Origin of the sequence: Plantactinospora alkalitolerans (genome assembly GCF_015690345.1) — a bacterium.
Classification (GTDB): Bacteria; Actinomycetota; Actinomycetes; order Mycobacteriales; family Micromonosporaceae; genus Plantactinospora; species Plantactinospora alkalitolerans.
Window position 1 is genome coordinate 1 of record NZ_JADPUN010000247.1, and the last position, 55,231, is coordinate 55,231.

Genomic DNA, 55,231 nt, shown 5'->3' on the forward strand with positions numbered 1-55,231 from the left:
CGAAACCCTGATCCGCTTGGCTTCGATCAACCAGATGCTCCGCCGACTCACCCGAGGCGGCCCGGCCCGCCGACCGCAACGTCGCACCTTCGACCAGCACGACTGACACCACTCTCAAACACTCACTTAGACTTCGGTGGCCAGCCGATGCGCTGGAACAATGGCTGTACGACCACTCAGGGAATGGCGCCTTCCTCCGAGATTACGGTGATATTGACCTACTGCGGATCAATTGGGATGTTGAGGCCATTTCCACGGAAGAGCTCATCGGGATGCCGACAGGGCCCTCCGATGGCGACTGCATCGACAAGTACGCGGAGAACCCCGGCCATTGGATCAGCGTCCGCCAGCATGGAGTTCACCTCGGCGTCTCCCTCTGCTGGGAGACGCACGGCACATGGAAACGTTGGCCGATCTTGATAGATCGGTCGCTTCTGGGTTTCCCAGCGACGGGGCTGCAGATCATTGAGAGAAGAACACGTATTGGCATTCTCAAAGGTCGTAGTCGCGAGGGAGCATTGGTGGCCCAAAAACATTTGGCGTGGGTCGGCCGGTCTACCAATCCGAGCGGTCACGACATTTAGGCAAAGCGACGCGGATGCCCAGGCCACGAGGAGGAACCGACACACAACTGGTTCTACGATCAGGTTTCCAGGCCGTACGGCGTCCAGAGGGATACATCTGATGCATCCAAATCCGCCCGGATGCGGAGTAGGCGTAGGGGTGCCGCCATCGGCCGTGTTCCCAGGCAGCGTCCGCGCTCACCTCGACGACGATCACCGGCTCGACCGGGATGTAGTCGAGGGGCTGGGGCCGGTCGAACTGACCAGTCCACACGGCCGGTAGCGGGTGTGGCCACGGATGCCCGCTGGTACGGTCCCCGCCACGCGGCGACGGGTAACAGCGCCCCGAGCTCCTGGCGTTGCGCCGTTGGCAGCGGGACGCTGCGGCCGACGTAGCGCAGTCGTCCGACGGAGTCGAACCTGCCGAGCAAGAGGGTGACCGGGTCGGTCAGGCCACCGACGACACCCCCCGACCACCGCCTCAGCACTGACCCGCTTTTTGATCTTAATCCAGTCCGCTCGCCCCAGCCGGTAGGTTCCCGCCAGAGCCTTGACCACCACGCCCTCGATACCGACATCCCCGCCGTGGTCGTACCAGGCGAGCGCCAGGTCCCGGTCGGTGGTCTGCGGGCACAGCGGCTGCTCAGGCGGGGCCTCAGCCAGGCGGACATCCCCGCCGACCAGGCGGCGGACTGGGCGCTGCTCGGCATCGGAGCCAGCAGAGCTCAACAGCACGTCGCAGCCGGCCAAGCGTCGGACGACGTCCGCGCCACCAAGCGCGACGCGGCGCAGCACTTCGCCGACCGGATGCCGGGTCTGACCGTCGCTGCGGAGCTGTCGAACAGGCTCCGCCTATCCGGGCCGGAGGTAGGCAGGTGACGATCCTGGCTCGCCCACCCGGCCACGTCGGCGTTTGTAGTACGGTCTGCGGTCGGCGGGCCCGGGACCACCCGCAAACGCCGGGCCCGCCGCTCCTATCCCTGTTGGGCGTCGCGCCGGTGGAGGCAGACGTGTTCACGGCGCGTAGGTGCCGATGCAGGCCCGCCGAGTACAGGCCGATGCCCAGTAAACCGATGCGTTGGCGGCAAGCGAGCAGACGGCCAAGGATCGGCAGATGGCCACCCGGCTGAAGCGCCCACACCCGGGTCTGCCATACCCGCCCGTAGATGTTTCGGTCGACGTAGGCGAGCGGGTCGCCGTGCTCCGTCGTCGCCTCCAGGGCCGTCGCGATCTCCACGTCCGGCACACACACCTGTCGCACGTGGGGCTGCCCCTGCCGTTGGCCGGGGATAGTCAGGTCGGCGATCAGCTGGGTCCAACACCACGCAGCGCCAGCCGCCGTCATAGCAGATGCGGGTCACCACCATCGCGCCATCGGGGAGGTAGAGGCGCTGACCAGCGTTCGTGGGCGGCAACGCGCTGGATGGCCACATCGTCGCCCTCATGACCGGACACAATTCGGACCCCGACGGCGGACAGGGTGCCGTCACTGCTTGGGCGCCAGCAGCCGATCGTCAAGTCCGACTACGCGCCTGTCAGGCAGACAGCCAGGATCGCGCCAGCGACCAGATACGGGCCAAATGGGAGGTGTCGCTGCTTCGGATCGCGTCGCAGCCGCATCACGGCGCTCGGCATGGCGAGGAGATACGGCAGCGTCGCACCGAGAAGCACCGCAGTCCAACCTGCGGTCCCGAGGACCAGGCCCAGCACCGCGGCCAGGCGGACGTCGCCCATCCCCATGCCACCGCCTACCAGCGCGAGTAGCAGGTACACCCCCGCCAGAGCGGAGCTGGCTGCGAGGGAGTTGACCAACATCCAAGGCTGGCGCGCAGTGCTGGCGGCCACACCGACCAATCCGGCCAGTATGGCAGCAGTGGCGAGCACAAACGGGGTCGGCAGCCTCCGCACTGTCACATCGACGCACGCCAGCAGGAGCCCAGCGCAGGCCAACAGCAGCCATGCCACCAAGAGCACGAACTCATCCACGGTCAATGGCGCAATTCGCCATGCCATGACACCTGAGGTGGCAGTGAGAAGCCCGCTGAGCAGCGGCCACGCGGGGCCAAGATTTCGCTCGCAGTTTCCGCAGCCGTTACCAAGCACAACCCAGCCCCAGAGCGCGGGTCGGAAGCGGATCCTGCAGTGCTGGCAAGCGGCCCGTGGCGGACAGCCGGCCGGTACGGCGCACCGGTAGACAAGTCGCGGCAACATCGAGCCGACACCGGCGGCAAGCACGCCGGCCGAGAAGACGACGGCTGGGAGCATCACGCTAGGGCCCCCTCTCACCAACAGACGAACGCAGAGTCACCTCAGGCTGCCCTGCTTGGTGACGGCCCGCCTGGTCGCCGGGGTCCTGGTACCGCTCGGCCCATCGGCGGAGTTCCTGCAGGAAGTCCAGGAGCAGAGGCAGGAGTTGTCGTCCGGCGGGCGTTAACTGGTACAGGCCACCCTCGCCACCGTTGGTGCGACCAACCAGCTCCCGGTCCTGGAGGCGATGCAGTGCCTCGTTGAGTGACTTCGCGCTGGGCGTGGGTCGGATCGTCTGGAAGAGGTCGGTGAAGCGCATCGGATGCTGCTGCAGCGAGGTCAGGATCTCAAGGGTCCAACGGTGCCCACAGAGTTTGACAGCAGTATAGAAGGTGTTGAATTCGTGCATGAGCCTTCCTCCGTCAGGTCGGCTGCTGCCTCGGCGGTTGCGGCTGCACACGACACCTCTGCCCATCCGATAGTGACTGGTCTGGCTCCTCCGCTGTTTCGGGCCAACCGCCGAGCGCGAAATTAAGCTCCAGGCCCATCGTCCGGACAAGCGTGTGGAGCCGTATCAGGCTCCGCTTGCGGCTTTTACCACGGCTATGTCGCGCCCTGACGATTCCTGCGGCCAGACCAGCGCTGGCGCTCTCAATCTCATTGAGGGTGCCTGTATACGGATCGTCTCGGCCTCCTGTCCCCACCGAATTACTCCTTTCCTACTGTCTAACTTGACAAGTGCCGTCGGTGCGCAACCACGCTCACCATGTGCTTCCCGGGCGTCCATCGGAACGCACCAGAGGTGCCGCCCGGTGACGTGCAGCCCCAGCTCCCAATCATCCTCAGGTCGGTCCAGTCTCCGATCATGCATCGCCGGCACCGGCAAGCGAGGTCAACGAGGGCGCATCTATCTGATCAGCACTGACAAGGTACAGTCCCCTGCCAGCCCTGTAACACGATCGATCGCATGCGCCAAAGTATGAGTAGACTAATCCCATTGGCACACATTCAGGCACGGAGGTGAGCCATCGTTTGACGGGCAACCTCCACGAGCGATCGGGCGATATCCCCATCCACCGGGGGCATCTGTCGTTTTAGTGAGATCCAGACGAGCCTCATGTAAAGGTTCCCGTCATACGTCGCTACCGCTGGCCCATCACGGTTCTCAATGTAGGCGTAGGCCGCGGCGCCCAATGCCGATATCGGCGTTAGGGTAACGTCCTCAGAATGCACACGCTGGAGATTCTCGTATACGCCCTCCGCGCTGCTGTTGTCGAAGATCATTATCTCGGCCATCGCTACACCGTGGTCCGCGCCATCGCCGAGGGCGACGCTGCATCTCATCGTCACCACGGAACTCGAGACGGTGCTGCTCTCTTGAGGATCGTCGCCCAGCCCGCCAACCTCTGCCGCGATCGGAGCCCACCACACCGCCGTACAGGGCCGGTCCACGGCCTTATAGGCACGGACCGAGCCGGGCGTTACCGAGAAGCCCACCGCGTCGGGACGCGGTTGCATGTCGGAGGTTTCCACCAGCGGCGCCCCTCCCCTGTGTGCCGCGGGCCAATAGAGGAACGCGCTACCGAGCATGGATCCGATCGCGATCGCCGCCACCAGAGCGAGGACCGCGACAGGAAACCGCCGCCGTGGTTGGCGCGTCAACTCCTGACGCACGTCCTGACCGCGAGGGGCGGAGGATGCGTCGTCGTTATCTACGAGGTTCGACATTGCCTAATCCCCTTGTCTGCTCAAGCCTTAGTGCCGACGTACGCGCCATCCGGGCATTTCCTTGTGCGCCTGTCACCCCCGGAACGGATGCGCACCTAGTCACAATCTCGGCGGCGAGGTTGACCACCGCTCGGCGAGCCGATGCACCCAGTCGCCGTACGTCAATCGGTTCGGGCCTTGCCAGCACGGGATCCCAGGGCACAGTGATGACGCTACGAACGGCATCGGTGGCTTGTTGTTCGGCGAGCCGTACCTCGCGCGGGTGGTGTGGCCGCCCAGCGACCAGAGTGAGGATGACCTGATCGACTAATGCGCTGGAGACCCGGCGGAGTTGTGTCAGTAGGCGGAGTGTGTGTTGAACGCTTTCGCGCGTCGCACGAGACACGAGGACGGGAATTTCGCAACCCGCCAACGGCGACCAAATACCTCGGACCTCGACTTGCGGCAGGTCGAGGAGAGCGATCGAGTAGACCGGGCGGATCCGCTCAACCAAGGCGTACGTCTCGTGCAGCATCGGGGCACGTCGCCCGCCCCCACCCTCGGTCGCTTCCTCCGCTGCCAGTGCGTGTAGACCAGTGGGGCCCTGCTGCACGATTCGCTCAATGGACTGTCGGTCGATCAGGGAGTCCGCGTTGTCCACGGCATCCCACACACTGCGCGGCGTTGCGGTGGAGACCCGGAGACCGAGCCCACCCCAGGTACGACCGGTGGCGTCGATGGCGATAACGGGATCAGGACAGGCGAGTGCCAGGACTCCGCCCACAGCAGCGGTGATTGCCGACCGGCCAACGCCACCGTCGGCGGATCCGACGCCGACTACGGCGCACGGCGGGCTCAGCCACGCCGAACGGAGCCACAAAATATCGGCACCATCGGATCGGAAGCGTCGTGGCACCAGCGGCATCGGCAGCCCTTCATCGACGCGGCTTGTCTGATCACCGGGACTGGCGTCGTCGAACGAACCGCACAATTCAAAGGGCGGCCGGGAGTCGTCGGGCTCGTCACCGCTTTCGGCCATAACAGTCACCTCCGGAACTCGTCATGTCGCTGCGCATGAGACGAGATATGAGTCGTGTCGGGTGCCGAGAGCAGGGCACCCGACACGACTGCGATTCCCGCGCGCACGGTCCCCCTCACAGAGGCCACTCTCGCGAGCGACCTCATCGTGCGTCTGGCAGGTTTCACGCTTCGCAATCTGCCCTATCGGATATGCCGGTGGCTAGATGACGCCTGGTGACTACGTGTGCCGGGATGTGACGCAAAGTGTCGCGTTATGCTCACCGTTTTCCCTGGTAGAAGCGCCGGATGTGATTGCGCGTCATGGGGCGGCACCTAGCCGGAGCTGGCCTTTGCCGTTACGTTCCTGTTGAGAGGCGGCGTCGAAGTTGAGCCGATGAAACTTTCCCGATGCTGTCTTAAACGGGAGATGTCATCCGCCTTCAGCAATCACAACTAGAGGAGGTCCTTGATGCAGTTACGGCCTTTTACCGGCACCTATCTCACCGACCCGGGCATCGTCTGGCGCGAGCTGTTGTCCACTCCGGAGGGGGTGCACTTCGCCGACGATCTCGGGCTGTGGTTAATCAGCCGGCACGAGCACGTGCGCCGGGCGTTCGCGGATTCGGGGGCCTTCGGCAGCACGCTCACCCTGGCCCCGGTCTACCAGATGTGTCCGGAGGCCCTGGACGTCGTCATGCGCCTGGACGTGCCGCCGACCACGGCGGCGGCGGAGCCACCAGTGCACACCCGGACCCGGCGGGCGTTGCGGGTCATCTTCGCCACCACCGGTCCCGGCGTCGCCGACGAGTACGGCCCAATCGTGCGTCGTCGCGTGGCGGAGCTCGTGTCCCGGATCGCCGACCGCCGGGACGGGACGGTCGATCTGATGCCAGAGTTCGCCGCGCTACTGCCACTGCTGGTGGTGGTGGACATCCTCGGCGTACCGGAGCTGGACGTGCCACGCATCCGGAGCTGGGCCGACGGGCAAATCGCATTGATTTGGGGCCAGCCGGATCCATCCGAGCAGGTCCGGCTGGCCCAGGGACTGCTCGACTTCTGGCACTACTGCCAAGCGCTCGTCGCGCGGCGGAGCGCCGATGGCGCCACCGGCGACGACTTTGTCAGCCGGGCACTGCGCCACCGCGCCGGCGACGACGCCGTGCTGAGCGTCGCCGAGGTGGCGAGCATGGCCTTCAACCTTCTCGTGGCCGGGCACGAGACCACCGCCGGGCTGCTCGCGCACGGCCTGGACCGGGCGTTGTCCGAGCCCGGACGCTGGCCGCGCATCGCCGCCGACCCCGACGGGGTACCAGCCTTCCTGGAAGAGGCGCTGCGGTTCGGACCGGCGATCGACGGTTGGCTGCGGGTCACCCTTCGTCCGGTGACGATCGGCGGGGTGACCATCCCGGCCGGCGGCCGATGTCTGTTGCTGATCGGGGCAGCCAACCGGGACCCGGCGGTCTTCGCCGATCCGGACCGGTTCGACCCCGCGCGCCGGGACCGGGGACACCTCTCCTTCGGGTACGGGCCACATTTCTGCATCGGCGCCGCCCTGGCCCGTCTGGAGGCCCAGATCGCCCTGGTGCGACTCGCCGAGGCGATGCCCCATCTGCGGCTCGCCCCCGGCCACCAATCGCGGTTCAAGCCCAATGTTGCCTTCCGGGCGCACCGAACGCTCCTTGTCACCCAACCGCGCTCTAGCCAGCGCACCTGATCTCCGCCGGTAGGCGGATCACCAATGACTGCGAAAGGGGTGGTCGAAACGCGCCGACAAATCTGACGACAGGACGAGAAGGAACAAGAGACGCATCGCATGTAGGGGGGAAAAACATGCGCACCAAGATCCTCGCGAGCGCAGCCGCGCTCCTCATCACGCTCAGCGGCGTTCTCGTCGCCACCGGCACTCCAGCTCAGGCTGCCAGTGCCGAATGTACCGCGCCGCTCTGGTCGGTAGGCACCCGTGGCTGCACCACCGGCACCATCTCAGCCAACTCCAGTGGTCGCTTCATCGACGTCACCTTCTGGGGCTGCAGTGGCACGAAGTGGAAGGTGTGGGACACGGGCACCGGACGGACCGTTGGCAGCGGAAAAACTCCATCGGGGGGGTACATGACCAAACGGATCGGCGGTCTTTACGGCAAGTACAAGGCACAGATCTCGACGGCCTGCTACCAAGACCAGATCAGGATCGACAACACCTGACATCCAATCCCGCGTGGGGGGGCATATGCTCGTCGCCCCGCGCGGTAGAGGCGGCGGAGCACTCAACTACTGACAGTGCTGCAACAGGTTCAGGACGGGCGGCGGTCGGGCGGCACACGCACGACCGCCGCTGTCTGTCGGACGAGGTGTCCTTCTGCTACACAACTCCGTCAGCGTCGGTGGGGCCCACGGTTGATGTGGTTCTACGGGGAGTTCGGGTGTTCGGTCTCCGAGCACAAGGCTGAAAGCTCTTCGGCAGTAAGTGGTGGCTCGCTCGGCGGTGGGTGCTTGGGTCCTAGGATCGTTTCCAGGACGATCCGCGGCGACAGTAGAGATCTCATGGGCGCGGACAGGCTGAAGACGTCGAGGAGGGCGTACGCGACGGTACGTCGGCTGGTGCCGGTCTTCATCATCCGTTCGAAGTAGCGTTGTGCGAGCCGGGCTGTGGCGGGTGGACGTCGGCCGATGGCGGACGGGTAGAGGATGTCTTGCCCGGTGGCCATCAGCCAGGCCGGCTCAACCGTTCGGGCGACCATCTGCTGAATTTTCTGGGCGGCCTCCGGGGCGTGATGATGCTTTCTCAGGCCGCCCCGCAGGGCGGCGACGCCGTGTGCGGCGACCGACATCCCTTGTCCGTAGATGGGATTGAAGGTAGCGACGGCATCGCCGAGGACGGCGAGGCCGTGGGGCCAGTGGGGCAATCTTTCATAGTAGCGCCGCCTGTTGACCGTGCTCCTGGAGCCGATGACTGGTCCAGACGGCTGGGCGGACGCGATGAGGTCACCCACGATCGGGTGGCGAACTGCGCGGGCGAACTCGACGAACCGGTCTTCGTCGGTGGTGGGTTCACCTCCCCTGGTGCCAGACAGCGTTACCAGCCACCGGTCGCCTTCGATGGGCAGCAGGGTTGCCGTCTGTCCAGGTCGTGGTTCCCGAGGGTCGGCCTGGACGTTCACGACCGGAAAGCTATGTGTCGCTGTGGCCGGGGCGCGGAAGAGTCGGGTGGCGTAGGCGAGGCCGGAGTCAACGATCTCCTCCTGGACTGCCGGTAGGCCAAGGTCGGACAGCCACTCGGGTGCGTGCGACCCGCGGCCGGTGGCGTCGACTACGAACTCGGCGTGGAGATCCTCGGTGAACTGCGTCTGCTGGTCGCGGATCCGCACGCCGGTAAGCCGGGTCGAATCACCCAGCAGTTCCAGGACGTGGGTGGTGTCGCGCACAACGATGTCCCCGGCGCTCAGGGCCTGGTCGCGGATCACCCAGTCGAGGAGATCGCGGCTGCAGGTGATGAGGAACTGCTGGCCGTCGGGGTACCGCTGGAACCATCCCTGAGCGGACATGGACACGAGGTTGCTGGGTACTCCGATGTGGTGCGCCCCGGCGGCGAGCAACCGGTCGGTCGTGCCGGGCAGCAGGTAGTCCAGTGCCCGCGCTCCTCCGGACCAGAGGAGGTGAGCATGTCGGGCCTGGGGGGTGCCTTTGCGGGCGGCTGGTCCGGTCGGCAGCCGATCACGCTCAATGAGTGTCACGGAGTATCCGTCCTCGGCCAGCACCGTCGCCGCGAGCGTGCCGGCCAGTCCTGCTCCCGCGACTACGGCATGTCTTGGTGTTTTCACGGGCAACCTTCGTCTCAGCTGAGTCAGCGGCTGTCGTGCGGGATGACGGCGTTATCAGCATGCATTCCGGTAGTGTCACCAGCGATTGAGTGCGCTGCCATAGGTAGCGTGGAGTAGGCGCGTGAGACTCTCACAAGCCAGTCAAGCTCGTCCATGCCGTCGACACCGCCGGCCGCCCGTTTATCTTCTTGTCTTGTGCCCTGAGGGAACGATTCCCCCCGTGCCTTTGCCATGATGGCGTATTTGAGACAGGTTGCTTCGATCGCAGCGTCACGGTCGGTGCCTTCCACTCCGGACCGCTGCGCATGGCGCATTGCCGTCTTGGCCACAGCCGGATTGATGTGAGGTCGTACGGCTAGGATCCCGTCACGTATCTCGGCGAGACGACGTGTGATGCGTAAATCGAGGTCCCACCAGGGCAGTTGTATCGGTGCAACGATTTGTGGAGTGGCCGCCCTGAGCCCGTTCCACAACGGAAAGAGCGCCCGGTATGACCGGAACCGGCGAATCCAACTGGAGAGCCAGGCCAAGCGGTGCCCTGCCACCGGAAACACACATCCGACAGCGAACGCGCCTGCCGCTACGACCACCAGGCCGGGAGCGACCGACGAACTGAGGAAATCTAGATCGACGCTGAACCAGCGGGCGAACACGGCGACAAGCTTGCAGATAAGGCATGCCAGGGCAAGGCTCATTGAGACGACGATCAACCGCAGCCCTCGTCGCAGCGGCGGACGGCCGGCGACCTTCGACCATTGCCATGTGGCTACCAAAATGTTGCCGTAGGCGATACTGCCGGCCACGAGATAGCAAAGGATCAACCCGGAGATGTACGGCGTCCGGGCATAGTAGGTATCGAAGTCTACCCGGCGCTCGACAGGCGCGTTCCCGAGCAGAAACAAGACGATCATCGTGATGATGACCGTGCCGTAGCCGAGCAGCCACCAGCGTGATCGACGCCAAGCCGTCGCTGGTGAGTACCGCCAGAATGCGAGGACGATTTGAATGGACGCGGCAAAGGCGACGATGAGGCAGTAGGCAAGCACGGCGGCGAAGTTGGGCACGCCCGTCCACCGGTTGACCGCAGCGATCCACGCCGGGTCCACGGCTAGCATGGTGCAGGAGCCGATCAGGAGCATGGCACACAAGGCCCGTCGGGTCGGGTTCCGGGGGTCGGCAAAGAGGTCGCCAAGCTTATAAAGGAACGCGGCAAAGACAAGGGCCGATCCGACCCACAACCCGCCGCTCATCCGCGTCCTTCGGTATCGACGCCGCGGCCGAGCGACGACTCCAGACGGTCCACGACCCCGCGCGCATGTGGCGGGATCGTCCACTCCTGCCGAGGTAGCCAACGGCTGACCCTAGCCGCCAACATCGATCCAAAGAGTTCGGCCTCCTGCTCCGCTCGTATGCGCTCGACGTCTTCTTCACCGCCCAGGTCAGTCGGTCCCGAGCCGGTGCAGTCAGTCCGGGCAGCCGCGATGCGGACCACAGCGTCAGGGCGGAGGGATGGAAACAGTGCATCCATGACGATTTCCACTGGAACTGCCGTCAGAACGTCGCCGGCTTCCATGTGCCACATTTCGTGGCCGGTGATGAGCATCTGGTGCCACGGGCTGGTGTTCTTTTCACACAGGATGTAGTACGCGTCGTTTTTGAATGCCCATACGCCGCTTATGCCGGGCGGGAAGGGGACCAGGCGGTGCCGGACGGGCCGATCTAGCCGCTGCGCCATGCGGTCACAGAGGCTGGCGATCACCTGGTGTGGCTCGGTGGGTATCGGTAGGTCAAGGTCACTGATCAAGGCGGTGCAGGCCCTACTAATGGCCCTTAGGTTCACTGAGCCGCCCCCTGTCGTGTCTCGGGCCTGCCAGATCGCGACTGTCAGCGGCATTATGCATCTGCCTCATCCTGCTCGCCCGCTCTGCCGTGATCGTCGTCATCACTTTGATCTTCATTGAGGATGTCATTGACGATCTTCGTCACTTCGGCGATCCGCTGTGGCGAGAGTGCTAGCGCGCGCATCGCGAGCATCCTGACGCCGTGATTTTCCAGTGCCTGAGCGAGAGTCGCCTCCGCATCGACCTGTCCGATCGGTTTGCTGTCGCCTAGCGCCCGCGCGAAGGTGATCTCCGCCTCTACCTGCTCGGCTGTCAGTTCGTCCACAAAGTACGAGATCTTCCGCAGGCCGAAGAAGTCGGCTAATCCAACTAGCAACTCGCGAGATGGGTTGCTCTTCGTACCCTTTCGGATCGCAGACAGGTACGCGCCGCCTACCCGTACGGAGGGCTGGGAGGCTCGGATGGCCGCAGCGACCTCCTCGTTGGTGTACATCCGTCCATTGCGTCCCTCCGGACGGATGACGTCGAACAGACGTTCCACTCTGACGGCAAGCCGGCTGTTCGACACCGCGCACCACCTCAGACCTCGCCCGCAGGATGATCACGCATCGTGAAATCGTCTCAACTATGTGTTGAACATCGACAGTGTCGAGTCTAGACTCGGCCAGCGAAGAACTCAACTGTCAGTTGAACCCTCGTCGTGGCACTGGCGGGAGGCGCTGGGGGGCGTCTCCTCGATACCGGCATTCGGGCGAGGCTCGGCCTAGCACCCCTGGGGGGAGGGGCTTGGTGCGTTTCCAGTGCGACCACAGACGCGGGCGAGCGTCGGTACGGTGATCAGCACAGTCACCAACAAATCCCAACCTTCGTCCGTTTGGATGGTGGGTCACCAGTGGCATAGGTAAAGCCAGCACGGCTGCGTCGCCATCTTCGGTGAACGGTTCCTACATCGCGACCTCAGCAGGAGGCATGCCGAGGTCTCTACCAGAGCTTCAAGGACGGCGATTATGACATCCTTACCGAGGGGCAGATCCGCGCAGGCGGCCGGTGCGACTATTCGACGAGCACGTCTACAGCGCCGCTGGACTCAACTCAGGCTGGCCTACGAACATTACCGTGTCGCGAGGACCTACGGGCTGAAGCCACCCGACGTCGGGTCGCTGAGGTCCATGATCTCCCGCTGGGAGAAGGGTCACAGAGACCCGGATGAGATCAATCGACGAGTCTTGTGTGAGGCCCTGGGAATTCCTTTGGCGGATCTCCGTTTGCCTATCGACACCGACATTCCCTGGCCCCCGTGAGAGCCGATTGAGGTCAAGGCCGAGGTGCCGGACCTGTTCGGCCGTCAGCGCAGGTGTGCCGACGAGGGCGGTGAGCGCTTCGTGCGCCAGGATCACGTCGACGCGCAGAGGGAGGCGGCGGTGCAGCATCGCTCGACGGCCCAGTCGGAGGCTGCCGCTCGTAACGCATCTTCTGCAGCATGGGTGTGCTGTCGAAGATCGCTTTGGTCCAGCATGGCGTGGACGAGCACATTTGACCCACTCCGGAACTCACTCCTCGATCTGGATGGCCCCAGCCGTCTGCGCGGGGTCGCTGTCTTCGCTTTCGTGGCTCCGCGTCCACTCGACGCCGGCCGGCCGGTCGCCGGTCGCCATGTACTCCCCAATGGCGCGCCGGGCGGTCGCGACGCTCACCCGAGCCAGCGCGGCGGGCACCGTGACCAGGCCCCGGTCCGGGGACTCCAGGACGACAATGGGCCCGGCCGCCGCGAGCTCCACCGCGTGGGTGCCGTCGGGGACCCACCGCATCGCCGCCCGCCCCACCTCGAGGTCCACGTCGATTCGCAGCTCCGGCTGACTGCCGGTCCGCCCGGCCCAGAGTGTCTGACCCGATCCACCATGGATCATGATTGATTCGGTCTGCTCGTCGAACCACTCCACTGCCTCGATCGGGTCGAACAGCTTCACCTGGTGACCGTGGTAGTCCCACCCAGACACCGGGACCGTCGGTCGGCTCCCGCCGGCCGAGGTCGTCGCAAGCCGGGAAGGACAGCTGGTCGCAGTCATCTCAATGGGCCCTGGAAGGCGAAACTGCCCTCGATCAGATTGTGGTCCGACCACCCGTCGGCGCGGTCCAGGCCGGATGGCGGGTGTACCTGGTAGGTCATCGGGACCAGCGAGTCGGGGTCGGTGGTGAGGATGAAGTCGATGATCTGGTTGCCGCCAGCGGCATCTTCCCGATTGGTCGTCGGCCGGTACGCCTGGTGATTTGGTGTACCGGTGAGCCAGGCGAGGTCAGAGGCGGCGTGGAAGCCGCAGCCATCGACCCGCTCGCCGTGCTCTTCGGACCAGGCGCCGATGAGATGGTCGACCGCTTCGGTCTGGTCGACCCAGATGCCGTCTTCGCGCCTGCGGGCTTTCTGATGCCGGGCGCGGTAGCCCGCCAAATCCCAGTCCCGCCGGGGGTAGGAGGGGCCGGAGGCGGTGGAGTTCAGGTCGCCCATCACGAGCACCGGCAACCGGTGCCGGCCGTACCGGTCGATGCGTTCGGCTTGCCGCAGTCTGCTGGCGCCGGAGCGCGGATCCCAGTGCTCAACGAGGACGCCGAACTGGACGCCGGTGGCGCGGACGCGGAACTCGGCCAAGCCACGCTTGTCGTCGTGAGTGGGATACCCGTTGTCGTTGTACCAGCTGGTGAGGTCGAGCACGGTCGGGTCGTAGAGCAGGGCGGGTTCGATGGGGCCGCGTTCTCGCCATCCCAGGTGCCCGACGTACGGGCGGTCGAGCTGGCGGCCAAGAGCAGCGGTGGCAGAGAGGAGCCCCCGGTTGCCGTCGCGGCCCCACTCCTTCGCCTCGCAGAGAGCCACCAGCGCCGGCACCCGATGCACGTGCTCGAAGGCTCGGCAGAGCTTGTCGAGGGCAAAAGTGCCGTCGGGCTGCAGCCCGCCACCCTCAAAGTTGAACAGCGCCACGGATATCGGACTCACAGTCCGCCTTTCTGTGCTGTCTGGCCGGGGGGTGACGCCGGCCCGTCTCGTCGGGGGGTGACGCCGAGACGGGCCGGCTGCTTGAGGACTAGCGGAAGCTGGTCCAGTTGAAGGCGCGGCCGGCGGCCGATGACCTGGCGTCATCGGCCCGGGTCGCGGCTGGCGGCACCGTCCAGGTCCGGGTGACCTCGGCGAGCCACGACCGGAAGTGGGTCAGGTCGGTGTAGATCGTGGGCTTCAGGCCGCAGACCGGGTCTGTTTCCCGGCTACCGCTGCCGACCACCGCCCACTGTCGGCCCGCCAGGCGGCGCAGTGCGGGACCGCCGCTGTCGCCGTAGCAGGCGCCGCTGATACCCCCGGGGCTGTCGACGCACAGCTCGCCGGGGCTGATCCCGCCCGCCGCACAGCGATCGGCCAGCAGAATCCTGGTGTCGAGTTGCTGCAACGTAGTCGGGAGGGGACCTTCGCCCGAGGGTGTTGTCGCTCCCCAGCCGAGGATCCGGATCCCGTCCGCGCTGGCGCTCGTCTGGTCAACGGGGAATGGTCGACTCCAGACAGGCGCGTTCAGACGCAGCACGGCGATGTCGGCGACCTCGTCGCCGCCGGAACCCCAGTCCCACTGCTGGTGCGGAAGGATCTGCCGAACCTTTCGGACCGCGCCGCCGGCCAGACGGTCCGTCGAGGCGATCCGGATGGTGTAAAGGCCCGGATCTTTCGGCGTCGCGTTGGCGAGGGTGACGCAGTGGGCGTTGACGGCGACCGCGAACGGGTGGATCAGGATCGCAGTGCAGGTGTGGTACTCAGGGTCGCCGTCTTTGGTGATCCGCAGCGACGCTATTCCGGGGTACGCCTGGGCTGCGTCGCCACCCCCGACGATCAACGGCGCGACGGTCTCGGGTGTCACCTGACCGTCCGGCGCTGCTACCGCGACCGGTGTGGCGACGAGGCTGGCGAGCAGTACCGCGACGGCGGCAGCGCTCAACGTCTTGATGGGCAGTTTCAACGGGTACCTTTCCGATCCGATGTTCCGCCAGCGCGGGTGCGCTGGGCTCGCCGCGCTTCTTGCGGCGAAGTCTCTGAGGCGGTCAGGTGCAGGACAGCGTGGGTGTGGTGGTGGCCGATGTCCTGCCGGAGGTGGGGTACAGGCGGCAGGCGGTACAGCTCTATAACCGCCAGGTACGCCGAGCCCGATAGGACCGGCGGGCAGGCCTTCGACAGCTCGTACGCCAGCAGTAGGCAGTGCCCCGCCAGAAGGTGTCGTAGCTGCTGCACTGCCACCTGGGTGCTGGCGACCGCCCAGGACGCCAGGCGTTCGATGATCACCGCTCCTAGCGTCCGCGCCGCAATGGCCCGTGCTGCCATCGCCGCACCGACACCGGGATGATCCATCGTCGTCGGGCGTTGGCGTGGGGGTGCGGCCGGCCCGCCGCGGGGGGATGGGCGGGCCGGCCGCTGGCCGGCGCGAGAGTCCGCCGGCCGAGGGTGAGGTTTCGGTATTCCTGGCGGACCGCCGGTTCGGCCAGTCCGGGCCGTCGGTGCGACCCGGACTGGATAGGTTGTGTCGATCTACGTGGGGCCACGAGGGCTGGCGCCTGTCGCGGTGATGTGCCGTGCCGGGCTGTTGCGACGACTCACCAGATGGCGAGGTTGCGCTGGTGCCACCGACAATCCTGGTGTCGACATCGGGCCGCGTGGTGTTGGCAGAGAGAAGCGGCCCACGTGGGAAAGGGGCGTTGTCCTGGGTCATCGCGGTGTTGATATCCGCTCGTGATAGGCGTCGGATTTGGGCTGCAGGGCGCGGGCTGACCGGTGCGGTCGCGGTGTGTCGCCGGGCAGGGTTGGTTGGAGCGGTGCCGGTGATCATGCGACGGACTCACTCGCCTGTAGTGCGGTGGCGACTTGCGGCCGGGGGCGGCGCCGGCCTGGCGCGGTGAGACGGGTGGTGGCGACAAGGTCGGCAACGAACGCGTCGACTTGGACTCGGGTCTTGCCGGGCATGCAGACCAGGTGCGCCCGGCCGTCGGACACCGGGAGGGGCCATCGGCGTAGCAGCGCGTCCGGTGGTGGGTCGAGCACGACGGTGAAGGCCAAGGGGTGCCGCCAGGCGCGCCATCCGATCCCGGTGAGGCGTTGCACGGTGTGTTGGGCGAGGTCACGTGATTGATCGGCACGGCGGCGTAGGCCGTCCCATCCCCAGGTCTGCAGTGCCCACCAGAGCATGAGGGGGGCATGTCCGGATCGGGAGCCGGTGACGGTGGTGTCGTGGCTGCCGATGTAGTCAACGTGGCGGGCGGTGCCGGCCCGGGCACTGTCGCGGACGATCAGTACGGCGCAGGGCAGGGGCGTGCCGAGGAACTTGTGGCCGGACACGACGAGGCTGTCCGCTCCGTTGCTGAAGTCGAAGCCCGGGCGGTCGGCCGGGTTCATCAGCCCGAGCGGGATGCCGGCGAGCGCCGCGTCGGCGTGGATCCACCGCTGGTCCCGGGCCACGCGGGCGGTGTCGAGTGCCTGGTGGATGCGGGTTACGTCGTCGATGGCCTCGGTCATGGTGGTGCCGATCGTGGCGACCACGACCACGGCCGGCGGCCGGCGTTTTCGGGCGCGCCGCGCCCGTACCTGGGTGGCGAGGCTGTCGTAGTCGAGTTCGTCGCGGTCGTTGACCGGCACGGTGATCAGGGGCATACGGAGCATGTCGGCCAGCCGGGCGACGCCGTAGTGGGCGGCTGCGGAGCAGACCACGACGGTGTCAGGGTGTCGGGTGCGGGCCATCCAGAGTGCGCAATGGGTGCCTTCGGTCGAGCCGGTGGTGGTGTAGCCCCACCGGTCGGCCAGCGGTGCGCGGAACAGGTCGGCGAACGCCTCGACGACGTCGCGCTCGAACGTCTTGGTGTGCTTGCCGTACGGCCCGGCCGGGCCGTACGGGTCGCCGACGTTGTTCAGCAGCGTCCGCAGCAGCGGTCCCAGGTCGCCGATGTCCAGGTCGGCCGCGTCGGGGAATCCGAGGTTGGTGGTGGTCTGCCTGGACAGGGCGGTCAGCAGTTGGTGCAGGCGTTCCATCGCCAACATGTCCGGTCGCCGTCCCGGCGGCGCTGCCGTCTCGAGCGGGAGCACGTGCTCCATCAGGCGCCCCCGGCCACCGCGCGGTGCAGGTCGGCGAGCCGCCGAAATACGTCGATGACTCCCTGCCGGCCGAGTGGGTCCTGCGCGTCGACGAGATCCTCGACGCTGCTGGCGAAGCTCCAGAGCAGCGGTGCGGGATCCATCGCCGTGGTGAGGGTTTGCGTGCTGCGGATGCGGACCTCGTCGTACTGGACGCGGGCCCCGCGGTCGACGAGCAGGCTGGTGCCGTCGTCCAGGTAGGCGATAGCCCGGCCGGGCACGTCGGTCACCCCGTCCGCGGTGCGCTGGATCTGCGGCCAGGTTGCCCAGCGGCTGTCGAGGCTGGAGACGCCCACCCCGAGGTGCCGGGCCTGTGGTGACAGGTCGTCGCGGCGATCGGTCATGGTCGTGTAGGGGTCGCCGCCCTGCTGACGAAGCGTGAACGCCTGGTGGGCCACCTCGTAGAGCAGCCGGGGCAGTTCGGCGGGGGCGTCGGCGAGCAGGAACAGCCGGGTTCCTGTGCGCAGGGTGTAGAGGGGTTGTCTGGGGTCGGGCTCGTAGTAGAGAAACGCCAGGCCGAACGGGCACAGCGGGTCCGCGTATCGGCGGTCCCACGCGTGCTGGGCATGCATGGCGTTCATTGCCCGCAGCCGGCGCACGACCTGGCTGCGCAGATCTGCTGCGGCGGCCTGCTGCGCCGGGTCGTACCGCAGGTCATGCGGTGGCAGGTGTGGGGGCTCGGGCTGAACGGTCTCCGGCGGCGGTAACGCGTACAAGCGCCGCGCCGGCCGATCGGGCGCCGCCGAGGCATGCTGGTACGGCGATCCAGCGGGTGAGGGTTCGGCGGCTGCGTGCCCGGCGTGGGTGGGCCACGTCGTGGACGTGTCGAGAGGCGCGCGGTGCGGTGCGGCAAACGGCGCCGTAGCGGCGTCAGACATGGAGATCCGCCAATCGTGGCTCGGGATGCGTCAAGGGATTCGGGCGGCCGTGGCCGATGCCCCGGTAGGTTTCCGGCTGGCTGCGCCGCAACCTGCTCGCCCACAGCAGGCCGGCGGCGATGGTCAGCAGGACGGCGCCAGGGAGGAGGTACGCCATCGGAGTGCCGGGTGTGATCCCCAGCAGCGAGGACTGGTTCGTCGCCGACACGATCACGATCGCGGTGCCGGCGATCGTGCCGAGGACCGGCCCGATGCCGCGTACCCATATCGATTCGGCACGGCCCCTACCCCGTCTGAAGAACACGACGGCGGCGATCGAGACGAGGACCAGCAGGGACATCAGGCCGAGCGCGGCGCCAGCGGACAGCCAGGTGAACAGCACGCCGAGCGGGTCGGCGTCGGCGAGCATGAATCCGCCCACCACCAGCGCGGCCGTCACGGACTGCAGCAGTGACCCGCCGATCGGCGCGCCGGCCCGGGCGCCGGTACCGACCAGGCTCAGCCCGTGCGGCAGGACCCGCTCGCGAGCCATCGCGAAGACGTGCCGTGAGATGGTGCTGTGGAACGACAGCAGCGCGATCAAAACGCTGGTGACCAGCAGCATCGTGGCGAACAGGCTCAATCCGCCACCGTAGGCGCCGTCGAGGATCGTGAACGGCAGCCCGGCGTCCGGGTCCTGAGCCACGTCGATCACGCGGTCTGCGCCGACGGCGACCGGCACCGCCCAGGCCGACAACGCGTAGAACGCGGGCAGGGCCAGCAGCGCGCCGATGGTCGCGCTCCGCACGCTGTGGTTGGTCTTCGCTTCCTCGCCGTAGGCCGCACCGATGTCGATGCCGATCAGTGCCGCGACCCCGAAGGCCACCAACCCGCCGAGACCGCTGGTCCAGATCGCGGCGATGCTCCACGGGGCGAGGGTGATGCTGCCGTCGGCGGGGTGGGTGAACGCGGCGAGGATGAACGTGCCGATCATGGCTAGCTCGGCGATGAGCACCACCGCCACGATCCACGTGCTGAGCACGACGTTGAGCACACCGGCGGTACCGACGATCAGCCACGCCGCGAACGCCCACCACTTCCACGAGCCGCCCGCCAAAGTCGCGACTGTCGCGCCGAAGAGGCCGTAGAGGCTCGTCTGGATCGCGGTGTAGCTGACCAGGGCGAGCGCGCCGCCGACCAGGCCCCACCGTGGGCCCAGCCCGTGCGCCAGCATCGCGTAGCCGGGAGCTGCGTGCGGCACGTGCCGGCTCATCGCCACGTAGCCAACCATCAGCAGGCTGACCGCGATGCCCACCAGCAGGAACGCCGCCGGCACGCCGAGCGCGCCGCTGGCGTACATCGCCACGATGCCCCCGGCGAGCACCGCCATCGGGGACGAGGCCCCGACCTGCAGCAGCCAGAGAGCTCCGCCGGTCATCCGCCGGCGGGCTAACGCGCGAACGCGGGTCACCACGTCACCTCCACCCTGGCGGAGCACGCCGCGCTCGCACACGGCTGCGGGTGCAGTTGGACGTCGAACCAGCTCGTTGCCACAAGCGCGTACCCGGTCGGGTGCAGCGGCCCGGTCCCCCAGTAACGCCGGTCGCGGTGCAGCCGACGCCGCGCTACCGCACCGCGACGGCCGAACCCGAACACGTCGGGCGTTCTGTCCGGCCAGGTCCGCTGCACCGCCCAGCCGGCGGTCCAATCCATCAACCCGCGGAAGGGTCCCGCTCCCTCCGGCCTACCAGCCGATGCATCGAATGGGATTCGCATCCTGCCCTCCCCAGTAGCAGATGACGCCAGTAGCAGTTCTCTCCGCCGGCTGCGACCCTGGCCCGGTTCGCGGTTGGTGGCCTAGCTGCCACTGCCGAAAGGCTCTCGTCGGCGCGGCGATCGATGTCGTCCGGCATCAGTTATGGCGGGGACAGCGAGTGTCGGACACCGTCGACACGAAGAACCGACACGCGATACGGGCTCAGGAGCCGGTGGCCAGGTCGCACTTCAACAGACCGCACGGCTTTGACGTCGGTGGATCCGAAATGCCCGTCGATGCCGACGGTGATCACGCCCCACGTGAGGCGGTCCCATCCAGGAAGGGTCGGATCCGGTGTCGAGGGTATTCGACACGAACGGGTGCCCGTTCGCTGAGAGGGAGTCCGCGAGGCGGACCAGACGATGTCAACGGCCTCCGTGGAGCGGGCGGGCGCTTGGAGGGGGTCCTGAGCAAACGTGTGGTCGTTGATACCCACGCCAGCTCCTGCTATTTCGCGCCTCGGCCAACGCCGGCAGCGCAAAGCGCTGGTGGAGATGGTCGACGTCGTCCGGTTCCGCCGGCACTCGTCGAGCCTCGAGCTGCGGTGCAGGAACTCGGAGCCGTCGAGCCTGTTGGGATCACCGGCAGTTGTCGGCTTGACCTGGAGCGCGCTCCAGGTCCTAGCTTCACCGTATGCACACGATTCCGTTGGGCCAAACCGAGGTCTCGGTCAGCCAGCTTGCTCTCGGCTGCATGCTGATGGGTACGTTGACCAATGAAGCCGACTCGTTCGCGATGCTGGACCGGTATCTGGCGGCCGGCGGCACGTTCCTCGACACCGCCGACTGCTACGCCTGGTGGCCTGGCCCGGAGTACACCGGTGGAGAGAGCGAGTCGGTGCTGGGGCGATGGTTCGCACGGACCGGGCGCCGCGACGAGGTGTTTCTGGCGACCAAGGGCAGCGCCTGGGTCGCGGACCCGGAGGCTGCCCGGGCCGGGCGTCTCAGCGACGACGAGAAGTACGCGGGCACCGCCGGTGACACGCTGCGCCACGCCCTGGACGGGAGCCTCCGGCGCCTGGGCGTCGACCACGTCGACCTGTACTACGTGCACGTCGATGATCCTCGTACACCACTGGAGGAGACGCTGGAGGCGCTGGCCGGACTCGTCGCCGCCGGCAAGACGCGCTACCTGGGCTGGTCGAACGTGCCGACGTGGCGTCTTGAGAGGATCCGGCAGTTGTGCGACCGGTTCGGCTGGCCGGCACCGGTGGCGTTGCAGCAGGAACACACCTATCTTCGCCGCCACCCGGGCAGCGGGAACCTGTCCATCGTCGACGACCAGCAGCTCGCGTACCTGCGGTCGCACAAGGACCTGACGCTCGTCGCGTACTCACCGATCCTCAAGGGCGTCTACGACGACGTGCACAAGCAGCGCGACCTCGCGCAGATGCGGTCCTACCACGGGGCCGACACCGACGCCCGACTTGCCACGGTCGCCAAGGTCGCCACCGAGTTGGGCATCAGCGGCAGCCTGCTGGTACTCGCCTGGATGCTGCACCAACGCTCACCTCGACGGGTCGCGCTGATCGGCCCGCGCACGCCGGCGCAGTACGACGAGTTGGTGGCCGCGCTGGACGTCGCCCTGGATGACGCCGTTCTGGACGTGCTGGACGCTGCAGGCGCCTGACCGGACCGGGCAACAAGTCGGTGCAGGGCCGCCGTGCAGCCGGTCAGCTTGGCGCTTCGGTGAGCAGCCGGCGTGCCTGGCCCGCTCCGATGTCGGTGCGGGCGCGGAAGAGCCGGTTGGGGTGCAGTAGAGCAGTGCTTCGTTCGGGCTTGGAACAGCGGTATGAAGGAGGAGGCTGAAGCAGGGCCTGACCGCCCGAGCCGGTGCCGCGCCAAACCCGCGCCGGCGGGTTCGACGGCGTGACACCTACCGCTAGGGCTGTTCGCGAGCGACGGCCGGTCCTCACGGCTTACGGCAGACTGCCGCGTACTGCGGCACCGACGGGGCGTCGGCGTCGTTACGCCACCGCGCGCACGAGACGAGCCCTGGGTCGAGGATGGTCAAGTCGTCGATGAGTCGGCGGATCTCGTTGCCACCGCGGGTGCGGATCGGTGGCGTGGCGTGAGCGTTCCAGTACTTCATCGCCTCGCGGTTGGCGTCACCGCCGAGTTCGTGCGTGGGGTGGGTTACCGCGAGATAGCTGCCCGAGGAAACGGCGTTCATCAGCCCATGCACGACCCGGTGTGCCTCGGTGTCGTCGAGGACGAAGTTCAGGACGCCGAGCATCAGGACACCGACCGGCTCACTGAAATTGAGCGTGGCCTGGGCGGCGTGCAGGATCCGGTCCGGGTTCCGCACGTCGGCGTCGATGTAGTCGATAGCCCCCTCGGGACCACCGGTCAGCAGCGCTCGGGCGTGAACGAGGACGAGAGGGTCGTTGTCCACATACACCACCCGTGACTCGGGTGCGTGCCGCTGCGCCAGGCTGTGGGTGTTGTCCGCCCTGGGCAGCCCGGTGCCGATGTCGAGGAACTGGCGAACGCCCGCATCGACGAGGAACCGCACCACCCGAGCGAGAAACTCTCGGTCGGCGCGAGCGACTGCGACGACCTCGGGAAATATCTCCTTCACTCGTGCTCCCGCGACGCGGTCAACGTGGAAATTGTCTTTGCCGCCGAGCCACCAGTCCCACACCCGCGCCCTGTGCGCCACGCTGGTGTCGAGGCGAGGTGCCTCGTCGGGATCGGCGGTGCGGCTCGACACGATTGCCTCCACGATGGTCGGGGTCGCTGGTCGACAGCCGGGGCGTCCACCTTCGCGTCGGCCGCCGCCAGTCGGCAGGCGATAGCCAACGCGAGTACGCGCGTGTCGGACACTCTCGACACAGACTTTCGACACGGGAAAGCGGCCGGCACCCCCGACAGCGCGGCCTCGATAACGCGAAAGTGGCCAAATCAGAAGTTGTCCGCGATTTCGCTATGCGCCCGGTGACTCAAAACGCCCCTCCATGCCGCGCCGACGCCGACTCGGCAACACAGCGGTCGACCGCCGGCCAGCCACTGGTGGTCTGGTGTCGAAAGTCCGTGTCGAACGTGGTCGACACGGACTCCGATGCGTGAGCGTCGTACGACGGGCCTTCGCCGGCAACAACGGTCCGGCTTGGCCCCGCACGAGGCGCACATGAAATCACATCCTGTCCGAACAACCCACCGGAGGTACCGATGACTTCCCAGCCGGGGCGGGCCGCCGCCAGCGGCCGTCATGGCAGCCAGCGGCGGGTGATGGTGACGGGCGCCGCGGGCATGCTGGGGTCCGCGGTCCTAGCCGTCCTGGAGAAGACCGGTGCTCAGCTGGTCCGGACCGACATCAAACCAGGATGGCTCAAGCTCGACGTCCGTAACCGTGACGACGTCAATCACGTGACGGGGGTCTTCAGCCCCGATTTGGTCATCCACCTCGCCGCCGCGACCGGTTTGGAGGTGTGTGAAGCCGACCCGCAGCTCAGTTGGTCCACCAACGCCGCCGGTGCGGAGAACGTCGCGCTCGCTTGCGCGGCCGTGGGCGCGACGCTGGTATACGTCAGTACCGCGCGGGTCTTCGACGGCACCGCCGACCGGCCGTACACCGAGTCCGACGCGCCGAACCCGGTCAACGAGTTCGGGCGGTCCAAGCTGTGCGGCGAGGAGCTGGTAACCGCGATCTGTAAACGCTCATTCGTAGTGCGCGCGGGCTGGACGATGGGCGAGGGCCAGCACGACCACACGTTCGTCGGCGCTGTCCTAGAACAGCTTCGTGACGGCGCCGACACGATCTTCGCCGTCGGTGAGCAGTTCGGCTCGCCGACCTACACCGCCGACTTCGCCCGCTGCCTCCTGCGGCTGGTCGACACCGAACGGTACGGGCTGTACCACATGGTCAGCGGCGGCGGGCCGAGCCGGGCGGAGATGGCGGCACAGATCCTGGCCGAACTCGACCTTGCCGACCGGGTGCGACTGGTGACCGTCGACACCGACCACTTCGCCGACCGGTACCCAGTGGCCCGGCCGCGCTCCGAGGTGTTAGCCCCCGCCGCCTTGGACGATCTGGGCCTCAACGACATGCGCCCGTGGGACGACGCTCTCAGCCACTACCTGCAGACCGAATGGTCGGACCCGGACCAGTTCCTCACCCCGAAGGCGACGCGATGACCTTCACCTGCGGTGACGATCTGCCCGCGCGCGACCTCGGTGACCCGCAACGCGTCCAGGTCGTCCAGCCACGCACCCAAGCGAGGGCAAACTATGCGAACGCCGCGGGCCGGGAGCAGATCTGGGCGCCGTGGTTCGCCTGCTGCAGCTACAAGAGCGCCTACCGCGGGCGGCTGCGTCGGTCCAACTTCAGACCGAGCGGCAGGCACCGGAGCGCGGATCGGTCCTCCCCCGCTCTGGGCCTCCCGCCCCCACCTTGTCGATCTCGGCCCGTATCGCGATCATCGCCTCGGCGGTGTTCCGCCGGCCCGCCGGACCTGCGGGATCTAAAGTCGAGCGTCGACGCGGGCACACTCTGCGGGCACCGGTCGGCCGGGCTCACCGGCGACGCTCAGGCTCGGCTGCGTCCATGCTGGACGAGCTGACCTTCATCCGCCGGATTGCGCACTCGATCGCCGAGTTTGTCCACCGCTGTGGCCTGGCCGACCTGCGACGCCCCGGGACGATCTCGCTGGCCCCGGTAACGGCCTCGGTGCGCGGCGATGGTTGAGCCCCGCCCACCGAGCGCTCCCGGCCCGCCGCCCGACGCGCTCGCGGCCATCACACGACCACCCGATCTCACGACCGGGCCGGGTTCACGCTCCGCGAGCCTGCGAAACGCCCTCGCTGACCGGTACTCGGTACCGCCCGAGGCGTTCGTCGTCGGCGCGGGCACGGCGAGCCTGCTACACCACCTGATCGCCCAGGCCGCCGTCTCGGGTGGAGGCGAGACGGTCTACTCGCAGCCGTCGTTTCACCTGTACGCCACCCTCACCCACGACTACGGGTTGACTGGCCGGGCGGTGCCACTGCGCGACTACCACCATGACCTACCCGCACTCGCCCGCGCGGTGTCCGAGCGTACCCAGGTCGTGCTGTTGGACAGTCCACAACATCACCGGAACCACCGCGCCGCTGCCCGACGTGATCGCCCTCGCTCAGACCGTGCCCGATCGCTCCGTGGTCGTTCTCGACAACGTCTACGGCGAGTTCCAGGACGACGACCAGTTCGACGGGTAGTTCCGCGACCTCGTCAAGTGCGGGGCGCCGATCATCGTCTGTCGCAGCTTCAGCAAGGCATACCGGCTGTACGGACTGCGGGCCGGGTACATGATCGGGGCCCCGGCAGTGCTGGACGCACTCGGGCCGACGCGCCCACCGATCGACACCCCAAGGATCATCGCTCACGCCAGACCGACGCCACCGACCGTCCTATTGCGCAGGAGATCGTTAGCTGGAGCGCCGTTCTCCGTACGAACGTTACCCCCGAACTGGGAGGCGCAGTCGAATGGATTGCAGGTCCGCCATTTCCGAGGCGAAGGTCACCCATGCGGACCAGTCCCAGCCTTGCATGAACACACCCTTGCGGGCTTCAGCCACGCACTCCTCGAGCGGGTGTCCGTCGATGAAGGCCTGGTAGAACTCCTGCGCGAACCGGAGGGCCGCCGTGTCGTCGACGTCCCGGACCGTGGCTACCACGGCCGGGACACCTTGGCGGACGATCGACTGGCAGAGCCCGAACGCGAACTCGTCTGTCCCCGGGTTCACGCCGGTCATGCAGCCGTTGAGCACGGCCAGCACGACCCCGGAGTCCTGCAGCTGCACGGCGAGTTTCTCAGCGGTCAGATCGAACCGCCGGCCATTCGTGTCGGACAGGATCAGCGCCGCCGTGCCGGTGTGCCGGTCCACCATCGCGTGCCCGATGTAGTGCAGCACGTGGGGACGGAAGCGGCGCAGCCTCTCCCGCAGCGCACGTTCTGTCGCCTTCGGAATCGTCTGCAGTATGGCCGTCTGCTGGTGCTCGGCCTCGGCGAAGCTCTCCCTGAGCAACTGCAGTTCCTGCCGTGCGCCGGGCAGCGGGGGCAGACCGTCGGGCTCGGCCAGAACCTGCAGCACGCGTAGCGGCGCCCCGATGGTGTGCGAAGAGAGGCTCACCGGGTCGGCTACTTTCCTGACCACGGACAGCTTGAGGGTTAGGCCCACCGTAACCCTCAGCTTGGGAATGCGCAGGCATTCCCATTGCAGGTCGACGACCGCGTTGTTGTTCGACGCGACGGTCAGGCGAACTCTCTGGTGTTTCGCGAGGAGGTCGAGAAGAACATCAGCGGCTTCGGCCTTCGCGCCGAAGGTCTGGTCCCAGAGAGCAAGGCCGAGCTTCTCCGTCATAACTGTCGGGTTCTCCGGGTTCACCACGGAGTAGTCTCGCATCACCGGTCCCGTCCGGCTTCCGGAGGAAGAAACTCCCATATAGATCCGGGAGAAGTCATTGGCGGCGTCGGTGAGTTCCTTCACCTTTATCGTGACTGCCCACTGGAGGTCTCCCTGCGCGGTCCGCAGGACAGCGGTGCCTTTCCACGTCTCCTGGTACTCGTCCGGGCCGTCCTTGAGCGTCAGTTCGGCATCGCGATACCGGTTCCCCTCCTCGAGCTCGAGCTCGGGCTCGGGCTCGGGCTGTGGCCGGGCGGGGCGGTCTGCGGTACCCGCGGCGTAGGCGAGGAAGCCGTCGTTGATCGCCCTGAAATGCGGCCTGGTACGTAGGAACTCCTTGAGGTGCTCGTCGTCGAGGAATCGTGTCCAGGCCTCGGCGGGCGCCTCGGCGTCCGCGTCGCCCAGGACGTACGCCTCGAACTGGCGCAGGCGGCGGACGCCGCCGGGCATCAGGACCCTCTCCATCAGCTCTGGCCAGCCCAGCTCAAGCATGCGCAGCTTGGCGAAACGGCGTCGTTCCACCAGGTCGAGCGCGACATCGAGCCGCGCCCGAACACAAAGGTCGAACTCCGGGTCCGCAGCCTGCGCCGCCTCCAGGAGGTCCTTGGCGAGGTTCTGGTAAAGGACCACATCGTCGAGGTAGTCGGGCAGCGTCGACGGGTGCTTGCCCAGCACACTGACATCGGCCTGGATATGCTCCACCGGAATCTGCGACAGCCGAGGCGAGCCGCCCACCAGGGAACGCCATTCGTCCTGACTGAGTGCGTTCGCCGAATCCAGCAGCACGGCGAGCTCCGGCCGCTTAGCCGCATCAGTGCCGTCGCTTCGGTGTTCGAGCCATTCGTCGAGGGCGGCCATCTCGGCCGGGAAATCCGGCCGCCTGCTCGCCTGCAGCAGAGTCTCGGCGCGGCTCCCGTCGTCGTGCCAGAGCCGCAGCACCCGGATGAAGAATCGCTGGTGGAGCCACTCCAGCGAGGTCGTCCCGGACTGCTCGGCTACCTTCGCCGCGATGAACGCGAATGCGCCGTCCGCGCTCTCGATCGTGCCGTTGACGGCCTTAGCGTCGGTGAACCGCCGAAGGATCCCGACGGCCGGCTCGGGCACTGCACCGATGACAGGCCCCGTCGCGGCCTGCCCTGTCACGGACGCACGCACCATCTGACGCCACCATCGCAGATGGTCCTCTCTGCTGCTCATCCCTGCCTCCTCTCGGGTTTGAAGTGCAGCGAGAGCAGGTCGCACTGCTGTTTGAGCCGGCGGGGATTGCCCTGAGTGGCGAGGTTGAGGAGATCGGCTGCACCGACCCATTCCGGGAAATAGCCGCCGATGAGCTGGCCGGGTGACGAGTCACGCACTTCGGAGACTGAGATGCCCCGCTGGATGATCTTTTCCAGGTATCTCCGGGCATACGCTCCCTGCGGGGCGTCGTCCGCGCCGAGGCGCGCGGTCAGGCCACGTTCCAGCACCTTCCGGTCGACCGGGATGATGAAGAGGCACTCCGCGCCGGTCGACCTGCACTCGGCCAGGAAGACCTTGAGCGTCTCCAGGACGTCAAAAGCGACCTCGGGCAGGCAACGGTCGAGATCGTCGATGAGGACCACCGTCCGCGGCTTCCCCGCAGCCCCGAAGAGCTCCCGTACCGCTCGCCGCATCTCTTCGACCCCCTGGACCTCCCGGTTCCGGGCACCGACGGCCTTCGCGGCCTCCTCGCCCTTACCGAACAGGCTGCGTAGCGTGGCGAGAGGCGGCGCTGCGGACGCGGCCACGTCCAGCGCGAAGGCGGAGAGCACGGCGAGCTGCCGTGCTGCCTCGCCGTCCCGAGCGGTGCGGGCGGTCAGAGCGGAGGCTCGTCCCAGGCGAGCCATCAACTCCTCGTAAGCCTGCTTGCCGCCCGACTTCTCCGGTTTCGGGAACAGTGGCTCAAGCAGCATTCTTCGCAGCCGCGTGCCCACGGGCTGGGGCGCGAGTTCGTCCCCGCCGGTGTCCTCTTTCTGGTTGTAGACCTTGCGGGCCACGGCCTCCAGTAGTGCACGCCAGATCGCATCAGCGGTGACGTACGGCCAGGCCGAGAACTCGACGAACCGCAGGTCTGTCCATTCGGCGCGCTGTCCCAGATGGTGCTTCACCAGATGCGCGAATGTGGTCTTCCCTTCACCCCAGGCCCCATAGATACCCAGGGTGAAGGGCAGCGGATCCTCCGCCAGCCGGGCCGCCAGGTCATCGGCATGGCCCTTCATCTCCAGCAGATCGTCGTTTGGCTCCAGGACCGGCAGATCGGCGGCATTAGACATGCTGGCCTCCGGGCCGGAACACCCAACCAGCCAGCAGCACCAGCAGGATCAGCGCGGCCGCCACCCAGCCGAGACTCAGCGCGGCCAGCAGAATCACCAGGACGGCCAGGCTTCCCGGCACCGCGAACCGCGCATGCACCAGCCGGACGCGCCGGAACCGCACGAGCCGCTGCAGGCCTAGCAGAAGGACGATTGCCGTCCAGACAAGCAGGGCGAGCACGGCCCGGCTCACCCGCGTCAGCCACGAGAGGCGATGGGTCGCGGCCCGCTCGCTCTTCTTGGCCTTCTCGGCGCCGACGCGGACCGCGCTGTCGGCCACGACCTGAGCCTCGACGGCAGCATCCAGGCGCGTCCGCAGTACGGCCATCAGCGCGTCACGGTCCACCACACGCTTCTTGGCCTTCTCAGTCTGGTCCGCTTCGGCCCGGTCGAGGGCGACGCGGTCGGATTCCTGATCTATCTGTTCCTTGACTAGCCGGGAGCTGAGCGCCTTGCGGACGTCCTGCGTCTCCTGAGCCTGCTGCTGCGCCCGGACAAGCTGCGCAGCGAGATGTCTGGTAGCCGCAGCCGGCCCGTCGCGATCCCAAGGGAAGTCGACCTTCGGTTGCGCCGCCGATCCCGCCGCGAGACAGAGCACAGCGATCACGACGACCATCACCAGATCGAGGCGGCTGACATGGTCCGATCGTCCAACGGGCGCGCCAGGCGGAGACACGATGGAACGCTACCGTCCGCCGATGCCGAGAACCACCCAAACCAAACGGCCGAGTGACCGCCACGATTAGCTGCGCCAGGTCCCGGCGCGAGCGGTCTAGGGTACGGATTGGACGACGGGCGCGGAGGAGACCGCCTTCGCCGTTTCGTGGCAGCGATCAGCATCGCTGCGGCATTCAACCACGTTCTCATCCATTCATCCATCCGGGCGAACAGACTCAAATCAACACATTGACGACCCCGCTCGCTAGTGGATCACCTAGACGGGCGCCCGACGACGCGGTGGCCATGATCGGGTGCACGCTCATCGGCTACAGCGTGCCGATCGACCAAACAAGCTGGTCGCCGAAGCGGAGTCGAACACGCCACTGAGGTCTCCCCACGGGAAGCATTCCGCAAGTTCTGATATCCGTGGTTGCGGGTAGCGTCAGACCGTCGTCGAGCTTCCGGGCGACGGGACGCCCGACAACCGCTACGCCGACCAGGATGTCGTCTCGGGCCACGCCGACGCTGAACTTGTGACCGCGCGGTGGCCGGTGATGTCTGTGCCAGTCCTCGATGAAGTTGCAGGCTTGGCCGAAGGTGACCGGCACCGTCCGCAGGCTCATCGGCCCTTCCTGCTCGACGTGTCGTCGGGCAGGTGCTGGGCGAGTCGGTTCAGCGCCTCGTCGTGGAACGTGGCGTTGATGTCGATGCCCACGTACTGCCGGCCGAGTTGCAGTGCGGCGAGCCCGGTCGTCCCGGCCCCGGAGAAGGGATCCAAGACCACACCGCCGGGTGGGCAGCCGGCCGCGATCGCCCGTAGCGGCAGATCGACCGGGAACGGCGCCACGTGCGGCCCCCGGTAGGGGCGGGTCGCGATCCGCCACACTTCTCTGCACCAGTCAAGAGGGCGTTAGTGATGCCCGTCTTGCGACATTTGTCCGTCTTTGACTTCACGAAGGGCAGCGTGCGATGCGCGTATGAACCGCGCTCCTCGTTCCACCGGAATCAGGAGGTGGATGTCGCTCTCTGCCCCAAAAAGGTTGGCGACGGGGGTCCTGGTGTCGGAGTACGGCTTGGGCCGCTGAGTCAACTACTACTCATGCAATAGCTGATCTTGAAACCTCAGAGCTGACCATGGGGCCGGTGTGGGCCCTCCGCTCATGACACTGGATGTCGCCTCATCGGCCGTTGTTCACCCACAATCAAGGTAGTAGCCTTCGATCGTGGGTGACGTGGCTCGGATTGCCGAGATCAATGATGTGCGAGCGGGATATGTCGACGTCGACGATCTTGGCGCGGCCATCGATCAAGGTAGCGCCGTCGTGCTGCGCGGCCGAAAGCACGACGTGGCGGTCGGGCGCGTGGTTCCCATTAAGGTAAACACCAACATTGGCATTTCGCATTGGACGCCTCGCGCGGGCGAACAAGGAAAGATCGAATTTCTCAGCGAAAGCGTCTTCGGACCCGATCTCGTCATGGATCACACCATCGATCCAAAGGAACAAGATTTCTGGCGGGATATGGTCGAGACCTTCGCCGGCCCGGTGGGTACCCTTCCGCAGTATACGGCATATTCACCACGACACGGCTTGCTTAAGGAGCCACTGCTCGAGCGCATTGAGGAAATGCTCGAGGGCGGCGTCGCTTTTATGACACTCCACTTCACCTCCGACATGGACATCTACGAGATCGCCGCTAAGTCGCGAGCGGTTCCGGTGACCTCCCGGGGTGGCGGACTGGCGATTCGGACGCAACTGAAGAAGGGCCAGCGCACCAACGCCTTCCGCGAAGGTTTCGACGATATCGCGAAGTTGTTCCTCCGCCATGGGGCGACTGTCTCGGTGGGCACGACGTTCCGGCCGGCGGACATAGCAGCCGGGCTCGACGAGGCTCACCGGCTGGAGACGGCGAGGCAGATCGAAATCATCAGGGAGCTGCGGTCTCGCGGCGTTTCCTGCCTCATGGAGGGCGTCGGCCACTTGGCCATGGACAAGATCGCCGAATACTGCGAACTCGTCGCCGACGCTGGCTGCCCTTTCATGCCACTCGGCCCTATGGTGACCGACAGTGCCATCGGCTTCGATCATGTTACGAACGCGATCGGCGGAGCATTCATGGCATTTCTCGGCGGCGCTTCTGTCCTCAATTCCGTGTCGCGGGAGGAACATACCGGTGGAGTGCCCACAACGGAATCGATAATCGAGGGCCTGAAGGCCGCTCGCGTCGCCGCGCATGCCGTGAACCTGACCCGTTTTCCGCAGATACGCAAACGCGACGAGCTCACTCTAAAGCAGCGCGGAGCCCAAGTGAGTTGTGTCGTATCCGGCGGGCTTTTCGGCGAAGAGGTCGGGGGTGGAAAAAAGGGTTGTACCAGATGCGACTTCGAATGTCCCATTATTCTGGCTCCTGCGGCGTTGTGAGTGTTCATTCGAAGAGTGCTCGGCCCGATGAGAAGGTCCGTTCGGAGAAACCTTGATTCCTGCAGACACCAGCCTTTCCATGGAGCGGATTCGGGTCGGCGTCCGCCTCGCCAGTGAGTTCATTGTCCCGCGGAGGACCGTCGTCAAGATCGGCGGCGAGGTGGGATTGCTGTGGCCGCTGTTCAACGATGATCGGTCGGCGTCGATTGCTCCCTTCGAGATCGACACTTGCGCCACCTCCCTGGGGCTCCTGAGCTCGCTAGCGGGGATTGCGTTGGGCAACGCGGACCGCGCCGAGATGACTGAGCAGGCGTTGGTCACGCTGGTCTCTCTGAGACGGGCGGACGGTTCGTGGCCGTCGATCCGGCTCACCCCGTCGATTTCCGCGAAGGACCACATGGAGGGGATCGTCAACGACACCATCTTCGCTGTTCAAGCGCTTCTGGGTGCTGGTTTCCTGGCGCCGGACGGTGATTCCGGTGTCCCGCGGACCCCCGCCTCGGCCGCCGAGCTCTCGAGCGCCGCCGGGCGGGCCGCCTGGCTGCAGGAATCGGTTTCCTGGATAGAGCACAACCGAGTGGGCATGGGCTGGTATTACACCGGTACCACCCACATGGCCGATCCCGACCAGTACGGCCCTGCGGTGGGACCAACCGCTAGCATGGTGGTCCTGCTGGACGAATGGATGTCGCTGATCAGGCCAGAGCACGGCGTGAGCTATCACTTGCGACTACGGGCGATGCGCGACGACGCGATCTCCTGGCTCAAGACGGCCCAGGCGGGCTCCGGTGGTTTCGGCCGGTCCTATGGCGGGCCCCCATTGTTCGGGCACACCGCCTTGGCCGTTCTCGCGTTGCTGCGGTCGCCCGACAGTAGCCGGGACGAGCTGGGTCTGGCGGCCCGATGGTTGGTGCGGAAAACGTCGAAGAGAAGGGTCCGGACGCTGGTCACGGCGGATTGCTTTGACGAATACGAGCAGCTTCTCTCGCGTGGCCGCAGCCGTTACGTCAAGCGCATCATCTCTCACGAGTACCCCATTGAGGCATTGCTGGTCAGGGCGATGGGTGCGCTCCTGCTCGACTTACGGTTCCGGTCCGCCGCCCTCACGCAAGGGTTGCAGCAGAGGGTGGCCGGCTTGGGGGAGATGTTGCTGGGCCGCCAGCTGGAGGATGGCACTCTCAAGGGGTCGTTTCGCAGTCGCCGCGTGACGGCGGGCGAGCACGCGCCGGTCTACTGGGTTTACCAAGGCGTCCTTGCCCTAAAGGTACTGCAGGAATTGTGCGCGGAAGGCTTCTTGCGAGAGGGCCGGGCGGTCAGATCGGTACTCATTATCGCCACAATGACCGTCGCCCTCTTCGTGATCTATCTCTGGGCCAACGGCTGGTCGGTCTCGGCCATGCCGACGCTAGCGTTGATCGCGTCGGGCATCCTCGTGAACCTGCTGACATACTTCCTGACTCGTAATCGTTGACCGCAGTGTCACACGGGGATCAGGCAGACCGGCGTCCCGGCCGACAGGGCGGGCAGGTCGTTGACCGGGAAGACGGTGACGCCGTACTCGCGCAGCAGCGCGGCGAAATGGGAGAGTACGGAGCCCTTCAAGGCCACCGGTTGCCCGCTGTCGCGTAATCTGGCGGCGAGCTCGGCCACGAGCTGCGGATTGCGCAGCTTGAATCTCTCGAAATTGATCGCCACGATCTGGGCCTCGTCTTCGTCCGTGGACAGCCTTTGGACGTCGTCCGGGCGGTAGAGTGGTGCGAAGCGCCCTTCGGCGACCGCGCGCTGATCTCCGCTCTCCACCACGGCGTAGTACTTCATGTCGGTGCCGGGCGCGAGCAACGTGATCTGCCAGGTCACGATCGGCCGGCCGGTGGACGCTCCCCGCGGAAGGAGAAGGAGTTCCACCCGCGCCGGGCCGACCGCTGCCGCGACCGCCGCAGCAACGCTAGCCGCCGCGTGTATCTCGTGCTCGGCGAGCACCGGCCGGTCTCGCAACTCGGCGGGCAGCTCCTGTGGCAGGGAATGGCCAGTCAGCACAGCGAATGGCTTGGCCGGGGTGCGCGCGGAACGCACCTCGAAGCTGTCCGCGTCCACCACGAAGACGTCGTGACTGCAGGTCTCCAGGCCATCCATGAGGCCGTAAACCGCCGCGAGGACGATCGGCTGGCCGCCCCCGGGAACGGTGGCGATCACGGAAGCTCGCGGCAGCGTCCAGTTCGAGACCAGCAGAGCGACCTGGGTGGAATAGTCGACGTGGCCGCCGGCCCGCACCGACTGCCAGTACGACTCGAGGTACGCCAGGCAGTCGTCGACGGACCGTAGTTCCGGTGACTGCGGAAGCATGTCGCCGGATTCCCGTGCCGACCAGTAAGCAGACCGGATCGAGACCGCGCCGGTGGCGACGTATCGGCGGAATACCTCGGCGCACGCGTCACGGACCGCGGTCGAACCTGCGGCCTGGAAGGCGCTTGGCAGAATGAGGTGGGCCTCGATCGTGGGCACATCGGCGTTCGCTAGCTGGAACGGGACGAGTTTCTCGCTGCGAAGGCTCGCGCCCGCTGCGGGCGCCGTGTATGGCGGCGTCATTCTTGCCGCCGGGTACAGCAACCGGCGTGCCTGGAGCATCCACAACTGACCGTCCGGGTCCAGCAGCCATTCGAGATCCAGCGGCGCGTCGACGCTCCTTTCGGCGGCGAGTGCCCACGACACCAAGGTTCGTGCCTGGTCAGGAGCGAGGATGGTGGAGTTGAGCCGAACATCCTCCGGCCGGCGTTTGCTCACCACACACCGGTGCGGCATGACGACGTTGTCCGTCACGTTGCTCGGCGGTCCCGCCGCGTACTCGATGAGAACCGCGCTCGGATCGCTATCGTGCGGCAGCATCGTGTAGATGACGCCGCCGGCTACCGCTAACGGCGCGTGCTGCACAAGCACCGCCATGGGCTTTTCGTCGTCGTGGATGCCTCGCCGACGGCGGTAGTCGGCGGCCGACGGGTCGGTCGCCGATTCCCAGACGCGGCGGACGGCAGCCAGCACCTCGTTGTCGGTTGAGGCCCCGACTTCGCTGTGATAGATGCCGGGAGCGCCAGCATCTGCTGTGTCCTCACCAAGATGGGAGGAGCGGACGGCAAAGCGCTGGATGCCCGCCTTTCTTTGCCGCACCAAGGCGGCGCGGATCTCGTCTTCCGCGGCGTCGCCGGCCGTCAGCGCCGCCGTAGTGATGCAGAAGCCGGTGGGCACCGGTATCGACACGGCAAACAGGAGCCCCAGGCCGGCCGCCTTACCGCCGACCAACGCGACGGGCGCGCCCGGGAGCTCCTCTGTCGGAACGATCCACCGACCGGTCATGCTTACATCAGTGACCGGTAGATCCTGCAGACGACCTCGGGCGGTAGGGCCAGAGGATTCGTCGCCATGTCCGGGTTCTGTGCCTCCACCGCCATGGCGTCCAAATCGTCGGATCGCACCCCATGGTCGGACAGCCGCCCACCTAGGCCGACGCCCGCCAGCCAACCTCCGAGCGAACGAGCAGGGTCGCCGGCATCCATGCCGTCGATCAGTCGTGCGACAGCCGCGAACCGATCGGGCGAGCTGGCCAGGTTGTATTCCACAACCGCCACCGCAACCAGGCTTAGAGCACGGCCGTGGTGAACGTTGTACCGCCCGCTAAGTGGATTACTCAACGCGTGGATGCCACCGACGCCGGCCTGGTTGACCGCATAGAGACTGAGAAGTGCGGCCAGCGCCACGAATTCGCGGGCCTCCGGATCGGCCGGATCCCGGACCGCCGCGGGAAGCCACCGGGCGGCCAGGCGAACCGCCTCCAAGGCGAACATATCGGAGAACGGCTGGGCCGTGCGCGACACGTACGCCTCCAGTCCCTGGATCAATGCATCGACGCCGGACTCGGCGGTGAGCTTGGCGGAGGCCGTCAGCGCCAGTGAGGGCTCCACGAAGGCTGCCCGGGGAAAGAGATGCGGGCTGAAGTACACCTCCTTGGCCGTTCCCCGGCGCACCAGGGCGGCCGGGGAGATCTCGGCGCCCGTGCCGTGCAGGGTGGGAACGGTAAACGTGGGAGTCAGGCTGGCCGGAATGCCGGGCACGCTGAGCGAACCGGTGACACGGCACTCCCAGAATCGTTCCGGATCGGCCATGGCGAGGGCGATCAGTCGCCCGGCATCCATGGCGCTGCCGCCCCCGATGGCGACAATCGCCTCCGCGCTGGTAGCGCGTCCGCGTGCGGCGGCGGCGAGAATGGACTCATACGTCGGGTTGCTGTCGATGCCGTCGAATACCGCGGTCTGCACGCTGGCCTCGCGGAGCGCATCCGTGCATCGGTCAAGCAGCCCGCTTCGCTGGCTGCTCCCATGGCCTGTGATCACCAGCGCGCGCGAGCCTGCCTCGGCGACCGCCGTCGCGAGCCCGTCGACGCTCCGCGGCCCGAACGCCAATCGGGTCGGAACGCCGAAGGCGAACTCAATGGTCATGTTAGCTTCCCTGCTTACGTGACAGCGGTCCGACGAAGGGAGCGCGGTAGTCTCGTACGCTATCAGTTGCACTCGGCCGACCACCGACAGCGCGCGCCCGCTACCGCATCGGTCAGGTAAACCGTCCCGAACGCACATCGGGCGTCAGGTCGGGCTCTCCGGGAGTTGAGCGGATTCGCGTGGATCGTGGCACGACGAGGCCTGGATTCGCGTCGAACGATGTCGAAGATGCCCTGGACACTATAACCTCCTAGCCTGGGAAGAACGGCTTGTTGCGGGCGTCCACCCACGACCCCAACATCAGTGTGAGGTACCACTTGACGTTGACGGTGTGACCGGTCAAGGCGCCGGAGGCGAAGCGGGCATCGAAGCCAATGGTGGTGGCGTTGCACTCCAGGTTGATGTTGAAGATCCCGAGCGGCGATCCACTCGCCGAGATGTCCGGCGCTCATGGGACGGCCCATAAGCCGCGGCGATCTTGGCATTGATCGTTCCGGTCACACGGCCGCCCGACGACCACCTGCAGCGTCTCGTCGTCCCACCTTGCCGCCGTCATTGTTCGGACGAACTCCTCGAACGCGGCCCAGGCCGCGTCAACATCTGTGACGGCCTCGGGATCAAGCCCACGCTGTTGAAGGACCCGGCCGGAGACGTCCGCGGCGTGCTGCCAGGAAACGGTCATAGCGCGAACTGCCGCAGCCGTTCGACCTGTGCGGGTTGCAAACTCAGCGCTTGGCTGCGCTGCTCAGGGTAGATCTGCGCCGCCTCCCACTGCGCCGCGCGGACGCTGGACGCTACCGCGATCTTCACGCCACGACCGTGTAGATCGTTCAGCAGCAGTCGGGCGTCGAACAGGTATGCCGAGGTGATGCACCAGGGCCGGCCGGCACCGCGTGAGTGTGTCGCCGGCGCCGTTGGCCCGGTCAACACCAGGTAGTAATCGACGACGTCAGTGTCGGTGAGGTCGAGGAAACCCTCGCGCTTGAGGTACCACTTCACGTTGACCGTCCGCCCGTTCAACGCGCCCGCCGTGAAGCGGCCATCAAAGCCGGCAGTGGTGGCGTTGGACTCCAGCTCGATGTCGAAGACCCGGGCGGCAATCCACTCACCGAGATGTCCGGCGGCCATTGGGCGCCCGATCACCGCGGCGATCTTCGCGTCGATCGCGATACGGTCACGCAGCAGGCGGGCGGCCACCGGCAGTGGGTCGTGGTCCACCCGACCGATTCTGTCACCGTGATACGAAGACCGGGAATCATCCCGACGCATCGCCGGGGCCATCAAGCCTGTTCGTGGCCGAATGCCGAGGGCGTCGTTGGGATGCCGAGGTAGACAGGTGCCGCCGTCTTGGACAAGCGCAGGGTCTGATCGCGTTTGCCGCGCAACTGGCTCAGCGTCACGTCGATCCCTTCGATTTCCCCGAGCCAACCCTCCTGCGAGGCGCGGTCGCGTCGCTTCATCAGGTCGTCCTCGATCGTGTCCAGGCGGGGCAGCATCGCCGGGTTCACGTGAAGCATGGGGCACCGTATACAGCTATGTCCATGAATACATGGGGTCCCGTAGGGTCGACCGCAGCTGCCGAGTTCCACCTTGCGCTTGTCGAAGTGGGCCTCGAACTCGGCCCACTCGGTGTCGCTGGCCGGACGGTACTCTTCAGCCGGTCGTACCTGCCGGCGTCGCTCAAGGAAGCCCTGGTAATGGCGGATTAGGTCTTCTTCGAAGACGGCGACGTAACCACGCGTGGTTTCCAGGTTGAGGTGGCCGAGCAGGGCGGCGCCGATGTGGATAGGCAGGCCATTGTTGACCAGTTCCGTCGCGAACAAGCGCCGAAAGTCGTGCGGCGCAAAGACAACACCGGCGAACTGCGGGTTTCTGGCGGCGAGATAGGCGCACCGACGTTGCAGCATGGCGCAGACCGCACCGTGCGACAGCACGGTGCGTGTGGTGCCGAGCTGACGCTGGAACAGGAACGGCATCGGCGAGCTGTGGGTCTTGTCGTGCGGGTCGTAGCGGCTGATGCACGGGATCGGGGCACCCCCAGCGGTGTGGCGGCGGATGATCGCGGCGATGACACTGAGCAAGTCGGCGGTCATAGGGATGACCCGTTCCCGGTCGGTCTTGGAGGGTGCGATGACGAGCAGGCCGATCGCTTCGCCGTTGGGTCGGCGGTACTGGCGGATGCTCAGCTGGGTTACCTCGAGCAGTTCCTCGATGCGCACGCCTGTGTGGCGTAGGACTTCGACGACGGCCCATTCCCAGAACGCGGCTTCTTCCTCGCGGATGACGTTGAGGATCTCACCGCTCGCCTGGTCGCGTACCCGGATGCGGCGGTGGCCGTCGCTGACCAGCAGCCGCTGGTCCTCGCGGGTCCACACACGTTGGTAGGTATGGCCGTCGACGGTGACGAGGGCGTCGGGTTCGGCGTCGCCGGCCGCGGCCAGCAGTTGCCGCCGGTGCTGGTACCTGTCCTGGACGTGGCCGACGAGGCTTGGTAGCAGCGGCTGGCGTAGCCGGGTGCGGTCGGCGGAGCGTTCCCGGGCGCGTTGTTGGCGCCGGCCGCTGCCCACGAGGTCGGCGGGGTCGACCGGGCTGGGGGCGACCCACTGCGCCCACCGTTCGGGTTCGCCCACCGACCAGGTGTGCAGGTCCAGGTAGAGGCTGCGTATGGCGAGCAGTATCGGGTCGATGTTGATGCGCGGCTGCCCGTCGCGGCGGAGGCTGATCTCTGCTTTCCATTGGTCGTAGACGTGTCCGGGGATGCGCAGGTCCGCCTGGCCGGGGCTGATTTTCTCAATCTTGGCCCAGAACGTGCCGGCCAGGCGGGTGGCCAGGCTGCGCAGCGTGCTGTAGTCGACGCCGGGTTCGCGGCGGCGCAGGTATTCGACCAGCAGGTCGCGGACGGCGGGGTTGGCGATGGTGTGCTGGTCGATGAGTTGTTCGACGCTGCGCCGCCCGGCCTAGCCGGCGGCGCGGATCGACTGCGGCGTGCCGGGTGGGAATTGGCCGATGTCGTGCAGGACCTGCCAGGCGAGCAACCCGCCGAAGGTGTCGCGGTTGCCGCGGTTCTTGTAGGTCACACCGTGGCGGCGGCATTCCCAGGCGTAGTGCAGCAGTGCCTGGGCGGTCAGTTCGGCCAAGGGGATGCCGTAGATGGTCAGCGCGCACGCCACGTCGAAGGTGGCGGTCATGTGCATGCTGCGCACCACCGGTCGCTGCCGGACCGCCGCGAAGTACGCGTCGAGCGCCGGGTCCGCTTGTGCCTGGCGGAACAGGTCGGCGTAACCGGTCAGCCGGTTGGCGCGCATCTCCGGCAGGGTCGGGCGGATCACCCGCAGGCACAACAGGACCCGCAGCCCCAGACTCGCGACGCTCTGCCCTCCGGTGTCGAGCTCGGCCACCGGCCGGGCGCCGTCGGCGAACGTGCTGGCATCCCAGCGCTGCTGCCAGGTCTGGCCGGGCACCGCCGCTAGGTGGTCGAGGAGGCGGCGCAGCGAGTGGCGCCGCTTCAGCGCCGTGGCCGGTGAGGCCGGCCATACCCGATCAGCCACCGTGACGATGTCCTCGCCGTCGGCGGAACCGAGGTCGCCGAACCACCAGGGTTGGGTGGTGGGCGGCGGTGCCGCCGGCTGGATGCTGCCGTGACGAAACCTGCTATCCGCGAAGTCGTCGTGGACGCTGGGCAAGGCTGGGGGCGAGTTGCGGCGGATGCGGCCGGTCGTGGTTTCAGGCACCGAACACGACCGCGACGTCCTCGGGCGCGTAGCCGGCCGGGAAGCTGCGCGGCGCGGGGGCGGGGCGAGTGAAGTGGGCCTGCAGCTTGTCGAACAGGGCCTCAACGCTCGGGCTGAGGTAGCGCTGGGTGGTGGACAAGTGGGCGTGTCGCAGGATTGTCTGCACCTCGGGCAGGGTCAGCGCGGGGTCGTTGACCAGGCGGGTCGCGGCGGTGTGCCGCATGTCGTGAAGCGTCCAGTTGGTGCCCAGCTTGTGGTTGGCGCGCTGCACGACCCGGCGCATCGCCGAGTAGGTCAGCGGACGGGTCTCTCCGCGGCGGGCACGCCACACGGTCTCGCCCGCGCTCGGTACGCCCGCCTCGTCGAGGTAGAGCGCCAGGTAGGTCAACGCCTGCGGCGAGGCGGGGATGGTCTGCAAGGCGCGGCTGCCTTTGGACACGACCCAGATCCGTTGTCCGGCCCAGTCCACGTGCTCGATGAGCAGGGCGAGCAACTCGCTGGCCCTGGCGCCGCTGGAGACGTACAGCGCCAGCAACGCCCGGTCGCGGTGGCAGGTCATGGCGGCGAACAGTTCGTCCCACAACGGATCCGGGATCGCCCGCGGCGGTTGGGCGGATACCTTCTGCCGCAGCGGCGCCCGTGGCGAACGTGGCACCGCGTGCATGGGGTTGTGGTGAGCCAGCATCGACCGCCGTGCGGGCGCGACCGGTACCGGGTTGATGACCGGTCCGCGGCCGCGGCGTGCGTGGAAGTCGTAGAACGCTGATAGCACCGACAGCGCGTGGTTGATTGTCGCGGGCGCGTACCCGGCGGCCAACGACGGCTTGCCGGTCTTCAGGTTGACGCTCCCGGCGGGCGGGACATCGCTTCTGCGACGGCGCCGCTGCGGGTTCGAGGCACACCGCAGCCAGCCCACCAGCACCGCCACCTCGTCGGTGGTCGCACGTGCCCACGCCACCCGAAGCACGTCTAGTAGCCGCCACCAGCGCAGCAGACCGTGAGCGTAGGACTTGACGGTCAACGCGCTGCGGTCGCTAAGTGTCAGTTCCCGCAGGAACTGGCTGATCGGCTCGACCTCCTCGCCTGCGCCGTCGACTACCAGGTACGGCAGCGACGCCCGGTCGCCAGCCCGTACCCCGCCGACGCGTGGCACGCCCGCTCGGCCGTCCCTGAGATTGGCCCGAATGTCCGCCATGCTGTGCACCCCCAGATGATCCAGGCACCCTCGGCGAGATGATCGCGAGGGGTGGTAGGTGCAGTTAATAGGTCGTCCCCCGGGTTGCGTCCCTTTGAATGGACTGCGGTGTGGGCATGGCCGAGCGGGACAAGGTTGCCCCGTCCTGCCCTCGGTTCGACGCCGACCTCGTCGGCGCCGTACTTGCCAGCACCGTAGGCCGCAGTGCCGCGGCGGCGTTCGGTCGCGCCGATACCGCCGGTGCGGCCCTTGCGCGCCCCGCCGATGATCCGGGTCCCGTCGGCGGCCTCCGGCCGCACGAGCCGGATCCGGATCGGGTCAAGGTTGAAGTAGTAGGAATGGGACTTGGTGAACAGAAACAGCAGTTCGTAGCCGGTGCTCAGCCGGTCAGTCACGGACTCGGGCATCGGGTTCGTCTTCGACCAGATGACCGCGTTGCGGAGCCGCCAGCCGCGTGCTTGCAAGGCGAAGGCGGTCCGCCAGGGCACGCCGATCAGGTTCTTCGCTGGCAACGGTGAGCCGACACCGGTAGTGGGCAGTCCCCGTGTTCCGGTGATGCCGCCGCTGGTGTCATATGCGCGGCGGGTACCGCCGGTGTAGCTGTCGCCGAGGTTGAGCCACAGTGTTCCGGCGGGGTTGAGCACTCGCATCGCCTCGTCAAACACGGGCACGAGGCGGTCGATGTATTCCTCCACTGTGGGTTCCAGCCCGTACTGCGGGTCGACCCACGTCGCGCCGCACCGGCCGCACGACGCCCCGTCGATCCGCCGTTCCGCCCGCACCGGGTGCGGGCAGGTGGGATCGCCGCCGTGCCACGCACCCGTGCCGTAGTCGCGCAGCGACCAGAACGGCGGGCTGGTGACCACGGCGTCAACGCTGCCGTCGGGCATGGCGGTGAGCACCTGGCGGGCGTCGCCGAGGTACAGCTCGACCTGGCCTACGAGCCGCTACCGGTAGTCGTCCAGGGAGGCAGGTCCGGTCATGCCGGCACCTCCCACTGGTACGGGCACAGCAGCAGCCGCAGCGCGGTGGCTGCCTGTTGCGGCACGACGCCGTTGCCGAGAACTTTCAGCGCGAGCGTGCGCGGCAGGTCCAGGTCCGGGTCGGTCACCCATTGCGGTGAGAGACCCATGAGCCATTCGACGAACGTCGGCGCGAGGACCGGCTTGCCGTTCCGGCCCGGTTGGGTCGGCTCCGGCGCGGGACGGCCGAGCAGCAGCTCCCACCGCGCCACGGCGGCGGCGTAGATACCCCATCTGTCGGCGTCGGGCTGGCCCAGCCCGGCGACCGTGGTGCGAAGGTCCGCCCCACCATCGCCGTGCCGACCGGGTCCGCGTGCGTCGGAAGCGCGCGGGGTGGGCAGAGTCCGGGCTGGTACCCGCACTGCCGCCGACGGGAGGGTCAGGTCGCCGTGCGAGCCGCGTTGCCCCGGGCAGCCCTTGAATCCATCGGTTGCCCTTGGGGTGGGCAGCAGCACGTGCGAGCGCGGCGGCCGGATACCGGCTCGCGGTTGCGGAGGGTCGGTAGCGCCGGCTCTCGGCGTCGGCAGCAGCCGAGCCGCGTCGGTCAGCGTCCGTCCCGCGTGCCCGGCGGGTGTGGTGCGTCCGGCGGTCGCGTTGGCCGAGGATCGGCTGTCGGCCACCGTCGGCGTCGGAAGGAGTTGTTTGGTGACGCCGGCCAGGCTGGGCCGGCGGGCTGCTCCCGCCGACGGGGATTTGTTCGCGCCGTACGCCACTGCGGTGGGGGTGGGGAGCAGGCTGTGGATCGATCCGGACGGTTCGATGAGGTCGGGCAGCCCGTACTGGTGGCCCGGCCCTTTGCCGTCACGGGCGCACGGCGTCGGCAACGTCCGCACCCCCTCCCCGTCGTTCGGCGGGTGTGGCCAGCAGGAACAGCCGGTCGCGTCGGTGGGCGGCACCGACGTCGGATGCGCGTAGGCATGTCCAGCGCGTGTCGTACCCGATCTCGGCCAGGTCGGCGTGGACGACGTCGAAGCCTCGTCGGAGGAGGGCGGCCACGTTCTCCACGAACACGACCGGGGGTCGTAGGTCGCGAACGGCTCGGGCGACGTGCGTCCAGAGGCTGGAGTGCTCGCCGGTGATACCGACGCGTTTCCCGGCGTTGCTGATGTCCTGGCACGGGAATCCGGCGGTGAGGATGTCGACCGGCTCGGCTTGACGCCAGTCGAATGTGCGGATGTCGCCGAGGTTGGGGATGCTGGGCCAGTGGTGGGCGAGGACGGTGGCGGCGTGCCGGTCGGTTTCGGCGTACCAGACCAGCTGGCCGCCGAGCACCAGCTCGACGGCCAGATCGAGTCCGCCGTACCCACTGCAGACCGACCCGATGCGTGGGGCGGTGGTGTGCGCAAATCTCACGCCACCTCCCCACGCCCGGCGCCTGCTGTCACTGGCTCGTTGTGGGGGCAGGTCCACGGACCGCAACCAGGCGCATCCGCCGGCCGTGGGCGTGGGCGCAGGACCACCTCGTCGAGCGGGACCCGCTGCCGGTGCAGGAAGAACTGCCCGCGCAGCGGGTGCCCGTCCGTGTTGGCCCGTGCCGAACCGTTGCGGATCGAACGGTCGAAGGCGACCGCGTCCGCCCACTCCTGTGGGCTGTGCTCGCGCAGGGCAAGCCAGAAGCCGTCGTCGTGGAACGGACAGCCCACGCACGACGACTTCGGAGTGTCTCCGAGACCGCGCTCGGCCAAGAAGCGAAGGCAGTCGGTCCGCCGCCAGCTCAGGTCGAGCAGCGGGAAGACGTTGTGCATGTAGCGGACGTCGGAGTCACGGGCCCGGCCGATCTCGTCCAGGCTGATCCCGATCGCCATCTGCGCCCGGACGCCGGCCGGTACCCGAGCCGGGTGCGGATAGCCCAGGCGGCGCCGCACCTCCGCTTTGATCGGTTTGATCTTGTACTCGGACGTACACTGCCGCCGGCCCATGCCCCGCTCGCCACGCGGCCCCAGAGTGAACAAGGGCATTGAGGCGAAGCGATGGTTCGGGTCGAGCGCGTCAGCCCTGATATCCCCGGTACCGACGCGCACGACCTCGATCCCGGCCCGCTTCGCGATGCCGGTCAGCAGGTCCAGATGCCGGTAGACCGCAGTCGGCTCCCATGAGGTGTCGGCGAAAATCGCCGCGTCGAACCCAGGGATATCGCCCTGTGCGGCAAGCAGCAGAAGTGTGGAACTCTGTACTCCGGCGCCCAGGGACAGGTAGCGGTGGGTGGATGCGGTCACGCAACCACCCCGGTTCCGTCCTTCGGCGACGTCTCCTTCGCGAAGATCAACACGTCTTCGTGGGCGATGAGGTGCATCGGCACCCCGGACGAGCGGGCCTTGCGGACCTGCTGGAGTTGGAAGAACGACGGGCGGGCGACGAGGTGCCCGTCGCGGACGGCCGCCAGCAGGGCGACGCACCGTTCGATCGGTACGAGGCCGGCGCGGAGACCGGCGGCGATGACGGCGCTGGGCAGGTCGACCAGCTCGCCGCGCTTGCGCCACGGCCTGGCCGTGACCACGACGACACCGCCCGGCCGCAGCAGGGTGGCGCAGCCGTGCAGGATCTGGGCGAATCCGTCGGCGAGACCGGTCAGGTCGCGATAGGCAAGGTTTCCCTTGTCCTCGCCGTACCGGTCGTCGTGCTTGACGACTCCGCCCTCGCCGGGGCGGACCAGTCCGTGCACCGTGGGCCCGTATGGCGGTGAGGTGACCACGAGCGCCGCCTGGCCGGTGAGGGCCGCCGGAACGAGGGACACCAGTCGGGTCGCGTCACCGCGGATCACCGATGCTCGTCCGGTCGCCCCCTGGCTGTGGGCGTGGTGGATGTTGGCGTCGGCGATGTTGCTCCACTGCGGCTCGTACTCGATGCCGAAGGCGTCGCGGCCGGCGTGGACCGCCTCGACCAACGTGGTGCCGATGCCGCACATCGGGTCTACGACCAGATCACCCGGCTGGGTGTAGGCGTGAATCGCGTGGGCGGCGATCGCTGGCAGCATCCGGGCCGGATGCTTGACCGACTCCGGCACGTACCGGCCGCGCCGCTGGACCGGGCCGGTCGACTGGGCGGTCGCCCAGACGGACAGACCTTCGGGGTCGGCGCGGTGGCGGCCTTCGTACTCGCGGTGCCGGCGCTGGTAGCCCTCGCTAGCGGCGGGGCCGTTGGTGTCCGGTTCGTCCGGCTCGGAATGTCCCGTGCTGGTGTGCTCAGGCACGTCGCTCACCGCCCCCGCGGTTGCGGCGGCGGCCCGACTCGGGCGCCTTGGCCGGCTGCGGCGTGAAGACCAGCAGGTCGGCGTGCACCCGCAGATGAGCGACGGCCCACTGCTCGGGGTCGGCGTGGGCCAAGGTGAGCAGTTCCTCGTCGGTGATGACGTGGTAGACGAACTGGTCGCCGTCGGTATCGGCCTCGACGGCGACGATGTGCTGCAGATACCCGAGCCCCGCCCTGGCGGCGGCGGCCACGAGCGGACCGAAGTCCTCCGGGGTGGGCTCGGTACCGGCGGGCACGCCGACCACGAGGACGAGGCAGCCGCCGGGACGCAGGAGCCGCGCGCAGGCCGCGAGGAGCCAGGCGAGACGCACCCGTGCGGGGGTGTCCGCCTCGTGCAGCGGCCAGCAGGCGACCATCAGGCTGGTGGCCTCGTCCAGGGGGCCGTCGTCGGGCGGCCGGAGGACCGCGGTGTCGGTGCCGGACAGGTCAGGGTCGGTGAGGTCGTCACCGAACCACTCGGTCAGCTCGGGCGGGTCCGCTCCCTCGCCGGCCTCCGACTCGGACGACGCGGTAAGCGGGTTGGTCTCGGGCGCCACCGGCGGGTCCGTGGTGGCCGGGCCGATGAGCAGACCGGAGCTGGTGTCGGTGAACCAGGCGCGGTGGTGCCGGCGCCCGCCCCGGGCACAGATCGAGGCCAGGGCGTGGTCCGGGGTCAGGTCGACGACCGCCTCCCCGGGCCGGCTGTAGGCGGCGACGAGACGGTAGGCCAGACGGGTGGGCAGACTGGTGTGGGTTTCGGCGCCGGTACGGGCCGTGCGCCAGACCGTGATCGGTACCGGCGGGTCGCCGGCGATCAGGTCGATGAGTGTGCTGTCGGCCGGCTCGTTGTGGTCGGCCTGGTCGTGCTGGTGCGGCGTGTGCTCGCTCATGTGCTGTCGGCTCCGCGCCGCGCCGTGATGCGCTGACACCCCCAAACCGGGGTTTGTGACCCGTGGCGAACACTTGCCGAACTCACAGCCGCTCACAGACTCCGACTGGCCGGCACCCGTCCTGGTTCGTCCGCTTTCCCCGGTCCAGCCGATGCGGCGACCAAAGTCAGGTGGATGCCGCCGCAAGGAACCGCGCGGGCCTCACCACCTCTGCCAGTAACGGTGTGTGACTGACAGAGGTGGTGAGCGGATGCTGTCTCAGATCACGGGGGACGCTTGGACGTTGACGTGGATCGCCGCGTTGGCCAGCACTGCGAGAGTTGTGCCAGTGGCACAGGCGTAGGCCGATGCCATCGGGTCGGCGCGGTCTGTCAAAGGTTCGTCGTCAACCGTGACAGAGGACCCGCGACTGTCACAGGCCCGTGGCGAGCTGGCGCGGGTCGGGGACGGCAACCTGTGACACCGCCGCTGTGAGCAGGCTGGCTTGTCACAGGTTCGACCACTCGATCGCTGACAGCGCTGTCGACCCACGTGTCGCAGGTCGCGGCTTGAACCTGTGACAGCACCACCGGAACGCGTGTCAGAAGTTCTGTCAGCATGTCACAGGGCAGGTCAGCCCGCCTTTGTCAGAACCTCTGCCACGATCACAGCCGATGAAACCGTTCCCGGGTGCGCCGCTGACAGAGGTCGGGAGACAGGCGGCGATCGGAGGTCTGAGCAGCTCTGTCAGAGGCTTGTGAGCCCGCTGTGGCGGAATCGATGTCATCGCTCGCCGTGACACCACCGGCGATGTCATCGAATTCCATCACTGTCACAGGAGTTTTGCCATGAGCGTGTCCGACGCTACGGACTGGCCATCGTCCGCCCTCGACGCGGCGGCGACCGCCTTCGCCACGCTGACATGCGAGCCTGCGCCACTGGCTCTCGACTGCGCGGCTTTCGGTCCCGACACAGGTCTCCCGCAACAGGTGATGCCGCTGCCCAGGCTGCGGACCTGGCTGTTGCGTCACCCCCGCGCCTACACGGCGCGTGACGAGGTGTGGCGGGAGCTGATCCGCCGTGCCCGACTCGACGGGCCGCACTGGGTTGTCGCCGCGGTCGGCATGGCGATGCCCGCGCTGCAGCAGTACGCGGCCCGGTTGTGTGAGGGGTACAGCGGCGACCCGGCGGACGTGGACGCCGAGATCCTGACCGGCTTCCTGACGGCGCTGCGTGACCGGGCGGACCTGGCCAAGCCCGCGCCGTACGCAAGCCTGTGCAAGGCGGCATGGCGAGCCGGGCGGGACCTGCGGCTGCAGCACCAGGAATACCTGCCGGTGGAGGACATCGAGCACGTCACGCCGGGCTCTCGCACCCCCCAGGTCCCGTACGGACACCCGGACCTGCTGGTCCGTCGTGCGGTGAATCTCGGGATCCTCGATCCGGAGGATGAGCAGGCCTACATCGACGTGCGGCTCGGGCATCGCGCGATCGAGCCCATCGCCGCCGCGAGCGGCGTCGATGTCGACGCCCTGCGTATGCGGCTGACACGCATCGACAGCCGCATCGCTGAAGCCCTCGCGGATGGGCTGTTGACCGGCGTCGCGTCGCCGGAAACTCTGGCGCGTTTGCGGATGCGCGCTGAGCGGCGTGGCCTGCAGCGTGCTGGCCGCGCCGCAGCCACCCGCCGCGAAGCCGCCCGGGAACACGCTGCGGCAGCCGCCTGACTCCGGCAGCCGAGACGGCTGTGGCCCGACGCCTCGTCGGGCCACAGCCGTTTTTTGATGCCGGATCTCGTCGGACCGACGCGCGATGTCAAGCCCTGCCAGAGGTTGTGAGCCCTGGCGGCGCTCACAGGCCCTCACAGGCAGCTGGTTCGGATCCATCTGTGAGTCCTCGTCCCTAGCCACGCTGTCGTCCGCGGAGCAGGGCCCTGACCTGCGATGTGAGTCCGCGCAAGGCGGTGTGAGCGAGGTGTGAGTACGGCAAGTGTTCGTCACGGCTCACAAGACCCGGTTTGGGGGTGCGGGACTTTTCCGAGCCGTACCGCTCGCCGGTCCCGCCCGCCGCCGGGCGAGACGAGGATCCGCGATCCGCGTGCCTCGGGTGCCGCGCCAATTGATGCGCTGACACCACATTGATGACCGCAACCCACCCACGAGGGAGGACGAGCTCCTCCCGGGGTTCAGCGGTTCGTTCGCTCCTTCACCTGCGCCCGGCGGCGGTCCCTTCGGACCGCTTCGAGCAATCGCCACGCCTCGGTCACGGCTTTCGGCCGCAGGCGCGGCGGGAGGTGAACCCCAATGTCCCGCACCCCACAAAACATCCCTCGAACCCAGCAAGCCGCTCGTCTCTCGCTCCGCCTGGCCGGGCCACTGACCGGCGTCGGCCTGGCACTCATCCTTCCGGGCACCGCGTACGCCGATCCCGGCGGCGCCGTCTACCTGGCGGCGAACTCGCTGCCCGTGGTGATCGCCAACCTGCAGGCATGGATCATGGGGATCCTCGCCGCGATCGCCACCCTGTTCCTGGTCCTGGCCGGCGTGTACTGGGCCACCGCAGGTGGTGACCCGTCGCAGGTCGAGAAAGCCAAGCTCGCCCTGCGCAACGCGCTGATCGGATACGGCCTGGCCGTCCTCGCACCGATCTTGCTGCAGGTCATCCAGGGCATCGTCGGGAGCTGACCCGCTATGGGATGGTTCCTCGACCAGGCCCTCGACTGGCTCACCACAGCGATCCTGGCCTGCCTCACCGCGATCTTCGACCTCATCACCGGCATCCTGCTCACCACACCGAAGGTCACCGTTCTGCCGCAGGTGCAGGCACTCACCGGCCGGTCGGTCTGGATCGTGGACACCGTCTTCGTGTTGGCGTTCGTCGCCGCTGGCGTGCTCGTCATGGTCGCCGGCGGCGACGAGCAATCCCGGTACACGGTCAAGGACCTCCTACCGAGACTGGTCGTCGGGTTCACCGCCGCGCATTTCTCCCAGCTGGCGTGCGACCTGCTCATCGACCTCGCTAACGCCCTGACCGGGACGATCAGCGAGGGCGGCTACGACGGCGACGGGGCGTTCACCGCGATCCGGGCCCACCTCGCGGTGGCACAGGACGACGCCGTTCCGCTGTTGTTCCTGGTCCTGATCCTCATCATCGCCGTGCTTGTCGTGACGACCGCGTTCCAGCTGATCGGCCGGTTCGTGGCGCTGCTGGTGATGACGAGCATCGCGCCGCTGGCGCTGGCCTGCCACGCACTGCCGCAGACCGACGAGTTCGCACGGATGTGGTGGCGCGCCTACACCGGATGCCTGGCGATACCCGTCGCCCAGGCGTTCTTCCTCACCGCAGGGGAACAGACACTGCTCGACCCGAAGACCATGCTGCCCGTGTTCGGCCTGCCTCTTAACTCAGGCGGCACGCTGAACCTCCTGGTCGTCGTGGTGCTGCTGTGGACCACCGTCAAGATTCCCGGACTGATGGCCCGGTGGGCGGGCCAGAACGGACGCGGCACGAACGTACTTGGCGCGGTCGTCCGGGTCGTCGTGGTACAGCAGCTCGCCCGCGCCGTCCCCGGCCTGAACACCCTTCGGAGGACCATCAAATGACCCGGCCTGAGACCGAAACGCCGACCAGGGCGCGGATGCCCGCCGACGTCGACGCGCCCGACAAGGTCGCCTACGGCCTGACGTTCCACCAGCTGGCGATCGTCGCCACCGGCGCGCTCATCTTCTACGGCGCGTGGCGCACCTTGCACACTGTCGTACCCGCACCAGTCCTCGTCGGCACTGGTGTGGTGCTCGGTGGACTGGTCATCGGCCTAGCTCTCGGCCGCCGCGACGGCCTGTCCATGGACATCTGGCTCCTGCACGCCATCCGCCACACGCGCACCCCCCGGTCGCTGGCCGCCGCCAACAGCGCGGCGGATCCCGGAACGCCGGACTGGATCGAGACACCCAAGAGCGGCCGGATGCCGCTGCCGGCGCCGTTGCGCCTGCCCGCCGATGCCATCGACGACGACGGGGAAATCAGCCTCGGTGGCGCCCGGGCGGCGATCGTCGGCACCACCACCGTGAACCTCGCGCTGCGCACCCCCGACGAGCAGGCGGCCCTGATCGAGGGCTGGGGACGGTGGCTCAACAGCCTGTCGACGCCGACCCAGATCGTCGTGTCCGCGCAGCCGGTCGACCTAACCTCGCACAGCCGCGCCCTCGCCGCCGCGGCGGACACTCAACCGCATCCGCAGCTGCGCGGGGCGTGCGCCGACTACGCCGAGTTCCTCGGCGACCTCGCCGCCCGGCGAGACCCGCTGCGCCGGCAGGTCCTGGTCGTCAACCGAACGGCCGCCGGCGAGACCAATCACGCCGCGCGGCGCCGGGCCGATGACACCGTCCGGGCGCTGACCGGCATCGGCGTCAGCCCGCGGGTGCTGAACGGTGCCGCAGTCACCGCCGCCCTGACCTCCGCAGCCGACCCGTACCGGCCGCCGCGTCCCGGCGGCCTGGCCGCACCAGACGCCGTCATCACCGCGGCCGCCCCATCCCGAACCCGTACGAAAAGGAGAAAGGCATGATCAGGAAAAGACGATTCGGCGACGGCGGCGGGCAGCCACAGCCGGCCTCATTGGCGTCGGCGGTCGCGCCGGCAACGGTCGAGGTCACGCCCCGGTGGCTGCGCGTCGGCGACGGCTTCACCGCCACACTCGTCGTGACCGCATACCCGGCCGAGGTCGGCGGGGCCTGGCTGGAACCGCTGCTGTCCTGGCCGGGCCGGCTCGACCTGGCCCTGCACATCGAGCCGCTGCCGGCACCGATCGCCGCCGCCCGGCTCCGCAAGCAACGGGCCCGGCTGGAGTCGTCCCGGCGGGCCGACTCTGATCGCGGCAAGCTGGCCGACCCCTACGTCGACGCCGCCGCGCACGACGCCGGTGACCTAGCCGAACGACTGGCCAGAGGCGCGGCGAAGCTGTTCCGGGTGGGCCTCTACCTGACCGTGCACGCCCGCTCCGAAACCGAACTGATGGAGGCGTGCGCCCAGGTCCGGGCCGCCGCCGCCTCCACCCTCCTGGAGTTACAACCCGCGACCTGGCGGCAGCTAGCCGGCTGGACCACCACCCTGCCGCTGGCCACCGACGGGCTGCGGATGCTGCGCACCATGGACACCCAGGCCCTCGCCGCCGCCTTCCCCTTGTCCAGCCCCGACCTGCCGGCCCCACTGCCCGGCGACCCGCCGACGACCGGCGGCGTTCTCTACGGCGTCAACCCGGCCAGCGCCGGCATCGTCTGGTGGGACCGCTGGGCGCAGGAGAACCACAACTCAATCGTCCTGGCCAGATCGGGAGCCGGGAAGTCGTACTTCGTGAAGCTGGAGATCCTGCGCAGCCTCTACCAAGGCGTGCAGGTCGCCGTGATCGACCCCGAGGACGAGTACCTGCGACTCGCCGACGCGGTCGGCGGCAGCCTCGTGCGCCTCGGCCTACCCGGCGTGAAGATCAACCCCTTGGACCTGCCGGCAGGCGACCGCCGCCCCGATGTCCTCACCCGCCGCGGGCTGTTCCTGCACACGCTCATCAGCGTGCTGCTCGGGCACCAGCCGCCACCGGCGGAGCGGGCCGCCCTCGACCGGGCGATCCTCGCCGTATACCGGGCCGCCGGCATCACGGCGGACCCGGCGACGCACCACCGGCCAGCGCCGCTCCTGCGCGACCTGGCCGAGGCACTGCGCGCCGATGACGACCCGGCCGCCGCGAATCTGACAGCCCGGCTCGCACCGTGGGTCCATGGCAGCTTCGCCGACCTGTTCGACGGGCCGACCACCCAGGCGCCGGTCGGACACCTGGTCGTGTGGTCGTTACGCCACCTGCCCGACGAGCTGCGCACTGTCGGCACCCTGCTCGCGCTGGACTCGATCTGGCGCACGGTCGACGCCCCGGGACGGCTGTCGCAGCGGCGGCTCGTGGTGGTCGACGAGGCGTGGTTGCTGATGCGCGACGGCGAGGGCGCCCGCTTCCTGTTCCGGATGAGCAAGGCGGCACGCAAGCGCAACGCCGGACTGACCGTAGTCACCCAGGACGCCGCCGACGTGCTGAGCACCGACCTCGGCCAAGCGGTGGTGTCCAACGCCTCCACTCAAGTGCTGCTGCGGCAAGCGCCGCAGGCCATCGACGCCGTCGGCGAGGCGTTCGGCCTCACCGGCGGCGAGCGGCGACTGCTGTTGTCGGCCCGCCGCGGCCACGGACTGTTGATCTCCGGGGTGAGCAGGACCAGCTTCGAATCGATTTCCTCGGACGCGGAGCACGTCTTGTGCACCACAGGCTTCGAGTTGGATGAATCTGATCGGTGATTTCGACTGGACTCTGGGCGTTCTGCTGCTCTGAAGAGAGGAACGTCCCAGAGTTCAGTGAGCTTGGGTCGGCCTACCGGCTCTGGCGCAGCGCACCGCAATCAGCAGCTCCCGCTGATCGGCTGTTGGACACCCTGTGGAACCGACTGGCGTCCCCAGAACGTAACAATGCGTATCAAGTGACCGTCTACCGAAGCGGCTCAGCTTCCGGGCGCCGATGAGCAGATGCTTCGGGCTGCCTGCTGGTACAGGGTGGTCTCTGGGATTGGACGAGTGTTGGTCTCAATTTGTGCATTGTGGCGTTACTCTGGGTTCGCTGTTTCGTCGGTCGATCGCTAGGGGGGCTTGATGGTTGCGGACTGGCTGTTGCCTGTGGCGGCGGCGGGTGGCTCGGCGTTGGTCGGTGCGGTGGCGACCGATGCGTGGCAGTCAACGCGTTCCGGTGTAATGCGGTTGTTCGGCCGTGCGGGCGAGCGACGTGCGGAGTTGGCGGGGGACTGGGCGGATCAGACCGCGACAGCGATCACTGCGGCGCCGGTCGAAGAACTGGCGGCGGTGCGGTTGCGGTCGGCGGAGGCGTGGCAGCGGCGGTTGGCGGACCTGGTGGACGAGTATCCGGAGCTGAACGAGGCGTTGCGGGCGTGGGCAGAGGAGACCCAGCGGGAGTTGTCGGTCGCGGGGCGGACGTGGGTGAACACCTTCGTGGCACGAGACCAGGCGACGATGTACAACGCGCCGGGTGGCTCAATTACGGTCACCCACGCCCCAGTTGACCCCCCGGCGTCGTGAACGGCGGTCTGAACGACAACCGGTTCGAGGCGCGCGATCAGGCGACGATGTACAACGCCGACGTTATTAACGTCTACCAGGACGGCGGCGAGCCTGCGGTGGTGCGGCGGCTGTGGATGGCGCCGTCGTTGCCTGCGGGTTTGGTGCAGCGGCCGGAGTTGGCGGGTCCGTTGCTGGAGCTGGTGTGCGGGGCCGCTGACGGCCCGGTGGCGGTGGCGGGGGTGCATGGCACGGGCGGCTTCGGAAAGACCACCCTGGCGACGTGGTTGTGTCACCAGCCGCAGGTGCAGGTGCGGTTTCCCGGTGGCCTGTTGTGGGTGACGATCGGTGAGCATGCGGCTGGGGCGGAGCTGGCGGGGCGAATTAACAACCTGGTCGAGCAGCTTGCTGGTGAGCGGCCGGGGTTTACGGATGCGATGCAGGCCGGTTTCCGGCTCGGGGAGTTGTTGGACGCTGGGTCCGGGCCGGTGTTGTTGGTGGTGGACGATGTCTGGCAGGCCGACCAATTGGACCCGTTGTGTCAGGGCGGGACTGACTGCCAGCGGTTGGTGACTACTCGACGCCGTGGTCTGGTGCCGGCCGGGTCGAGTGTCTGGGTGGATCGGATGGATCCTCCGCAGGCAACCGCGGTGTTGATGCAGGGACTTTCGAACCCGTCCGCTGACCTGGTGGCCCAGGTCCTGGCCGGAACGGGCCGGTGGCCGGTGCTGCTCGCGGTGGCCAACCGTACGCTGGTGCGGCAGGTCGAGGACTACGGCGCCACTGTCGCGTGGGCGTTGACCGACATCATCGGCCGGCTGGCGGAAGAGGGTCCAGCCAGTCTCGATCTCGACGATCCGGCCTGGCGGGGCCGGGCGGTAGCGGCGACTGTGCGGGCGGGTTTGGACCTACTGGAGCCAGGTATCACGGAGCGGTTCGCGGAGCTGGCGATTTTCGGTGAGGACGTCGAGATTCCGCTAGAGGTGTTGCAGCGATTGTGGGGTGCAACCGGTGGTCTGACGCGGCGTGGTACCCAGCGGGTGTGCGCGGTGTTGGCGGGGATGTCGTTGGTGCAGCGCTACCGGGCGGAGGCGGGCACGATCCGGCTGCACGACATCATCCGCGCCTACCTGCTACACAGCACCGATGTAGAGCAGCGGCGGGTGTGGCACGGCCTGCTGTTGGACAATGCGGCCACGCTGGTCGCCCAGACCGATGCCGGGCTGCCCGCCTGGTGGCTGCTGCCCGCCGGGGAGGACTACCTGACTGGACATCTCGCCGAGCATCTGTACGCAGCAGGCCGTTATGAGGAACTCACGGCCACAATGACGAACCTGCGGTGGGTCACCCTACGATTGCAGGGGCACGGCCCGTCTGGGGTCGATACCGACCTCGTCCACATCGACACCCCTGCCGGGACTGCGCTGGCTCGGGCGATCCGACAGAACGCCCATCTGCTCGCCCCGATCACTCCCAAGCACACTCTCGGCGCGATCCTGGTCAGTCGCCTCGGCAACAACCCTGACCTACGGCGCCTTGTCGAGGACTACCTGCCAACCCTGCCCACGCCACAGCTGATCCCTCGTTGGACGCCACCCGACTTGCCTCACCCCGCCCTTCACCGCACCCTCAGCGGCCACACCCAGTTGGTGGAAGCGTTGGTGGTCGCGCCGGACGGATCCTGGCTGGCCAGCGCCAGCCGTGACGGGACAGTGCGCGTCTGGGACCCCGAGACCGGCGGCACCCGCCACACCCTCACCGGCCACACCGGCTGGGTGGAAGCGTTGG

49 protein-coding genes and 2 pseudogenes are annotated in these 55,231 nt (G+C 67.6%); 17 read left to right on the plus strand and 34 right to left on the minus strand.

Annotated features, from left to right (window positions below):
* Positions 1 to 1,148 precede the first annotated feature (1,148 nt).
* On the plus strand, positions 1,149 to 1,442 hold the full coding sequence (locus I0C86_RS27710; RefSeq protein WP_196204241.1) for a hypothetical protein: 294 nt from the start codon (positions 1,149 to 1,151) through the stop codon (positions 1,440 to 1,442).
* A 645-nt stretch (positions 1,443 to 2,087) separates the two neighbouring features.
* On the opposite strand, the gene I0C86_RS27715 is transcribed toward I0C86_RS27710, so the two are convergent.
* The 4 genes from I0C86_RS27715 to I0C86_RS27730 all read right to left on the minus strand — a co-directional run bounded on the left by I0C86_RS27715 (position 2,088) and on the right by I0C86_RS27730 (position 5,556).
* Positions 2,088 to 2,576, minus strand: coding sequence for a prepilin peptidase (locus tag I0C86_RS27715; protein WP_230394901.1), 489 nt, complete (start codon positions 2,574 to 2,576; stop codon positions 2,088 to 2,090).
* 256 nt (positions 2,577 to 2,832) lie between these two features.
* A complete protein-coding gene (locus tag I0C86_RS27720) occupies positions 2,833 to 3,219 on the minus strand; it encodes a winged helix-turn-helix transcriptional regulator (RefSeq protein ID WP_230394902.1) in 387 nt (128 codons plus the stop codon).
* Between the two features lie 599 nt (positions 3,220 to 3,818).
* Positions 3,819 to 4,538 carry a hypothetical protein gene (locus tag I0C86_RS27725; protein ID WP_196204243.1) on the minus strand — a complete coding sequence of 240 codons (720 nt, stop codon included), beginning with the start codon at positions 4,536 to 4,538 and terminating at the stop codon, positions 3,819 to 3,821.
* Positions 4,519 to 5,556, minus strand: coding sequence for a MinD/ParA family ATP-binding protein (locus I0C86_RS27730; RefSeq protein WP_196204244.1), 1,038 nt, complete (start codon positions 5,554 to 5,556; stop codon positions 4,519 to 4,521). Before I0C86_RS27730 ends, I0C86_RS27725 begins: the two co-directional genes overlap by 20 nt.
* A gap of 450 nt (positions 5,557 to 6,006) precedes the next feature.
* Between I0C86_RS27730 and I0C86_RS27735 the strand changes: the two genes are divergently transcribed.
* Positions 6,007 to 7,251 carry a cytochrome P450 gene (locus I0C86_RS27735; RefSeq protein WP_196204245.1) on the plus strand — a complete coding sequence of 415 codons (1,245 nt, stop codon included), beginning with the start codon at positions 6,007 to 6,009 and terminating at the stop codon, positions 7,249 to 7,251.
* Between the two features lie 116 nt (positions 7,252 to 7,367).
* Positions 7,368 to 7,739 (plus strand): hypothetical protein, encoded by a 372-nt coding sequence (locus tag I0C86_RS27740; protein ID WP_196204246.1) that lies wholly within the window; start codon positions 7,368 to 7,370, stop codon positions 7,737 to 7,739.
* A 203-nt stretch (positions 7,740 to 7,942) separates the two neighbouring features.
* Here the strand turns inward: I0C86_RS27740 and I0C86_RS27745 are convergent, their stop codons facing one another.
* The 12 genes from I0C86_RS27745 to I0C86_RS27795 form a co-directional block, all read right to left on the minus strand.
* Positions 7,943 to 9,355 carry an FAD-dependent oxidoreductase gene (locus I0C86_RS27745; RefSeq protein WP_196204284.1) on the minus strand — a complete coding sequence of 471 codons (1,413 nt, stop codon included), beginning with the start codon at positions 9,353 to 9,355 and terminating at the stop codon, positions 7,943 to 7,945.
* 23 nt (positions 9,356 to 9,378) lie between these two features.
* Positions 9,379 to 10,605 carry an MAB_1171c family putative transporter gene (locus I0C86_RS27750; protein WP_196204247.1) on the minus strand — a complete coding sequence of 409 codons (1,227 nt, stop codon included), beginning with the start codon at positions 10,603 to 10,605 and terminating at the stop codon, positions 9,379 to 9,381.
* Positions 10,602 to 11,114: a hypothetical protein gene (locus I0C86_RS27755; RefSeq protein ID WP_196204248.1), complete on the minus strand. Its 513-nt coding sequence runs from the start codon at positions 11,112 to 11,114 to the stop codon at positions 10,602 to 10,604. Before I0C86_RS27755 ends, I0C86_RS27750 begins: the two co-directional genes overlap by 4 nt.
* Before the next feature lie 134 nt (positions 11,115 to 11,248).
* A complete protein-coding gene (locus I0C86_RS27760) occupies positions 11,249 to 11,764 on the minus strand; it encodes a hypothetical protein (RefSeq protein WP_196204249.1) in 516 nt (171 codons plus the stop codon).
* A gap of 502 nt (positions 11,765 to 12,266) precedes the next feature.
* Positions 12,267 to 12,641 carry a Scr1 family TA system antitoxin-like transcriptional regulator gene (locus tag I0C86_RS45580; RefSeq protein ID WP_407676359.1) on the minus strand — a complete coding sequence of 125 codons (375 nt, stop codon included), beginning with the start codon at positions 12,639 to 12,641 and terminating at the stop codon, positions 12,267 to 12,269.
* Between the two features lie 105 nt (positions 12,642 to 12,746).
* Positions 12,747 to 13,163, minus strand: coding sequence for an Imm1 family immunity protein (locus I0C86_RS27765; RefSeq protein ID WP_196204250.1), 417 nt, complete (start codon positions 13,161 to 13,163; stop codon positions 12,747 to 12,749).
* A gap of 95 nt (positions 13,164 to 13,258) precedes the next feature.
* Positions 13,259 to 14,167 (minus strand): endonuclease/exonuclease/phosphatase family protein, encoded by a 909-nt coding sequence (locus I0C86_RS27770; RefSeq protein ID WP_196204251.1) that lies wholly within the window; start codon positions 14,165 to 14,167, stop codon positions 13,259 to 13,261.
* Between the two features lie 103 nt (positions 14,168 to 14,270).
* Entirely contained in the window at positions 14,271 to 15,185 is a 915-nt protein-coding gene (locus tag I0C86_RS27775) for a S1 family peptidase (protein WP_196204252.1), read from the minus strand.
* A gap of 857 nt (positions 15,186 to 16,042) precedes the next feature.
* Entirely contained in the window at positions 16,043 to 17,302 is a 1,260-nt protein-coding gene (locus tag I0C86_RS27780; RefSeq protein WP_196204253.1) for a histidine decarboxylase, read from the minus strand.
* Entirely contained in the window at positions 17,302 to 18,057 is a 756-nt protein-coding gene (locus I0C86_RS27785) for a hypothetical protein (protein ID WP_196204254.1), read from the minus strand. Before I0C86_RS27785 ends, I0C86_RS27780 begins: the two co-directional genes overlap by 1 nt.
* 154 nt (positions 18,058 to 18,211) lie before the next feature.
* On the minus strand, positions 18,212 to 19,636 hold the full coding sequence (locus I0C86_RS27790; RefSeq protein ID WP_196204255.1) for an APC family permease: 1,425 nt from the start codon (positions 19,634 to 19,636) through the stop codon (positions 18,212 to 18,214).
* A gap of 29 nt (positions 19,637 to 19,665) precedes the next feature.
* On the minus strand, positions 19,666 to 19,911 hold the full coding sequence (locus tag I0C86_RS27795) for a hypothetical protein (RefSeq protein ID WP_230394904.1): 246 nt from the start codon (positions 19,909 to 19,911) through the stop codon (positions 19,666 to 19,668).
* Positions 19,912 to 20,647: 736 nt separating this feature from the next.
* Here I0C86_RS27795 and I0C86_RS27800 point away from each other — a divergent pair.
* Positions 20,648 to 21,643, plus strand: coding sequence for an aldo/keto reductase (locus tag I0C86_RS27800; RefSeq protein WP_196204257.1), 996 nt, complete (start codon positions 20,648 to 20,650; stop codon positions 21,641 to 21,643).
* Positions 21,644 to 21,925: 282 nt separating this feature from the next.
* On the opposite strand, the gene I0C86_RS27805 is transcribed toward I0C86_RS27800, so the two are convergent.
* On the minus strand, positions 21,926 to 22,729 hold the full coding sequence (locus I0C86_RS27805; RefSeq protein WP_407676360.1) for an SAM-dependent methyltransferase: 804 nt from the start codon (positions 22,727 to 22,729) through the stop codon (positions 21,926 to 21,928).
* Between the two features lie 455 nt (positions 22,730 to 23,184).
* On the opposite strand from I0C86_RS27805, the gene I0C86_RS27810 reads away from it, so the two are divergent.
* The 4 genes and pseudogenes from I0C86_RS27810 to I0C86_RS45590 form a co-directional block, all read left to right on the plus strand.
* Complete coding sequence (locus I0C86_RS27810) at positions 23,185 to 24,150, plus strand: SDR family oxidoreductase (protein WP_196204259.1); 966 nt, start codon at positions 23,185 to 23,187, stop codon at positions 24,148 to 24,150.
* Between the two features lie 409 nt (positions 24,151 to 24,559).
* Positions 24,560 to 24,700 carry a hypothetical protein gene (locus tag I0C86_RS27815; RefSeq protein WP_196204260.1) on the plus strand — a complete coding sequence of 47 codons (141 nt, stop codon included), beginning with the start codon at positions 24,560 to 24,562 and terminating at the stop codon, positions 24,698 to 24,700.
* A pseudogene (locus tag I0C86_RS45585) lies at positions 24,693 to 25,070 on the plus strand (aminotransferase class I/II-fold pyridoxal phosphate-dependent enzyme); the annotation flags it as partial. The gene I0C86_RS27815 and the pseudogene I0C86_RS45585, both read left to right, overlap by 8 nt.
* Positions 25,071 to 25,230: 160 nt before the next feature.
* A pseudogene (locus I0C86_RS45590) lies at positions 25,231 to 25,341 on the plus strand (aminotransferase class I/II-fold pyridoxal phosphate-dependent enzyme); the annotation flags it as partial.
* 108 nt (positions 25,342 to 25,449) lie between these two features.
* Here the strand turns inward: I0C86_RS45590 and I0C86_RS27830 are convergent.
* The 5 genes from I0C86_RS27830 to I0C86_RS27850 all read right to left on the minus strand — a co-directional run bounded on the left by I0C86_RS27830 (position 25,450) and on the right by I0C86_RS27850 (position 30,273).
* Positions 25,450 to 27,594 carry a CHAT domain-containing protein gene (locus I0C86_RS27830; RefSeq protein ID WP_196204261.1) on the minus strand — a complete coding sequence of 715 codons (2,145 nt, stop codon included), beginning with the start codon at positions 27,592 to 27,594 and terminating at the stop codon, positions 25,450 to 25,452.
* On the minus strand, positions 27,591 to 28,688 hold the full coding sequence (locus I0C86_RS27835) for a KAP family P-loop NTPase fold protein (RefSeq protein ID WP_196204262.1): 1,098 nt from the start codon (positions 28,686 to 28,688) through the stop codon (positions 27,591 to 27,593). Before I0C86_RS27835 ends, I0C86_RS27830 begins: the two co-directional genes overlap by 4 nt.
* Positions 28,681 to 29,403: a hypothetical protein gene (locus I0C86_RS27840; RefSeq protein WP_196204263.1), complete on the minus strand. Its 723-nt coding sequence runs from the start codon at positions 29,401 to 29,403 to the stop codon at positions 28,681 to 28,683. The genes I0C86_RS27835 and I0C86_RS27840 overlap by 8 nt, the downstream gene beginning before the upstream one ends.
* A 310-nt stretch (positions 29,404 to 29,713) precedes the next feature.
* Complete coding sequence (locus I0C86_RS43855; RefSeq protein ID WP_230394905.1) at positions 29,714 to 30,010, minus strand: XF1762 family protein; 297 nt, start codon at positions 30,008 to 30,010, stop codon at positions 29,714 to 29,716.
* Positions 30,007 to 30,273 carry a DNA methyltransferase gene (locus I0C86_RS27850; protein WP_196204264.1) on the minus strand — a complete coding sequence of 89 codons (267 nt, stop codon included), beginning with the start codon at positions 30,271 to 30,273 and terminating at the stop codon, positions 30,007 to 30,009. The genes I0C86_RS43855 and I0C86_RS27850 overlap by 4 nt, the downstream gene beginning before the upstream one ends.
* Positions 30,274 to 30,610: 337 nt before the next feature.
* Between I0C86_RS27850 and I0C86_RS27855 the strand changes: the two genes are divergently transcribed.
* Positions 30,611 to 31,807, plus strand: coding sequence for a phosphomethylpyrimidine synthase ThiC (locus tag I0C86_RS27855; protein WP_196204265.1), 1,197 nt, complete (start codon positions 30,611 to 30,613; stop codon positions 31,805 to 31,807).
* Positions 31,808 to 31,859: 52 nt separating this feature from the next.
* A complete protein-coding gene (locus I0C86_RS27860; protein ID WP_196204266.1) occupies positions 31,860 to 33,278 on the plus strand; it encodes a hypothetical protein in 1,419 nt (472 codons plus the stop codon).
* An 8-nt stretch (positions 33,279 to 33,286) separates the two neighbouring features.
* Here I0C86_RS27860 and I0C86_RS27865 read toward each other — a convergent pair whose 3' ends face one another.
* The 12 genes from I0C86_RS27865 to I0C86_RS27920 form a co-directional block, all read right to left on the minus strand.
* Complete coding sequence (locus tag I0C86_RS27865) at positions 33,287 to 35,155, minus strand: PEP/pyruvate-binding domain-containing protein (protein ID WP_196204267.1); 1,869 nt, start codon at positions 35,153 to 35,155, stop codon at positions 33,287 to 33,289.
* Between the two features lie 2 nt (positions 35,156 to 35,157).
* Positions 35,158 to 36,294: an iron-containing alcohol dehydrogenase family protein gene (locus I0C86_RS27870; protein WP_196204268.1), complete on the minus strand. Its 1,137-nt coding sequence runs from the start codon at positions 36,292 to 36,294 to the stop codon at positions 35,158 to 35,160.
* Positions 36,295 to 36,972: 678 nt separating this feature from the next.
* Entirely contained in the window at positions 36,973 to 37,512 is a 540-nt protein-coding gene (locus I0C86_RS27875) for a hypothetical protein (protein ID WP_230394906.1), read from the minus strand.
* 62 nt (positions 37,513 to 37,574) lie between these two features.
* Positions 37,575 to 38,924 carry a tyrosine-type recombinase/integrase gene (locus tag I0C86_RS27880; protein WP_196204269.1) on the minus strand — a complete coding sequence of 450 codons (1,350 nt, stop codon included), beginning with the start codon at positions 38,922 to 38,924 and terminating at the stop codon, positions 37,575 to 37,577.
* A 327-nt stretch (positions 38,925 to 39,251) separates the two neighbouring features.
* Positions 39,252 to 40,025, minus strand: a complete 774-nt coding sequence (locus tag I0C86_RS27885; protein ID WP_196204270.1) for a hypothetical protein — start codon at positions 40,023 to 40,025, stop codon at positions 39,252 to 39,254.
* A complete protein-coding gene (locus I0C86_RS27890; protein ID WP_196204271.1) occupies positions 40,018 to 41,220 on the minus strand; it encodes a tyrosine-type recombinase/integrase in 1,203 nt (400 codons plus the stop codon). Before I0C86_RS27890 ends, I0C86_RS27885 begins: the two co-directional genes overlap by 8 nt.
* Positions 41,121 to 42,110: a site-specific DNA-methyltransferase gene (locus tag I0C86_RS27895; RefSeq protein ID WP_196204272.1), complete on the minus strand. Its 990-nt coding sequence runs from the start codon at positions 42,108 to 42,110 to the stop codon at positions 41,121 to 41,123. The genes I0C86_RS27890 and I0C86_RS27895 overlap by 100 nt, the downstream gene beginning before the upstream one ends.
* An 89-nt stretch (positions 42,111 to 42,199) precedes the next feature.
* Positions 42,200 to 43,075 (minus strand): hypothetical protein, encoded by an 876-nt coding sequence (locus I0C86_RS27900; RefSeq protein WP_196204273.1) that lies wholly within the window; start codon positions 43,073 to 43,075, stop codon positions 42,200 to 42,202.
* Positions 43,044 to 43,595: a DNA cytosine methyltransferase gene (locus I0C86_RS27905; protein ID WP_196204274.1), complete on the minus strand. Its 552-nt coding sequence runs from the start codon at positions 43,593 to 43,595 to the stop codon at positions 43,044 to 43,046. The genes I0C86_RS27900 and I0C86_RS27905 overlap by 32 nt, the downstream gene beginning before the upstream one ends.
* Positions 43,592 to 44,458: an adenine nucleotide alpha hydrolase family protein gene (locus tag I0C86_RS27910; RefSeq protein ID WP_196204275.1), complete on the minus strand. Its 867-nt coding sequence runs from the start codon at positions 44,456 to 44,458 to the stop codon at positions 43,592 to 43,594. Before I0C86_RS27910 ends, I0C86_RS27905 begins: the two co-directional genes overlap by 4 nt.
* Positions 44,455 to 45,441 carry a TRM11 family SAM-dependent methyltransferase gene (locus tag I0C86_RS27915; protein WP_407676357.1) on the minus strand — a complete coding sequence of 329 codons (987 nt, stop codon included), beginning with the start codon at positions 45,439 to 45,441 and terminating at the stop codon, positions 44,455 to 44,457. Before I0C86_RS27915 ends, I0C86_RS27910 begins: the two co-directional genes overlap by 4 nt.
* Positions 45,425 to 46,360, minus strand: a complete 936-nt coding sequence (locus I0C86_RS27920) for a hypothetical protein (protein ID WP_196204277.1) — start codon at positions 46,358 to 46,360, stop codon at positions 45,425 to 45,427. Before I0C86_RS27920 ends, I0C86_RS27915 begins: the two co-directional genes overlap by 17 nt.
* An 827-nt stretch (positions 46,361 to 47,187) precedes the next feature.
* Between I0C86_RS27920 and I0C86_RS27925 the strand changes: the two genes are divergently transcribed.
* From I0C86_RS27925 to I0C86_RS27955, 7 genes are all read left to right on the plus strand, one after another.
* Complete coding sequence (locus I0C86_RS27925) at positions 47,188 to 48,066, plus strand: hypothetical protein (RefSeq protein ID WP_196204278.1); 879 nt, start codon at positions 47,188 to 47,190, stop codon at positions 48,064 to 48,066.
* Between the two features lie 576 nt (positions 48,067 to 48,642).
* A complete protein-coding gene (locus I0C86_RS27930; RefSeq protein ID WP_196204279.1) occupies positions 48,643 to 49,023 on the plus strand; it encodes a pilin in 381 nt (126 codons plus the stop codon).
* A gap of 6 nt (positions 49,024 to 49,029) precedes the next feature.
* Positions 49,030 to 49,941 carry a type IV secretion system protein gene (locus I0C86_RS27935; RefSeq protein ID WP_196204280.1) on the plus strand — a complete coding sequence of 304 codons (912 nt, stop codon included), beginning with the start codon at positions 49,030 to 49,032 and terminating at the stop codon, positions 49,939 to 49,941.
* Entirely contained in the window at positions 49,938 to 50,906 is a 969-nt protein-coding gene (locus I0C86_RS27940) for a PrgI family protein (protein ID WP_407676358.1), read from the plus strand. Before I0C86_RS27935 ends, I0C86_RS27940 begins: the two co-directional genes overlap by 4 nt.
* Complete coding sequence (locus I0C86_RS27945; protein WP_196204281.1) at positions 50,903 to 52,675, plus strand: VirB4 family type IV secretion system protein; 1,773 nt, start codon at positions 50,903 to 50,905, stop codon at positions 52,673 to 52,675. Before I0C86_RS27940 ends, I0C86_RS27945 begins: the two co-directional genes overlap by 4 nt.
* 348 nt (positions 52,676 to 53,023) lie before the next feature.
* Positions 53,024 to 53,464, plus strand: coding sequence for a hypothetical protein (locus I0C86_RS27950; protein ID WP_196204282.1), 441 nt, complete (start codon positions 53,024 to 53,026; stop codon positions 53,462 to 53,464).
* Positions 53,461 to 55,231, plus strand: a 1,771-nt coding sequence (locus I0C86_RS27955; RefSeq protein WP_323373880.1) for an NB-ARC domain-containing protein, incomplete at its 3' end; no start/stop codon positions are given. The genes I0C86_RS27950 and I0C86_RS27955, both read left to right, overlap by 4 nt.

Bases quoted from the DNA above. Each gene is read 5' to 3' on its own strand.
- I0C86_RS27815 (WP_196204260.1), top strand. From the start codon at position 24,560: ATGCTGGACGAGCTGACCTTCATCCGCCGGATTGCGCACTCGATCGCC.
- I0C86_RS27835 (WP_196204262.1), bottom strand. From the start codon at position 28,688: ATGTCTAATGCCGCCGATCTGCCGGTCCTGGAGCCAAACGACGATCTG.
- I0C86_RS27870 (WP_196204268.1), bottom strand. From the start codon at position 36,294: ATGACCATTGAGTTCGCCTTCGGCGTTCCGACCCGATTGGCGTTCGGG.
- I0C86_RS27895 (WP_196204272.1), bottom strand. From the start codon at position 42,110: ATGCCCGACGGCAGCGTTGACGCCGTGGTCACCAGCCCGCCGTTCTGG.
- I0C86_RS27780 (WP_196204253.1), bottom strand. From the start codon at position 17,302: ATGGAGCACGTGCTCCCGCTCGAGACGGCAGCGCCGCCGGGACGGCGA.
- I0C86_RS27725 (WP_196204243.1), bottom strand. From the start codon at position 4,538: ATGTCGAACCTCGTAGATAACGACGACGCATCCTCCGCCCCTCGCGGT.
- I0C86_RS27730 (WP_196204244.1), bottom strand. From the start codon at position 5,556: ATGGCCGAAAGCGGTGACGAGCCCGACGACTCCCGGCCGCCCTTTGAA.
- I0C86_RS27740 (WP_196204246.1), top strand. From the start codon at position 7,368: ATGCGCACCAAGATCCTCGCGAGCGCAGCCGCGCTCCTCATCACGCTC.
- I0C86_RS27800 (WP_196204257.1), top strand. From the start codon at position 20,648: ATGCACACGATTCCGTTGGGCCAAACCGAGGTCTCGGTCAGCCAGCTT.
- I0C86_RS27795 (WP_230394904.1), bottom strand. From the start codon at position 19,911: ATGGATTGGACCGCCGGCTGGGCGGTGCAGCGGACCTGGCCGGACAGA.
- I0C86_RS27925 (WP_196204278.1), top strand. From the start codon at position 47,188: ATGAGCGTGTCCGACGCTACGGACTGGCCATCGTCCGCCCTCGACGCG.
- I0C86_RS27865 (WP_196204267.1), bottom strand. From the start codon at position 35,155: ATGACCGGTCGGTGGATCGTTCCGACAGAGGAGCTCCCGGGCGCGCCC.
- I0C86_RS43855 (WP_230394905.1), bottom strand. From the start codon at position 30,010: ATGAGCCTGCGGACGGTGCCGGTCACCTTCGGCCAAGCCTGCAACTTC.
- I0C86_RS27935 (WP_196204280.1), top strand. From the start codon at position 49,030: ATGGGATGGTTCCTCGACCAGGCCCTCGACTGGCTCACCACAGCGATC.
- I0C86_RS27750 (WP_196204247.1), bottom strand. From the start codon at position 10,605: ATGAGCGGCGGGTTGTGGGTCGGATCGGCCCTTGTCTTTGCCGCGTTC.
- I0C86_RS27930 (WP_196204279.1), top strand. From the start codon at position 48,643: ATGTCCCGCACCCCACAAAACATCCCTCGAACCCAGCAAGCCGCTCGT.
- I0C86_RS27945 (WP_196204281.1), top strand. From the start codon at position 50,903: ATGATCAGGAAAAGACGATTCGGCGACGGCGGCGGGCAGCCACAGCCG.
- I0C86_RS27920 (WP_196204277.1), bottom strand. From the start codon at position 46,360: ATGAGCGAGCACACGCCGCACCAGCACGACCAGGCCGACCACAACGAG.
- I0C86_RS27735 (WP_196204245.1), top strand. From the start codon at position 6,007: ATGCAGTTACGGCCTTTTACCGGCACCTATCTCACCGACCCGGGCATC.
- I0C86_RS27890 (WP_196204271.1), bottom strand. From the start codon at position 41,220: ATGGCGGACATTCGGGCCAATCTCAGGGACGGCCGAGCGGGCGTGCCA.
- I0C86_RS27715 (WP_230394901.1), bottom strand. From the start codon at position 2,576: ATGGCATGGCGAATTGCGCCATTGACCGTGGATGAGTTCGTGCTCTTG.
- I0C86_RS27810 (WP_196204259.1), top strand. From the start codon at position 23,185: ATGACTTCCCAGCCGGGGCGGGCCGCCGCCAGCGGCCGTCATGGCAGC.
- I0C86_RS27940 (WP_407676358.1), top strand. From the start codon at position 49,938: ATGACCCGGCCTGAGACCGAAACGCCGACCAGGGCGCGGATGCCCGCC.
- I0C86_RS27790 (WP_196204255.1), bottom strand. From the start codon at position 19,636: ATGACCGGCGGAGCTCTCTGGCTGCTGCAGGTCGGGGCCTCGTCCCCG.
- I0C86_RS27950 (WP_196204282.1), top strand. From the start codon at position 53,024: ATGGTTGCGGACTGGCTGTTGCCTGTGGCGGCGGCGGGTGGCTCGGCG.
- I0C86_RS27720 (WP_230394902.1), bottom strand. From the start codon at position 3,219: ATGCACGAATTCAACACCTTCTATACTGCTGTCAAACTCTGTGGGCAC.
- I0C86_RS27830 (WP_196204261.1), bottom strand. From the start codon at position 27,594: ATGAGCAGCAGAGAGGACCATCTGCGATGGTGGCGTCAGATGGTGCGT.